Source organism: Rhizobium rhizoryzae (assembly GCF_011046895.1).
GTDB lineage: Bacteria > Pseudomonadota > Alphaproteobacteria > Rhizobiales > Rhizobiaceae > Neorhizobium > Neorhizobium rhizoryzae.
The window spans coordinates 2552668-2609665 of record NZ_CP049250.1 but is presented as its reverse complement, the minus strand read 5'-3'; the positions used below and the strand labels follow the sequence as shown (position 1 = coordinate 2609665).

The window sequence follows — 56998 nt, the reverse complement described above, 5'->3', positions numbered from 1 at the left end:
TCGGACCGAGCCCCTCGTCGCTTCCTGCTTTCTCCAGCACCTTTGCGAGATCGCAAATGGCCGGATGCTCGAAGATTGCACCAAGGCCCGGATCAGTACCCGTTTCGGTGCGAATGCGCAGGCATAGCTGAACCGCTGACAAACTATCGCCACCCAGCGAAAAGAAGTCGCTCTCCGCGGTCGGATCGCCATCCAATTCAAGGATCTCCTTGAACAGGATGGCCAGAAGCTGTTCCAGCGGTGACGAAGCACGCCGGCCGGCCGAAATATCGATAACCGGCGCTGGCAAAGCGCGGCGGTCAAGCTTTCCGTTCGATGTGACGGGGAGAGCATCCAGCCTGACGAATGCGGCCGGGATCATGTAATCCGGTAACTTCGCAGAAAGGCTCTCGCGCAGGGCCTCGATGGCAAGCGATGGATCTGCAACGACATAGGCTACGATGCGCTTGTCACCCGGTCGATCCTCCCGCGCGATCACGACGGCCTCGCGCACCAGACCAGAGGTCATGATAGCCGCCTCGATCTCTCCAAGCTCGATCCGCAGGCCGCGGATTTTGACCTGATGATCAGACCGACCGAGATAGACTACGGCGCCATCGGCACGAAGCTTTGCCATGTCACCGGTTTTGTAGATGCGCTGACCTTCTATGAAGGGGTCCGGTAGAAAACGGTCTGACGTCAGATCGTCTCGCCCGAGATAGCCTCGCGCCAATTGAACGCCACCGAGGTAAAGATGACCTGCCACACCGGGCGGCAATGGCTGAAGATGATCATCCAGGACGTAGAGTCTGGTATTCCAGACCGGCCAGCCGATAGGCAGTGGCGAAGAGGTATCGGACGCCGATGCCTCCCAATAGCTGACATCGACAGCCGCTTCCGTCGGTCCGTAAAGATTATGCAGTTCGCCCTTGATCAGCCGGTGGAAGCGGTCGCGCTGCTCGGCGGTGAGCTCTTCGCCGCTACAAAAGACGCGTGCGACCTCCAAGCCTTCCACTGAGGGCTCCGCCATGAAAGCGGACAGCATGGACGGCACGAAATGCAGCGTCGTGATGTTTTCGTCGCGGATGATGCGCGCGATAGACAGCGGATCACGATGCGCTTCCGGCGGTGCTACCACCAATGTCGCGCCGCACAGCGCGGGCAAAAAGAACTCCCAGACCGAAACATCGAATGTCGCGGGCGTCTTCTGCAGGATGCGATCTGCTGGGCCGAAACGATAATGCTGACGCATCCACACGAGCCGATTGACGATAGCTCGGTGTTCGATCATCACGCCCTTTGGCTCGCCCGTGGAGCCGGACGTGTAGATCACGTAGGCGAGATTGTCGGTAGTAGCGACCGGCCATTCCGTATGCTGCGCATCTGATCGCCAGCGACTTGGCGGCAGAAGCGCATAGTCAAATAGATCCGCAGCATTCTCTACCCCAAGAATGACCACCGGCTGCGCCGACGAAAGGATGCGCGACAGGCGGTCCTTGGGATGGCTCACATCCAGCGGCAGATAAGCTGCGCCGGACCGGAGGATCGCAAACAGGGCGACGATCAGCTCAAGGGAGCGCGGAAGCGCCACGGCAACGAGGCGGTCCGGTCCGGCCCCTTTCTCGACAAGTTGCGATGCGAGCGCGAGGCTACGGCGATCCAGTTCCGCATAGGTCAGCGTCTGGCCTTCGAAGATAACGGCAGGCGCATTGGGATGCGTGTTCATCGTCCTTTCGATCAACTCGACCAGCGTGACATCTTCAACCGAATGCGAGGTGGCGTTCGCATCGAACAGATATCGTTGGCGTTCATACGGACTGGCCAGCGCAACATCGGCCAGACGCTCCGCCTTCAGAGCGTCTTCAAGATAAGCAATCAGCCTTGCCGAATGCGCTTTGGTGTCCTCTTCGCTATAGAGGGCCGGATTGCTATCCACTTCCATCATCAGGCTGGTTTTGGCATCACCCCGGAACGTGAAGGTGATATCATCCACTGCCCCGGCGCCCAGGATGTGAAGACTGACATCAAGACCATCGAACTTCGGCGGCATGTCGAATGGCTGTACGTTGATCAATGGACCGAACAGCCGACGCTGCCCACCGATCAAGCCCAGATCGCGGCGCAATTGTTCGCTGCGATAACGGCCGTGGCGACGGCAGGCCATGAGGCGTTTCGTGTGAATGACAGCTGCCTCATCAAGCGGCAGATGATCGGTGTTTTCGAACCTTACCGGCAGAACATTCATCAAGGTACAGGGAACGCGCGCCGCCTTGCTTCCGAGCCGACCCATATGCGGCACGCCCGCAACGATCTCGGCAGCCGACGCAAAACGACGGCAATAGGATGCAACCAGCGCCGTTAGAAGATCCGGCCAAGTGACCTTTGCATGCTCCGCTCGCGCTACGAGTACGCCGAAGAGGTCTTTGGATAGAAACCGGGTCTCCCGCCGGAACGAATGTTCGCTTACGGCGCGGCCACCTGCCAGGCTCACCACTTCGGGCAGGTTTGCCAGTTCATGTCGCCAGAACTCGGCATCACGCCGCCGCCTGTCGTCAGAGAGATAAACGGCTCCATCGTCCATTGCCTGGGCGAAAGGCGCAAACGGTGTGCCCCTTCCGGTACCTGACTTCAGGCCTGAGTAGATTTCGCCAACACGGTTGGTCACGAGAACGATCCCGTATCCATCGATCGCCAGATGGTGAATCCGTTCGTACCAGTAATGTCTGTCTTCGCTCAGCCTGAAGAGGGTGAATCGAGCAACAGGGCCTTGGCCAAGATTGACCGGCCTTGCGGTATCCGCCTGCATGAGCGCAAGCGCCGCAGAGGCCGGGTCCGCCTCCGAACGAAGATCTACGATCTCGAGGGAAGGACGTGTGATCGCGTCAAGACGTTGCGATGGGCCGAAAGCACCACTGTGGAATGTCAGCGAAAGGCAATCGGCCTCCTCGACCATCTGCGCGAAAGCGCGGCGGAAAAGGTCGATGTCGAGCTCACCCGCTAATTCGACATATTGGCTGGCGTTGAGGATCGGATTTGAAGGGTCGATCTGCTGAACATACCACAAGCCCGCCTGCGCTTCCGTCAACAAGTGCTCGCCGGATGGCATGGCAGATCCGATAGGCTTGGCCGAAAGGCTGCTCATGCGTTTGCCCGCTTCGCCTCGATTGCCCGCCACCAGCCGTTCAACGTGAACTCCTCGGCAAATTCGCCGAAATCCAGGTCCACGCCCGCTTCCTGCCAGGTGAGGATGAGGTTCATTAGCCGCATCGAATCAAGACCAAGATCCATGAGGTTGTCGTCAAAGCCGATCTCGGAGGGATCTTCGTGAATGATCGCTGCCACATCGGCGCGCATCTTTTCGAGAGTGATGGTCATCGCGTTCTCCTTCACGCTCCAAGTCGGGCGAGAGCCTGCTGCGTGGTCAGCGGAATGCCGCAGCGTCCCGCAACCCAATTGATTGCGAGGTCATGCTGATCGCGTGAAAAATCTGCGAGGGCATCGGCGATGAAAAAGGCTTCGATGTCGCGCTGGAAGGCTTCGGCGGCTGTCATCATGCAGCCGATATGGGCGTAAATGCCGGTCACGATCAGCTGGTCGCGACCCCTCGCCCGCATCATGGTCTCGAGGTTCGAACGCTGGAAAGCACTGTAGCGATGCTTGACCAGAACGAAGTCTGATGCTTCCGGCTGCAGCTCCGGTACAATCGATTGATGCTCCGGTGCAGAAGTCATGCCCGGCCCCCAGAGATCTGCCTGCAAACCGCGATCACGGCGATCCTGATTGCCATTCTGCGCAGTGTAGAAAACCGGAATACCGATCGCGCGGCAGGCCTTTGCCAGTTGTGAAATATGTGCTGTCGCAGGTGTTATGGGCGATGCGTCCGGCGTAAAGGCGTTTACGAAATAGTTCTGCATGTCATGGATCAGCAGAGCCGCCCTCTTCGGCTCCAGCTGCCATGGACCTTTCGGTGTCGGCAATTCCTGCGCTGTGGGCAGCGCATAGGGTGCAATCTTCGGCAAAGCCATCAGTCTATTGTCCTGCTTTCAATTCTTCATCGCCAAGAAACTGGGCTCTCAAGCGGGCCCGCAATTCCTTGCGGCTGACCTTGCCGACTGCCGTCAGTTCGAAGGCGTCGACAAAAACGATCTGATCCGGAACCTTGAAATCCGCGACCTTGCGACTGCGCATGAAGGCTTTCAGCGCTGGACCCTTCGGCTTTTCGCCCTGTGGAATAACGAAAGCGCAGATGCGCTCGCCAAGGAACGGATCCGGTATGGAAACGACCGCTGCGTCAAAAACATTCGGATGCGCCAGCAGGTGGTCTTCCACCTCGTCTGCGGAAATCTTCTCGCCTGCCCGGTTGATGTGATCGGTGGCGCGACCCTGCACCACCAGATAGCCCTCCGGCGTGCGCTTCACGATATCGCCGGTCTTGTAGAACCCGTCTTGTGTGAAGGAACGGGAATTCGCACCCGGATCGTTATGGTAATTGCGGATCGTATAGGGGCCGCGAGTCAGCAGGTTCCCCGCTTCGCCTTCCGCGACGGGATTGCCCTGATCGTCGACGATCAGGATCTCGTCATCCGGAGAGATGGGACGCCCTTGGGTTTCCACGATGATGTCTTCGGGATCATCCAGACGGGTATAGTTCACCAGCCCTTCCGCCATACCGAACACCTGCTGGAGCGTGCAGCCGAGCGTTGGACGCACGCGCTTCGCTGATTCCGGCATGAACTTCGCACCACCGACCTGCAGCACCTGCAAGCTGGAAAGATCATGCTTCGATGAAGGTGCCGCCTGCAGCCACAGAAGTGCGAGCGGCGGAACAAGCCCGGTGATGGTGACCTTTTCCCGCTCGACCAAGGGGAACACCGTCTCAGGGCTGGGCGATGGCGCAAGCACGACGGTGCCGCCCGCGTAGAACACCCCGAGATAGCCTGGCGAACTCATTGGAAAGTTATGAGCCGCTGGCAAAGCGACGAGATACACGCTCTCTTCCGTCAGCTGGCAGATCTCAGCACTCGCCCGGAAGGAGTAAATGTAATCATCATGAGTACGCGGAATGAGCTTCGACAATCCTGTGCTGCCGCCGGAGATCTGCAGGAAGGCGACAGAGGAAGGGTCGGCCGGCTCAAACGCGATGTGCTGGTCGCGCTCGAAGGAGCCAAAGGAGATGAACTCCTGCGCTTCCCCAACGATGATCACGCACTCCAGTTCAGGTCGCTCAAGCTTGATCGACCGCGCAACATCTCGGTAATCGAAACCGTCATGGCTGGCAGCTGTCACATAGGCCGCAGCTTCTGATTTCTGAAGGAAATGCAGAATCTCAGTTTGGCGGTGCGCGGGCAGCGCGTAGACCGGTACCAGACGTGCGATGAAGAGACCAAAAACGACCGAGAAGAACTCCGGTATATTCGGCAATTGCACGACGACGCGGTCACCTGGCTGCAGACCCAGCTTCAGAAATCCGCACGCGGCGACTTCGGCCTTCTCCAGAAGATCGGCATAGGTCCAGCGCTGGTCCCCTCCGACCACTGCCGTGCGCGAACCAAATCGCTCGGCGCGTTCACGCAGCAATGCCGGAAAGGTTTCACCTCGCCAATAACCTTGTTCCCGATAGCGTGCAGCGAAGTCTGTCGGGAAATTTGCCTCAAGCGGAATCATGCAGCAAACTCCTGCAAGGGTCGCCCCTGCTCATCGATGCCGAACGCAGTCAGCATGGCTGTGAACTTGGCGGAAGTTTCTTCGGTTTCCTTGACGGGATCAGACCCCGGTACAATGCCCGCGCCAGCAAAGAAACGTGCACGACGCTCTGAAATTTCTGCACACCGGATGGAGACGTACCATTCGCCATCCTGCTGATCGTCGATCCAGCCGACGGCACCGGCATAGAAGCCGCGGTCATATCCTTCCAGTCGGGAGATCAGATCTGCCGCTTCCCGCCTCGGCAATCCGCAAACGGCGGGTGTGGGATGGAGCAGCGAAAGCAGATCCGCAACCGGCGTAGCGCGGTCCTTCAATCTCGCGACGATCCGGGTTCCGAGATGATGCATGGTGGCCGTAGAGCGGATGGTCGTGCCCTCTGGCGCTGTGATCTCTATCGAATAAGGACCAAGCGTATCGAAAATCATTTCCCGCGTGATGCGATGCTCTCGCTGGTCCTTTTCGGACGCCAGAAGATCACGGGCCGCCTGACGGTCTGCCGAAGGGTCGCTCGAACGCCGCGCGGATCCGGCGAGCGGATAGGAGACTGCCAGTTCAGCCTTCTTCGAGAGAAGCAGTTCCGGAGTCGCTCCGACAAGAGCAGTCGCAGCTTTGGCGGGAAGCGGCGTCCTGAACACGGTCACAGAGGAATCGCGTCTTAGCCGGTTGATGACCTGTCCAACCGGGATTGCAGAATCCGACTGCAGTTCAAGGCTTCTGGAAAGGACAGCTTTTGTTACCTGCGTTGCAGCCGCGGGATCCGTGAGCGCAGCAACGCATCTTGCTACGCTTTCGGCATAGTCTGCGGCGGAAGGGCACGCACGTAGCATCCAGCGCCCGGAGCCGGATGCGGCATCACCACCGGACTTTGCACCCAGCAGGCGACCAATGCGAGCGGGCTGGAACAGGTAGTCCTCGTCGCTGGAAGCAAACGGCACAGCACCGACAAGAAGAGCAGGTCCATCTGACGCAGTCTGGAAGAATTCTGAAACCCGATCGCTCAGGCTATCGGCTGCTCCACGGGGCAGAGTTCGGATCACGCCATGCGCTTCCAGTTCGTGTTCCGGTGCCGAGAGCAGAAACGTATGAGCATTCTGGAATCCAGGTGCCGCAAGGGGCGAAACCAAATCTGTCATCGCGAACTCCTTAGCTGTTTGATCAAAGCGCAACTGACATCAGAACCCGAAGCGGCGGGCGTTAGCAGGCTTGGCCGAGGGAAATGCCGAAACGAAGTCGGGCGATAACTACTAACGTGACTAGGATTGTCAACTTTAATCCGATGAAAACCAGTTAAAAACTATCCACTTTAGAACAGTTTGAAACTGCACGTCTTTTCATAGAGTTAGTCAGAGTACGGCGGCGACAGCGCTGTTTGACAATCAGAGGCTGACGATTGTCAAAGGGAATTGCGTTGAGATGAAAAGACGCGCACATTAGGCGTGCATTTGATTGGAGGAGCAGATGCGGCATACTGTTGCACACGCTGATCAGGTCTATGCATCCGCGCAGTCGACTGCTGCGGGGTCAACGGTTGTTGCCTCCTGGCGCCGCTGCATGACAATGCACAAGCTGGCACCGGAACAGGCAAGGCTTCCCGACAGGCTTACAGAGGTGGAGTTTCGCCGCGCACGCGACCGCGCCTCACCTCTGGTCGAAAGTTCCACTGATGAAATCGATCGCCTGTTTCAAACCGTCGGCAAGGCCGGTTGCTGCCTCCTCCTGACGGATCAGGACGGAGTAGCGCTGGAGCGTCGGGGGACGCGCGGCGACGACAAGGATTTTCATCAACTCGGGTTATGGACCGGATCGATCTGGTCCGAGGCCAGTGTCGGTACAAACGGTATCGGCACAGCGCTCGCCGAAGAACGATCTGTTGCGATCATCCGTGACCAGCACTTTCTGTCTTCCAACATTGCGCTGAGTTGCACCACCTCGCCCATTCGCGATCATCTCGGTCGCTTGTGCGGCGCGCTGGATGTATCGACCTGCCGCGAAGACATGGACGCCATTACGTTGAACATCCTTCAGCAGACGGTTCGCGACTCGGCAATCCGCATTGAACTCAATCTTTTTCGGAGAGCCTATGCCGGGGCACGCTTCATATTGGTGCCAACCGAAACTGGGGCCAATTCCGCGCTCCTTGCCGTTGATCGGAACGACCTCGTGCTGGGCGCGACGAGATCCGCCCGCGCTGCGCTGAGGTTGACGGACGAGCGCATTTGCGCCGGAGTTCCGGCTGCGGACCTGCTTCAGGATGGAACTGGTCCAGATAACGAGGATCTGCAGCAGGCTGAGCGTGCAGCCCTCAAGCGTGCCCTTTTGCGCGCGAGCGGCAATGTTTCCCAGGCGGCGATTTCTCTTGGAATGAGCCGGGCAACGCTTCACCGCAAGATGAAGAAGCTCAACCTCAACTGAACACGCTTCGACTGTCTCAAACTTGCGACAGTGTGCACTGCGGAACCTTACTCCCCATCTTTGAACGCGTCTTCAACGGGCGCACAGTCTCCTCACCGGTTCGGAGGAACCAGTTCAATCCATGGGAGGATGACATGCTGCACCAGAAAATCGTCGAGTCACCGTTCAAGCTGAAATACGGCAACTACATTGGCGGCGAATGGCGCGAGCCGATCAATGGCCGCTACTTCGACAACATCACACCTGTCACCGGCGGCAAGCTGTGCGAGATCGCCCGCTCGGATGAGCATGATGTCAATGCGGCGCTGGACGCCGCCCATGCTGCCAAGGACAAATGGGGCCGCACCTCTACGACGGAACGTTCCAACATCCTGATGAAAATTGCCCAGCGAATGGAAGACAAGCTGGAGGTGCTGGCGCAGGCGGAGACCTGGGACAACGGCAAGCCCATTCGGGAAACCATGGCCGCCGATATTCCACTGGCAATCGATCATTTCCGGTATTTTGCGGCCTGCATTCGGGCACAGGAAGGTTCTATCGGCGAGGTCGACCACGATACTGTCGCTTACCATTTCCATGAGCCGCTTGGCGTGGTTGGCCAGATCATACCCTGGAACTTTCCGATCCTGATGGCGGCCTGGAAGCTCGCCCCTGCCCTTGCCGCCGGCAACTGCGTGGTGCTGAAGCCCGCCGAGCAGACGCCCGCCTCCATTCTGGTCTGGGCGGAAATCGTGGGAGACCTGCTGCCACCGGGCGTCCTCAACATCGTCAATGGTTTTGGCCTCGAAGCAGGCAAGCCTCTTGCCACCAGCCCGCGGATTGCGAAGATCGCCTTCACGGGTGAAACGACAACCGGCAAGCTGATCATGCAGTATGCCAGCCAGAACCTCATTCCGGTCACGCTGGAACTCGGCGGAAAATCGCCGAACATCTTCTTCGCAGATGTGATGGCAGAGGATGATGATTATCTGGACAAGGCGCTTGAAGGCTTTGCGATGTTCGCGCTCAACCAAGGCGAAGTCTGCACCTGCCCAAGCCGCGCACTGGTGCATGAATCCATCTATGATCGCTTCATGGAACGGGCAATCAAGAGGGTTGAACTGATCAAGCAGGGCAACCCGCTCGATCCGGCAACCATGATTGGCGCCCAGGCCTCCGGTGAACAGTTGGAGAAGATCCTTTCCTATCTTGATATCGGGCGCCAGGAAGGTGCCGAAGTGCTCACTGGCGGCGCGCGCAACAATCTCGGAGGCGAGCTTGCCAACGGCTATTACGTGCAGCCGACAATCTTCCGCGGACACAACAAGATGCGAATATTCCAGGAAGAAATCTTTGGCCCCGTGGTTTCCGTCACCACGTTCAAGAATGATCAGGAAGCCCTGGAGATTGCGAATGACACGCTCTACGGTCTGGGTGCTGGCGTCTGGACGCGTGACGGCAACCGCGCCTATCGCTTTGGCCGTGAGATCCAGGCGGGTCGCGTGTGGACCAATTGCTACCATGCCTATCCGGCCCACGCGGCATTCGGTGGCTACAAGCAATCCGGCATCGGGCGCGAAACGCACAAGATGATGCTGGATCATTACCAGCAGACCAAGAACATGCTGGTCAGCTATAGCCCTAAAGCGCTCGGCTTCTTCTGATAGTCGCCCAACTATCGGACGACGAGGGCTCCCGTTCCCCGATCGGGGGCCTTCTGATTACTGGAGCGATTCAGTCATTGATGAGGACGAGAGTATGGATCAACCAATTGATGAACCGCGCGTAACGGCGACAGAACCTGCACTCCAGCTCATCCGTGAGATTCAGAAGGATTATCCGGATATTCTGTTTCACCAGTCCGCTGGATGCTGCGATGGCTCTTCTCCCATGTGTTATCCCACGACCGAATACCGCGTTGGCGAGACGGATGTAAAACTGGGAGAGATCGGCGGCGTACCGGTTTACATCAGCGGCAGCCAGTTCGAAGTGTGGAAACATACCCAACTGATTATCGACGTCGTTCCCGGTCGCGGCGGCATGTTCTCTCTCGACAATGGGCGAGAGAAACGTTTCCTGACCCGCTCACGTCTATTCCGACAGGAAACTTCCTGAACAAGGCGAGGCGCTCAGTCTATTTTTTCGTCACGAGGCAAACGATGCTTGCGGAGATCGCATGATCGTTGATCTCATCAGCGTTTTCTGAAGACGGCGCGAATGTGCGTAGCGTGTCGCGAGACACCTGATCCTCATTGACCAACCGCAACATCAGATAGAACAACCTGGATTTCGGATCTTCACCGATCTCCAGAAAATCATCCTCACATGCAGAAGCGATCGTGCGCTCCACCAGGGCGTGCTGCTCCGATTCGAGCGGCGTGAAGCACTTCGACCACCTCAGCAGGATCAATCGAAGGTCGGGATTAAGATCCGCATACTGTGCTTTTGAAAACGGCATCGCTTTCCTCCTTGAAACAGGCGGAAGCGATTAAGGCTCACAGCCGTCAGCGCCCGGGATGTAATAGCTGACGATGTATCATCTTAACCCTTGCGGTTCGGCTTGTCACCGTGCGCCACCGTACGGACGATTTCGCCTCAGATCGTGCAAGACGTTTCAATGCGGTAGCCCGCATCGGAACAATATTTTCCACCGATTTTGGCGCCTGTGGGAAAGTGTGTTTTCCGGCTTGAAAAGCCGCGAAGGCTTCGATGGAAATCTGCATGAACCATGGCCTCCTGAAGCGTGCACTGCTTCAAGTTCCTCGGGAAATGGATGGATTCACATAAGTTGAGGATTGGTTTCTCTTGCTTCGCATGCCAAAAGACGAGCGGACGCGACCGCCGTTATCTTTAGAACGGGGTCGGGCGACCGATTGACGTCACGTTGCTGCCGCGAGATCACGCTGGCCGTCCGCTTGGTTCAATTGAAGGTTTCAGGATGACCATATCTGTACAGAAGACCATTCCTGCATCACGGATGCGTCAGTTCAACCAGATGGTCGATCGATGGCTGGAAGAGGGACCGATCAAGCTGGCCACGAATGCGACTATCACCGCGCTGGACAATGCTGGTATTCCGAAGGATGAACAGGTCGCGATCATTGAAGATCGCAATATCATCATGAAGCACAATATGCGCCTTGGACTGATCAGCGAGGTGTTTGCCAAGTCACTCGAAGCCGCTGTTCATTCGTTTCGATCAGGAAGTGAAGCGCAGGACGAAATCGCGCGCTTGATTGTGACTGCGGTTGGAATCCGCCAGCAAGACGACAGCGAGCTGGTCACGTTTGTGTTTCTCACGCAAAGTGAAGCCGACGCATTCGATGCAGCGCCGTGACCGTAGCGCCTGAGCTAAAAGGCTAATCTAGCGACAGTTCGGAAGCCAAGACAAGCGAGGCCTATACCCGCCGCGTAGAACGGTGGAACCTTGCAAAGCAGGCACTTGGAAAGCTGGATTGCAAAAGTGAACAGGACGACGCCAAAAATCATTGTCCCATAAACGAGAAAAAGCGCTGATAAATCAGCGCTTTTCTCAAGTACTTGGTGCGGTCGAGAAGACTCGAACTTCCACGGGTTGCCCCACAGCGACCTCAACGCTGCGCGTCTACCAATTCCGCCACGACCGCATCGTGGTAGGCCTTCTTGCGTCGGCGAGGGAGCATCTAGCAAAGCGTTTTGGCCCGCGCAAGAGCGCCGTGACAGTTTTTTGAAAGATAAATTTCTCGAAACAATCCCCATATGTGGAGGAGCCCGCATTTGCAGGGTTTTACGCCTGTGGATATAAGCGGGCATCATCGAAAAAAGAGAACCATGCCATGCTGACGCGCACCGATCTTGAGGTTTCCATGCTGCCGAAGGAGGGCTCCCCGCCCGTCCGCTGGAGAATCTCTGATGATCTTGTGCCTTACGACCATGCGCTTGCGGTCATGGAACGCGAGGTAGCGGAGATTGCTGATGGCAAAGCGGACGAGCTTGTCTGGCTTCTGGAGCATCCGCCGCTCTACACAGCAGGCACGAGTGCAGATTCGGCTGACCTGATCGAACCGGACCGCTTTCCCGTGTTCGCGACAGGCCGCGGAGGTGAATACACGTATCACGGACCTGGCCAGCGCGTGGCCTATGTCATGCTTGACCTCAAGCGCAGGCGCCAAGATGTGCGTGGTTATGTCGCCGCACTGGAAGAGGTGATCATTCGAACCCTAGATTCCATGAATGTTCGCGGCGAGCGCCGTGAGGATCGCGTCGGCGTTTGGGTTCGCAGGCCGGAAAAACCGCTCTTGCCAGATGGATCCATAGCCGAGGACAAGATTGCAGCACTTGGTATCCGGCTGCGGCGCTGGGTCAGCTTTCATGGTCTCTCGCTCAATGTAGATCCAGACCTCTCGCACTTTTCAGGCATAGTGCCCTGCGGAATTTCCGCCTACGGCGTCACCAGCCTCATGGATCTCGGCCTGCCGATCTTGATGACGGACGTCGATGTCAGGCTGCGGCAGGCATTCGAGGATGTGTTTGGACCAACGGCACGGGAAATGGTCTGAGTGAGCAGACGAGGCGCTTGACGTAAGGTGAGTCCCTGTGATTGATGTCGAACATAGGGAGAACACTCATGCATAGCGCGAGCGCAAGCACCGACCGTACCGTACCGGGAATGGCGCTCATGGCTTTCTGCATGATCGTGCTTCCGATGATGGATGCCATCGCAAAATACATGGCGACATTCGAAACCATGTCGCCCGGCCAAGTGACGTTCTATCGTTTTTTCTTCCAGCTTGTTGTTCTGGCACCGCTTTTCTTCTGGAGTGTTGGCAGCTTCCGTAACGTCAAGCGGCCATGGATGAACCTGCTGCGCGGTGCGCTTCATGCAGCCGCCAGCCTGCTGTTCTTCACCGCTGTCAAATACATGCCTTTGGCAGACGTATTCGCCATCTATTTTGTCGAGCCCTTCCTGCTGACGATTATGTCTGCAATCTTTCTCGGCGAACGCGTCGGCTGGCGCAGATGGCTGGCAATCCTTGTCGGCTTTGCCGGTGCGATGATCGTCATCCAGCCGAGCTACGCTATCTTTGGCCCCACCTCTCTTCTGCCGATTGCCTGCGCCGCCCTTTTCACGCTCTATCTCTTTCTCAATCGCGCGCTTGGCGACGCCGACTCACCGCTGACAATGCAGATGATGTCCGGCCTGGGCGGTACACTCTTCATGGGCGTAATCCTGGTTATCGGGCATCTGGCGGGCCAGACAGATTTTGCAATGTCCCTGCCCTCGTCGACCCTTGGGCTTACATTGCTTGTCATACTGGGGTCGCTGTCCGGCTACGTTCATCTGCTCGTGGTTCGCGCGTTCCGGATGGCGTCCCTGTCTCTTCTGGCACCGTTTCAGTATTTCGAGATCATTTCCGCAACTGTGCTGGGCTATTTGCTGTTTTCCGATTTCCCCACGCCATCAAAGTGGCTGGGTATTGCAATCATTGTCGCGTCCGGGCTGTTTATCATCTGGCGAGAACAGGTCGCGCGGGCGCGCTTGGAGGCCTGATCGTAAATTCACACGCACAGAGTTTCGGCCGTCAATGAATGTCGCACTGAAGACTTGAGCCTCTGAGCCGGGCATGTAACAAGCGTGATGAATCAAGAATGTAGGGAGATTAAAGATGGATGTACGTGCAGCCGTTGCCGTTCAGGCTGGCAAGCCCCTTGAAGTCATGACCGTTCAGCTTGAAGGCCCGCGCGCTGGAGAGGTTCTGATCGAGGTCAAGGCAACAGGAATCTGCCACACGGATGATTTCACGTTGTCCGGTGCCGATCCCGAAGGTCTCTTCCCGGCAATCCTCGGCCATGAGGGCGCTGGCATTGTTGTTGATGTCGGACCGGGCGTAACGTCGGTGAAGAAAGGCGACCACGTCATTCCGCTTTACACGCCGGAATGCCGCGAATGCTATTCCTGTCTTTCCCGCAAGACCAACCTCTGCACGGCGATCCGCTCCACGCAAGGGCAAGGCCTCATGCCGGATGGCACAAGCCGCTTCTCCATCGGCAAGGACAAGATCCATCATTACATGGGTTGCTCCACCTTCGCGAATTTCACGGTCCTGCCGGAAATTGCTGTCGCTAAAGTCAACCCAGACGCTCCTTTCGACAAGATCTGCTACATCGGCTGCGGCGTGACGACAGGCATTGGCGCTGTCATCAACACAGCCAAGGTGGAGATTGGCTCGACGGCAATCGTCTTCGGTCTCGGCGGTATCGGCCTCAACGTCCTGCAGGGGCTGCGTCTGGCCGGCGCGGACATGATCATCGGCGTTGACATCAACCCGGACCGCAAGGCCTGGGGTGAGAAGTTCGGCATGACGCATTTCGTAAACCCGAAGGAAGTCGGCGATGACATCGTGCCCTACCTCGTCAACATGACGAAGCGGAACGGCGATCTGATCGGTGGTGCAGACTACACCTTCGACTGCACGGGCAACACCAAGGTCATGCGTCAGGCACTGGAATCCTCGCACCGCGGCTGGGGCAAGTCCATCATCATCGGCGTGGCGGGAGCGGGCCAGGAGATCTCGACGCGCCCCTTCCAGCTTGTGACCGGACGTAACTGGATGGGCACGGCCTTTGGCGGCGCACGCGGACGAACCGATGTTCCAAAGATCGTTGACTGGTACATGGACGGAAAGATCCAGATCGACCCGATGATCACGCACACCATGCCGCTTGAGGATATCAACCAGGGCTTCGAGTTGATGCACAAGGGCGAAAGCATTCGCGGCGTGGTGGTTTATTGATCAGCCACCCCTCCTACGCAGTGGACGTGCGGAGCCTTGATGAATTCTCCGCACGCGAACTCTATGCTCTGTTGAAACTGCGCGTCGACGTTTTCGTCGTCGAGCAGGCATGCGCCTATGAAGAGCTGGATGGCAATGACGACGGAGCACTGCATCTGCGCGTAATGCAGGGCAGTGACCTGATGGCAGCTGCGCGGATTCTCCCGCCGGTGGACGGGAAGAACCCGCGGATCGGCCGGGTCGTGGTATCCCCGCATCATCGCGGCAAACGCTTGGGCGAGGCTGTGATGAGGGAGGCTTTGGCGGTCTGCGCCGATCGTTTCCCGGGTATTGACGTGGAGATTTCCGCACAAAGCCATCTCCAGCACTTCTACGGCGCCCTTGGTTTCGCGGTGATCTCGGAAGAATATGTCGAGGATGGTATTCCCCACGTCGATATGGTGAGGTCTTCATCATGATCTATGTCGATGCTGATGCCTGTCCGGTGAAGCCCGAGATCCTCAAAGTTGCGGAACGCTTCGGGGTGGAGGTCACGTTCGTCGCAAATTCCGGGCTTAGACCCTCGCGCGACCCGATGATCAAGAACGTCATTGTCTCCGGTAAATTCGATGCTGCGGACGACTGGATAGCGGAACGGGCCGGAACCGGCGACGTCGTGGTGACTGCAGATGTGCCGCTGGCTGTTCGCTGCGTCGCCAATGGCGCGCAGGTCACGGGGCCGACTGGCCGGATTTTCGATGAGACAAATATCGGCATGGCGAGCGCCATGCGGGACCTCGGTGCGCATTTGCGGGAGACCGGGGAAAGCAAAGGCTATAACGCGGCCTTCACTCAAAAGGACCGCTCCGCGTTTCTCTCCGCCTTGGATGTTCTCTGCCGCCGGGCAATGCGCGCGGATGGATCTGCGGGATGACAAGCGGGACACCGAGAGTGAAGCTGAAATGGCGTAGCCGCCGCTACAGCCCGTTCTACGGTGCGGGATTGGCCGGGCTTGCTGCCGTGCCGTTGTTTGCTTACTTCGCCCCGAATCTCCTCATTGAAGGTGCGGCGGTCACCTTTTTCCTGATCTATCTGGGCATTATGGGCCGTCGAATTCCGCACCTCACCGTAGAGCGTTACAAAAACAGCCGGGAGCGCGATGATGCGCCCGCCTACGCCATCATACTCGTCACGATTCTGGCCGTCGTCGCGGCAATCGGAGCATTGTTCAATGCGCTCAATCGGGGTTCGCATGTGAGTAGTTTCGAGATTGCGCTTGCCTTCCTGTCCGTCATCGGCGGCTGGCTGACGCTTCATACAATGTTTGCGTCGCACTATGCGCATCATTTTTGGCGGCATGTCACTGGGCCGGACGGCGTTCGCAAGGTCCAGGGTGGGCTCTCATTTCCCGAGACGGAAGAACCGGCCGGTCTGGATTTCCTCTATTTCTCCTTCGTCATTGGCATGACGGCGCAAACATCGGACGTTGCAATCACGACGACTGCGATGCGGCGTATCAATCTCTCCCATTCTCTGACAGCCTTCTTTTTCAATACGGTGCTGGTGGCGGCAACAGTCAATGCCGCCGTCGCATTGGCAGGCTGACACCGCGCAAGGACATAAGAAATGAAAGTCATCTCCCAGAATACAGCGTTTGGCGGCATGCAGGGCGTTTTCCAGCATCAGTCGGAAGCGTGCAATTGTGAAATGACCTTTGCCGTTTTCGTGCCTCCGCAGGCCATCACCGAGAAGAGACCGGTACTCTGGTTCCTGTCCGGCCTGACCTGCACCCATGCCAACGTCATGGAAAAGGGAGAATATCGGCGGCTGGCGGCTGAACTCGGGCTGATCATCGTGTGCCCCGATACCAGTCCAAGGGGCAATGACGTCCCGGACGAGCTGACGAATTGGCAGATGGGTAAAGGCGCAGGCTTTTACCTGGATGCAACAGAAATGCCGTGGTCTGAACATTACCGGATGTATACCTACATCACCGAGGAACTGCCGGCCCTGATCAGCGAGCACTTCCGGGCAGACATGACACGTCAAGGCATGTTCGGCCACTCGATGGGCGGCCATGGCGCAATGACGATCGCGCTGAAGAACCCTGATCGCTTCAAGAGCTGCTCGGCATTCGCCCCCATCGTGGAGCCATCCACTGCGGATTGGTCTGCACCCGCCTTGGAAAAATATCTCGGCTCGGACAAAGCCAACTGGCGCGCCTATGATGCATGCGCCCTCGTTCAGGATGGAGCCCGTTTTCCGGAATTCCTGATTGATCAGGGTAAGGCTGACAGTTTTCTGGAAAACGGATTGCGTCCCTGGCTCTTTGAGGACGCCATTCAGGGCACAGGAATCGGCCTGACCTTGCGCATGCACGAACGCTATGATCACTCCTACTATTTCATTTCGACCTTTATGAATGATCATCTGCGGTGGCACGCCGAGCGGCTCGGATAAAATTCAGCAGGTCTTGAAATAGGTCAGGTCACACACTACCTCCTGGCTTGCGCAGACGACTGCGTATGCTTTTCCTCTCGAAGCATGGTGAACCGGCGGGGACGACCTCGCTCTCAAAAGGAGCGATACATGCCCTGGATATACCTGTTCCTCGCCGGCGTGCTCGAAGTTGGTTGGGCCATTGGCCTGAAATACACTGACGGCTTTACGCGCCCTCTCCCCACAATCCTGACTGTCTTGTCCATGGTTGCAAGCGTTGGCCTGCTTGGGCTCGCCGTTCGCGACTTGCCCATTGGCACAGCCTATGCAGTCTGGACAGGGATAGGCACGGTGGGCGCCGTAACACTGGGCATGGTTTTGTTTGGTGATCCGGCGACAGTGGCCCGCATAGCCTGCATTGGCCTGATCCTGATCGGCATTGCCGGATTGAAGCTCACCAGTTGACGCAAAAGGAAGCGGAGATCGAACCCGTCGACCTCCGCTTCGTTGCTCATGCACATATCGATAGCAAGATTGGAAATCAGTCCGGCTTGCGGTGCTCCAGCTTCAATCCCTTAGCGGTCCGGTTCTTGAAACCGGCCCAGTAAGTGTGATCCGGCTTGAACCCACCGCCCTGTTGCGCCGACCACACGCCTTTCTCGGCGTCCTCTACCAGATCCAGATAGCGCACCTTGTCCTGGTCGCCTTTCAGCTTGAGATCGAACCAGACCGAAGCGAAATGTTGCGCGATGTTATTCATGCGCACCGTATCCCACACCGGATCGGCGTAGTGATCGAAGGGTGCATATCCCAACGTCTCACTAACCTTCCAGCTTTCAGCGGGTGCAGGCATGGGCGCCGCGGCATTGTGGTTCGCATTGTCGAATGTGAGCAGGTAACGGTCTACCGGCATTTTCGCTTCGAAGATCTTGCGGATACCCTTCTGATAGTCGGAAACGTCATCAACACTGCCAGCCATGAAAAAGAGCGGAACCTTGATTTCAGCAAGCCCCGCTGCATCCCACATTCCACGCTGCATGCCCCAGGGAGCAATGGCTAGGATTGCCTTGAACCGCTGATCGAAAAGCTGACGATGCGTCTCCGAGCCTGCCTTATGGATGGCAAGCAAACTGTTCGGCGCGCTCCAATCAGCTGTCACGGCGCCGTCGGAAACGCCCGCCCCTGCGGTGATGACTGCACCATATGCGCCCATGGAATAACCAATGAGGCCCGTGGTTGATGTATCGACCAGTCCGGAGAGAAAACTGTTGCTAGATGTCTCCTGTCTCGAAATCTCGTCCAGAACGAATTTCTGGTCCAGCGGACGGTTGACCAGCGTGCTGCCGAAGGGTCCGCGGTCAGCATATGTACTGTCCGTATGGTCGATCGATGCAACGACATAACCTTTGCTGGCGAGATTCTCCGCAAGCGGGCTCAGCAGCATCCTGTTGCCCGGATAGCCATGCGAAATGATGATCAGAGGATATTTCGGCTCCGGCTTCAGGGGTTCTGCATCGCGAACCGCCCTGCCCTTCAACGTCACTTCCGTCTTGCCATCACGAAGAAGCGTTCGGTACTCCCCGCCCATCTGGTCGGTCTTTGCAGGATACCAGACTTCAAGCGTCAGTGGCCTGTCATATCGCGGCGGCTCCTTGCCCGCTTCCGCCTTGGCGACATTGATCTGGTTGGGGTTGGTGAGGTTCAGCGTTCGCACACCAACCGGTGCGGTTCCATAGGCCGCCAGTTCTGGCGCGTCCGGTCGGATCTGGTCAATCCTGTTTTCCGCCCTGTTTTCCGCAATGGCCGGTCCAGATCCCATCATCCCAACAATGCACGCCCCTGCCAGGAGGTTAAACTTCATCACCATCTCCTCCAAACGATTTAAAAAGGAATCATGCTCACAACCCGGCCATCAAAACCGAAGCTGCTTCATTTAGAAAGATAGCATGTGACGATTGGATGAATTCTCAGAACCGTGGAAACAGGGCGGTGGCAAGGGTTGAGGGTCCTGTCTCCTGAAGACGAAACTCGAACGAGATGCGATCGGCGATCCGCCTCGCCAAAGCCACGTCGCCATACTCTGGATGAAGGGAAAATGAGGAGACGCTGAAAACTCCGGCCGCGATCTTTTCACCATTACCGACTGCTGTAGCGTCAACGGAAACATCGGCGCTGAAACGACCACCGACGATGTATTCCTGTCGTTTTACCTCGATGATCCGGACAGTCAGAACGGCTCGAGGAAGCAAAGTTGCTCGAAATGTCGCGCGTATGGCTTCATCTACAAGCCGGTCGGTTTCCGTTACAAGTCGCCGGGATACGGTGGGTGGAGCGCTGACAAATGCACCACGGACATCGTAGAGCACAGCCATTTCCGGAGGGCGATCTCCCGGCGCAAGCCGAAAGCTGCTGAGGGTCAGCCAGGCCAGCAAAAGCAACAAAACTCGGACAAAAGCGCTGTTCATGGACCACCGGAACAATTTGTCCGATGGTCTCAGAACAGGGTTAGGTTTCGGTTAAATTCGTCCGATCAGGAGCGCAGAGATCGAAATACCGCAACCGCCGCCTGCAGTTCCTGGTAACGCTTGGAGCGTCTCGCTTCAGCCTCCGCATCGACGCCCCAATGTTCATTGGTCCAATCCTCATCGAGATGAGCAAGTTTCCACGCCTCATCCATTCCGATGAAACCTCTGGCAAAGGCCAAAGCCAGCATGGCGGAACCAGTGAGAGATGTGATTGTGTGGAGCGCGGCGAGGTCCAAAGGGGTCGAGAAGGGTCTGAGCGCATCGGCAAAGGCCGCGATAGCGTCATCTGGCTGTTCCTGCGGCATGATCCCTTCTATCAGGATGAAGCGTGCACCAACTTCGCTGGCCAGCCACTCCATGACAGGATCCCATTCTGCAGTCTGCCGAGCGACAAGTTCCACGGGACCATCTGCACGGTAGCACAGCAGATCGCCGCCGGAGAAGCGAACGATTTCATCGAACACCGCCTGCATCTCAAGCGAAACACCATCAATCGCAGTGTTGACCAGACGCGTGACCGGCATGGTGGATGGATCGACGGTCTCGCTCTGCGCATCCCATTCGGATTGAAGCAAGGCGGCCAACGCCTCCGTCGGAACCTTGAGGGGATGCTTTGCAGGCGTCTTGATCGCTTTCCCGTCGAGCAGGACGGCAAACTCTTCACCGTCCAAGCTCACGGAGACCTCTTTGTAGAAGCGCTTTGGAAGCGGCTTCTGCATTTGAATCTGCGCACGACGGGTAGGATCTGGATGGCTAAGACCATCTGGAAGATCAAAGAGTTCTCTCATTTTCGGGCTTCCTCAGCCAATCAGTCTCAAAAGGTCGTCTGGTGTCCGGGCAATCGCGTCCGCACCGGCGGAAAGCAAATCGGCAACTGAGGCATAGCCCCAGGAAACGCCAATCGCTGTGGCGCCAGCCGCTTTCGCCATCTGCATATCGTAGATGGCATCGCCGATAACAAGTGTACGAGAGGGTGGGATCCCGCTTTCATCGCAGCATTCGGTGACCATTGCCGGATGCGGCTTTGAGGGACAATCGTCTGCTGTCCGGCTCACCGTGAACAGTTTGCCGAATTGATGCGTCTGAACGATCATGTTCAAGCCACGGCGCGATTTGCCCGTTACCGCGCCGATAAGCAATTGCTCGCGAGCCTCAAGCGAGGTCAGAACCTCCCGGATCCCGTCGAAAAGCGGCTCTTCGAACCCGAGTTCGGAACGCGTCTGCAGGAAGATGGATTTGTAATAGGCCATCATGCCGACGGCTTCTTCATCGGCATGGGCTTTGCCTTGCAGCCGCGCGATTGCGATATCGAGCGTCAATCCAATGATGGACTTCGTTTGCTCCAGCGTCGGCGCCGCATACTGAAAATGGGTGAAGGTTCGAACCATCACCTCGTGAATCAGCTTCGCGCTATCGACAAGCGTCCCATCGCAATCGAAAAGAACGAGACGCAGATCACTCATCGTCATCAATTGCGCCATCCGCCTGATCGAAACCGAGCAGGTTCCAACTCTGCACCATGTGGGGAGGCAGCGGCGCCGTCACACGCAGGCGCCCGCCCGAAGGATGCGGAATGTCGATGTGGCGTGCGTGGAGATGCAAACGCTTCTGCACACCACCCGGGAAATCCCAGTTCGGGTCGTCCTCGAAATACTTCGGATCGCCAATGATAGGGTGGCCGATATGAAGCGCGTGAACACGCAACTGGTGCGTACGGCCTGTATAGGGCTCCATCTCGAGCCACGACAGTCTTTGCGCGGCAGTATCGATCACGCGGTAGTAGGAAACAGCGTGATCGGCCCCCTCTTCCCCGTGCTTGGCAATGCGCATACGGTCGCCATCGGGGGTCTGCTCCTTGACGAGCCAGGTGGAAATCTTGTCCTCGCGCTTGCGTGGAAGCCCTTTGACCAGCGACCAATAGGTTTTCTTTGTATCGCGCTCACGAAAAGCCGCAGTCAGCTTTTGGGCTGCGCCGCGTGTGCGCGCGATCACCAGAACACCGGACGTATCCCTGTCGAGGCGGTGTACCAGACGTGGCTTCTCGCCCTTCTGGCTCACCCAGGCTTCCAGCATCTTGTCGATATGCCTGGCGACACCGGAACCGCCCTGGACGGCCAGACCGGCAGGCTTGTTCAGCACAAAGACCTTGTCGTCCTCATGCAGCAGCATCCGCGCCAGCAACTGGGCATCATCACCGTGCTTGAGATCCTTGCCGCCAATCGGGCCGCTCTTGATCTTGGGATCCACATCCATCGGTGGAACGCGCACCATCTGTCCCGGCTGAACACGGGTGTCGGATTTGACCCGGCCGCCATCCACACGGATCTGTCCCGATCGCAGCAGCTTTTGAAGCGCTCCGAACCCCAGACCCGGGTAGTGGATCTTGAACCATCTATCGAGGCGCATGCCCGCCTCGTCCGCGTCTACGCGGATATGCTCGATGCCAGCCATCGAACCTCTTTCCTGAAACCTGTTTATCAAGGTTCAGCCTTTAGATGATTTCACCTCCGATTGGAAAGGGTCAGTTGGGAAATACAGGTTAGGGTCAAAACTCAATCGGGATTTGGAGCGTGGTATGGCAGAAAATCGTTCAGTTATAGAAGCGAAGCCGCCGGTGGATCCAATATCCATCAAGGATTCGCGACGCAGAAATGAGCGATTTTCGCCATATCCCTGCGGAACGCGGCAGATTTTCTCTGCGAAGGCGTCGAAAAGGCTTTGTGGAGTGGCGCTCCACGGCAGCCTCTTCTCCTGCTCGCCAACAAAATCCGCTCGCGCCACGCCCGAAACCTGATTGAGTTTTGACCCTAGAGCAGCGCGCGACCGACAGCAAAACCGGCAAAAGTTGCCATGAGCGAAACAACGACGCTGGAAAATACGTAGATCACGGCCGATGAAACGGCACCCTTTTCGATCAGCGCAACAGTATCGAGGGAGAACGACGAAAACGTCGTGAACCCGCCAAGAATGCCAACGACAAGCAGCAGCCGCATTTCCAAAGAGGCATCGAAGCGCCGCGCAACCAACTCCGTCAGCAAACCGATTGCGAACGACCCGACAATATTGACAGTGATTGTGCCCCAGGGAAAAGCAGGGCCCATCAGCCTCGTCATGAGGATGCCGGTGAGATAGCGACAAACAGAACCGAAGGCGCCGCCTACGGCCACGAGAACTATGTTCAGCATTTTTGTTCCAGATGAGTTGAAAGTCCGGATGTCTACAATTCTAGGAAACGACTTAAGCTTCCTTGAGGTCGGTGACGATATACTCATGGAAACTAGACGTGGATATGGCCATGACACAAGTCCTCTCAATTTCCGCCGCAACAGCCGCTTACGCCATGGAGGCAGCGAAGCCGGCTCGCAGGATCTCGACAAAAGATCAGGTGCGCGATGTGAAAAACGATGCGGAAACCAACGAGATTGCTAAAGCTGGTAGTGCAGAGAAGGCGGAAGCAGTGGCGCTCATACCTCCGCTTGCACTGAGTCTCGGTGATACCATGCAGCGAAACGCCGAAAGCTTCCCAAGTCTGCAGGATGTCAGCAAGGCGTATGAGGAAACCGAGTAAGCCGGTCGCTCTCTAGGCTCTTCCTGTCTTCCGTTATTTCAGGATCTCGGCTTGTAATAGCCGAAGCGATTAAGTCCGTACCCGCAGTTAGGCTGCGCGACAAATTTCGTGTCCATTGCGACATTTGCTACTTGCCAACTGGCATCCTGCTCTCATAATGACGGCACATCTCGTTGGGAGAAACCGCTTCGATGCGGCGCCGAAGGAGCAACCGCCCCGGAAACTCTCAGGCAAAAGGACCAGCGAGACCTACAGAACTCTGGAGAGAAGCCTTTTCTACGCGAAGGGCTCGCCGAAGGGATAACAATCTCAGGCGCAAAGGACAGAGGGGGCTCTTTGAAAGGCGCTGTTTTGGCGTCAGTAACTGAGCCCGTGCGGCCAAGCCGCACCTGATCTGGAGGCGTTCTTGACCGATAGCGGCCCACTGTCCACTACCCCACTCCATGCACTTCACATCTCGCTCGGCGCACGCATGGTGCCGTTCGCGGGATACGACATGCCGGTTCAATATCCGGCAGGCGTTTTAAAGGAACACCTTCATACGCGCGCAAAAGCTGGCCTTTTCGACGTCTCTCACATGGGCCAGGTGCTGGTGAAGGCAGCCTCGGGCGCCGTTGCCGATGCAGCCCTCGCACTGGAAAAGCTCGTTCCGGTCGATATTCTGGGCCTGAAGGAAGGTCGCCAGCGTTATGGTTTCTTCACGGATGACAACGGCGGAATACTGGATGATCTGATGATCACCAATCGCGGCGATCACCTGCTTGTCGTGGTAAATGCGGCCTGCAAGGAAGCCGATGTCGCTCACATGAAGGCGCATCTTTCCGGCTGTTCTGTAACGCTGCTCGAAGATCGTGCCCTGATCGCGCTTCAAGGCCCGGCAGCGGAAGCCGTTCTCGCCTCACTCGCTCCCGAAGTCGCCGCCATGAAGTTCATGGACGTCCGCGATGTGACTTTGGTGGGTGCTGACTGCATCGTTTCCCGTTCTGGCTATTCGGGCGAAGACGGGTACGAAATCTCCGTTCCTTCGGACAAAGCCGAAGAATTGGCCAAGGCATTGCTGGCCCATGAAGATTGCGAAGCCATCGGTCTCGGTGCGCGCGATTCTCTGCGCCTCGAAGCGGGTTTGTGCCTCTACGGCAACGACATCGACACGACCACGTCACCGATCGAGGCTTCATTGGAATGGGCCATCCAGAAGGCACGTCGCGCTGGTGGCGAACGTGAAGGCGGCTTCCCGGGCGCCGGACGCATTCTCGGCGAGTTGGCGAACAAGACAAGCCGCCGCCGCGTCGGCCTGAAGCCCGAGGGCAAGGCACCGGTGCGCGCCCATGCCAAGCTTTTTGCGGATGCTGAAGGCCAGCGCGAAATCGGCGAAGTGACATCCGGGACCTTCGGTCCTTCTGTCGAAGGCCCCGTTGCCATGGGTTACGTGCCGAGCGAACTCGCGGTGCCCGGCCAACAGGTGTTTGCGGAAGTTCGAGGCAAATACCTGCCGCTGACGGTCGCGTCCCTGCCGTTTATTACCCCTACCTACAAACGCTAAAAAACTTCCGGAGAGAACCATGTTGAAATTTACCGCTGAACACGAATGGCTGAAGCTTGATGGCGATGTTGCAACTGTTGGCATCACGCAGCACGCTGCAGACCAGCTCGGTGATCTCGTATTTGTGGAACTGCCGGAAGTCGGCAGCACATTCGCCAAGAACGGCGAAGCCGCAACGGTCGAGAGCGTGAAAGCTGCGTCCGACGTGTATTGTCCCCTCGACGGCGAGATCGTCGAGATCAATGAGGCGATCACCTCCGACCCATCGCTGGTCAATTCCGATCCGCAGGGCGCAGGCTGGTTCTTCAAGCTGAAGCTCAGCAATGTTGCCGACGCCAATGATCTTCTGGACGAAGCGGCCTATAAGGAGCTGGTTGGCTAATGTCTGACACCCGCGATTTCCATTTCACCGACTATCAGCCCTATGATTTCGCCAATCGGCGGCACATTGGTCCCTCTCCTTCCGAAATGAAGGAAATGCTGAAGGTTATCGGTTATCCGTCGCTAGACGCCCTGATCGACGCAACAGTGCCATCCTCCATTCGCCAGCGCGAGCCGCTGGCATGGGGTGCGGCTCTGACCGAACGCGAGGCCCTGGATCGTCTGCGTGAGACCGCAAACAAGAACCAGCCCCTGACGTCGCTGATTGGACAGGGCTACTATGGTACGATCACGCCTCCGGTCATCCAGCGCAATATTCTGGAAAACCCTGCCTGGTACACGGCCTATACGCCCTACCAGCCAGAGATCTCGCAGGGCCGCCTGGAAGCCCTTCTGAACTTCCAGACCATGATCTGCGACCTGACAGGTCTCGATGTCGCCAATGCTTCGCTTCTCGATGAAGCAACCGCAGCCGCTGAAGCCATGGCGCTCTGCCAGCGTCAGGCGAAATCCAAGGCAACAGCCTTTTTCGTGGATGCGGCCTGCCATCCGCAGACGATCGCATTGATTGAAACCCGCGCGGCGCCGCTTGGCTGGAAGGTCATCATTGGAAATCCGTTTACGGATCTCGATCCTGTCGATGTGTTTGGCGCGATTTTCCAGTATCCGGGTACACACGGTCATGCGCAGGATTTCTCCGGTCTGATCGCCCGCCTGCACCAGACTGGTGCCGTGGCAGCCATGGCGTCCGACCTGCTGGCGCTGACACTCCTCAAGTCTCCAGGCGAAATGGGTGCGGACATCGCAATCGGTTCGTCCCAGCGCTTCGGCGTTCCCATGGGTTATGGTGGTCCGCACGCAGCCTTCATGGCTGTGAAGGATGCGCACAAGCGCTCCATGCCGGGTCGTCTCGTTGGCGTCTCAGTCGATGCGCGCGGCAACCGGGCTTATCGTCTGTCGCTGCAAACGCGCGAGCAGCATATTCGCCGCGAAAAAGCGACGTCAAACATCTGCACCGCGCAGGTGCTTCTCGCTGTCATGGCTTCCATGTACGGCGTATTCCACGGACCCGAAGGTCTGAAGGCCATCGCCCAGCAGGTTCACAGAAAAGCTGTGCTGATGGCCAAGGGCCTGGAAAAGCTCGGCTATATGGTAGAGCCTGACGCATTCTTCGATACGATCACCGTTGAGGTCGGGCATATGCAGGGCCTCATCCTGCGCGCCGCCGTTGCCGAAGGCGTCAACCTTCGCAAGGTCGGCACAACCAAGATCGGCATGTCACTGGATGAGCGCACGCGTCCCGCAACGCTGGAAGCGGTCTGGCGTGCCTTCGGCGGCAATTTCGCTGTCTCGGATTTCGAAGCAGATTACCGTCTTCCGAAGGATCTGCTGCGGACATCGGCCTACATGACGCATCCGATCTTCCACATGAACCGTGCTGAAAGCGAAATGACGCGCTACATCCGCCGTCTTTCGGATCGCGATCTGGCGCTCGATCGTGCAATGATCCCGCTTGGCTCGTGCACGATGAAGCTGAATGCCACGGCCGAAATGCTGCCGATCACCTGGCCGGAATTCTCCGACATGCATCCTTTCGCCCCGGTCGAACAGGCCGCCGGCTATAAGGAAATGATCGAGGATCTGTCTGCCAAGCTTTGCCAGATCACCGGCTACGACGCTTTCTCCATGCAGCCAAATTCCGGTGCGCAGGGTGAGTATGCTGGCCTGCTAACAATCCGCAACTACCACATCGCCTGCGGTGATACGCATCGTGATGTCTGCCTGATCCCCACCTCGGCGCACGGAACCAACCCCGCCTCGGCGCAGATGGTGGGCATGAAGGTGGTGCCGGTAAAGGCGAAGGAAAACGGCGACGTCGATCTTGATGATTTCCGCGCCAAGGCTGAACAGTACGCGTCCAGCCTTTCCGCCTGCATGATCACCTACCCGTCCACGCACGGTGTGTTTGAGGAAACTGTTCGGGAAATCTGCGAGATTACCCATCAGCATGGCGGCCAGGTCTATCTCGATGGCGCGAACATGAATGCCATGGTCGGCCTCTCCCGCCCAGGCGATATCGGCTCTGACGTATCGCACCTCAACCTGCACAAGACCTTCTGCATTCCGCATGGCGGCGGCGGACCCGGCATGGGACCCATTGGCGTCAAGTCGCATCTGGCACCCTATCTTCCGGGACACCCGGAATGGGACGGACGCGAAGGTGCGGTCTCGGCTGCACCATTCGGATCTCCATCCATTCTGCCGATCAGCTGGTCTTACTGCCTGATGATGGGCGGCGAAGGCCTGACGCAGGCAACGAAGGTGGCAATCCTGAATGCCAACTATATCGCTTCCCGTCTCGCCGGTAGCTATGATGTGCTGTACAAGTCTGCATCCGGCCGGGTTGCGCATGAATGCATCATCGACACACGCCCATTGAGCGCTTCAGCCGGTGTCACTGTCGATGACATCGCGAAGCGCCTCGTCGATTGCGGCTTCCATGCACCGACCATGAGCTGGCCGGTTGCAGGAACCCTGATGATCGAGCCGACCGAGTCGGAAACAAAGGCGGAGATCGATCGCTTCTGCGATGCGATGCTGGCGATCCGCGAGGAAGCGCGCCAGATCGAAGAGGGCAAGATGGATCGGGAAAACAACCCGCTCAAGAATGCACCGCATACGGTCGAGGATCTGGTCGGCGAGTGGAACCGTCCTTACTCGCGCGAGCAGGCCTGCTTCCCTCCGGGTTCTTTCCGCGTGGACAAGTACTGGTCTCCCGTCAACCGTATCGACAACGTCTACGGTGACCGTAACCTCGTCTGCACCTGCCCTCCAATGGAGGAATATGCAGAGGCTGCGGAGTAACTAAAAAACCCGCTCCCGGTTCTCTGACCGGGAGCGGAATGCCAATGCCGGCATGCCGATCTTCAGCAAGCCGTCAGTATCGGTTGCTAGCCATTCTCCGGGGCAATACCGAACGGAGAATTTCAATGTCCAGACTTACAACACTATCGCTTCTGGTTGCTGGCGGCTTGCTGGCATCGGCACCCGCATTCGCAGCCGGTTCGACTGTCATGGTCATGACCAATGGCGAAGGCGGTCAACCGATGACATTGTCTCTTGATAAAGCCAGCGTCCCGGCGGGTGACGTGACGTTCAAGGTTCACAATAGCGCCATGACGGAAGAGCATGAAATGGTGCTCGTCAAGCTGAAGAGTGCCAATGATCAAATTCCCTATAATGCGGCGAAACATAGGGTCGATGAATCGAAGCTCAAAAGTCTGGGTGAAGTTTCCGATCTGAAGCCCGGCAAAGATGGTCAGCTCAAGGTCAAACTCGCTGCAGGCAACTATCTCCTGCTCTGCAATATCAAGGGCCATTTCGAAGCAGGCATGAAGGCGAATTTTACCGTGACGCCCTGATGTTCGCCCTATCAGATTTGTGAATGACGGCTCCGTAGACACGTACGGAGCCGCTTTGCTGTAAAGCTGTACTTAATTTGGGCGGGTTATTGCCAAGTCGTAAATTGTCCCGCTGAAGTTATTCATCTGTCCATACATCACGTGACTGAGTTTACATCTCATCAATCCTACCGACGTATCATCAGCGACAACGATCTATTCGTTGGGTATGGTCATCGTCAGGCATAATTGCCTGGAGAGGTGAAAATGAGCTTGAGCGGTGTTACGAATTCGGCCCTGTCTGGCATGCAGGCACAGGTTACGCGGCTTTCTGCCACTGCCAACAACATTGCAAATGTTGACTCATCGAACTACAGCCGCCTCTCCACCCAATTCAGCACGACCCCTGATGGTGGCGTACGAGCAGATCTATCTCAATCTCAACAGCCGGGCGCTGACGGAGAAGGAGTAGACATCGGGCAGGAAATGCTTGAGCTCACAGAAGCATCGCTGTTTTTCAAAGCCAACGCCGCCGTTTTTGAAACAGGCGCGGATCTGTGGCAGCTATTGGCGACAATCAAGCGCGACTGACATTACATTGTCTCCCAAGACAAAAAAGGCTCTGGATCGATCGATCCAGAGCCTTTTTCGTAAAGTATATCTATAGATCAGCCGACAAATGCGCGTTCGATGACAAACTCGGCAGGCTTATTGTTTGCGCCTTCCGTCAGTCCCGCCTTTTCAAGCAATTCCTTAGTGTCCTTGAGCATGGCCGTCGATCCGCAAATCATACCGCGATCAACAGCTGGATCGAGCGGCGGAACGCCTAGATCGGTAAACAGTTTGCCGTTTGCGATCAGATCGGTAATGCGCCCCTGGAACGCGTAATCTTCACGTGTCACCGTCGGATAATGCTTGAGCTTGTCGCCGACAACCTCAGCCAGAAACTCGTGATTGCGGATTTCTTCCATCAGGTCGAAACCGTATTTAAGCTCCGCAATCTCCCGGCACGTATGCGTGAGAATGACTTCGTCAAACTTTTCATAGGTTTCGGGATCGCGAATGAGGCTCGCAAACGGAGCGATGCCCGTACCGGTCGAGAACATGTAAAGGCGCTTGCCCGGCGTCAGCGCGTCGAGCACCAGAGTGCCAGTCGGCTTCTTTCGCATGAGAACCGTGTCGCCTGGCTTGATCTTCTGAAGATGCTGCGTCAGCGGACCGTCCTGCACCTTGATGGAGAAGAACTCCAGTTCTTCGTCCCAGGCCGGGCTGGCGATGGAGTAAGCACGATAGATCGGCTTCTCGCCAACCATCAGGCCGATCATTGCAAACTCGCCTGACCGGAAGCGGAAGCCCGCAGGGCGCGTCATGCGGAAACGAAACAAATGATCCGTGTAATGTTCGACAGCCAGAACGGTTTCCGCATAAACTCCATCCGGAATATTGGCGGGTGCCTTGGCGGCGAATTCTTCAGTCTTGGCGGAAACGTTCATTCGTGCGTCTCGTTCTATCCAGCTTCGTGTGCGCTAGCGACATATACCATGAACACACTGTTTTGAAGGCATCCGCGTTTATATGTCGCGGATGCTTGGAAAAATTCGCCTCTTGCACTCAGCTTTAATCAGGCCGAGCGACGGCGCCAGCTATAGGCTTCGCCGCCTGTTGCTGCACGAGCCGTGGGCTGGTAGTGAACAGCAATGCCCGGCAGCCGGTTTTCGGAAAGACGACGCAACGCGGTCTCATTGGTGACCGCGAAACTGTCGAAGCCGCACCGTAGCATGAGCGGAACCTGGTCGATCAAGACATCGCCCACCGCACGCAATTCATTGGCGTAGCCGAGCCTCTCGCGAAGCAGAGAGGCGTGGCTGAAGCCACGACCATCGTTGAACGCGGGAAAGGCGACAGCGATCAGCGCCAGTCGGTAGAGATAGGGCTCCAACCTTGATACGTCATCGGCGGGCTTGACCAGTACGCCAAAGCCAACGTCGTTGGAGTTATCGGCGCGCTCGATCAACTCATCAATGGTGAGGAGAGCCGTCTGCCCCTCGCCTGCCTTGACCTCATCCGTTTCGATGATCCAGGGATCAGCGTCCACGAAACCGTTTTCTGTCCAGATACGTGTCATGTTCAATCCCTAAACCTATGCTGCCTGTGCAGCTTCGCCGTAAAGCGCATCCTTGAAAGGCTGCGGGCCGACACGACGATAGGCCTGAAGGAAGGTTTCCTCCTTGGACAATCGAAGGCCAAGATAGGTATCCACGATCTTCTCGACGGCATCGGTCACTTTTTCCGGCTCAAAACCGCGCCCGATGATCTCACCGATCGAAGTATGCTCGTCCGCCGAACCACCGAGCGTGATTTGATAGAGTTCAGCACCCTTCTTCTCAACGCCGAGCAAGCCGATATGACCAACATGGTGATGCCCGCAGGCGTTGATGCATCCCGAGATCTTGATCTTTAACTCACCGATTTCTGCCTGACGCTCGGCGGAGCCGAAACGCTGCGAAATTGCCTGCGCAACCGGAATGGACCGCGCATTCGCAAGCGCGCAGTAATCAAGACCGGGACAGACGATCATATCGGTGATCAGCCCGGCATTAGCTGTTGCAAGCCCTTGCGCTACCAGCGCCCTATAGACGGCTTCGAGATCGGCAAGCGCCACATGCGGCAGAACGATATTCTGCTCGTGCGTGATCCGGATTTCATCCAGCGCATACTGCTCTGCGATGTCCGCGACGGCGTCCATCTGCACATCGGTCGCATCACCTGGCACGCCACCGATCGGCTTGAGTGAAATCGTCACCATGCCGTAGTCGGGATGCTTGTGAGGCTGAACGTTCTGGTGCACCCACTGCGCGAAACCGGCATCTGCCTTCTTCGCACCCGCCAGCTGCGCCCAGCCTTCAGGACGCGCAACCAGCGCAGGCGGTGCAAAATAGGTGCTGATCGCCTGGATGTCTGCCTCAGGAAGCTTCAGTTCGGCACCCTGCAAATGGGCAAACTCGGCTTCTACCTGACGAGTGAGTTCTTCCGTTCCTGTCTCGTGCACAAGGATCTTGATGCGCGCCTTGTACTTGTTGTCACGGCGACCATGCAGATTGTACACGCGCAAGATCGCAGTCGTATAGGACAGCAGATCCTGCTCCGGCAGGAAGTCACGGATCTTCTTTGCGATCATCGGGGTGCGGCCCTGGCCACCACCGACGTAAACGGCAAAGCCGATCTCACCCTTGTCGTTCTTTTTCAGATGCAGACCAATGTCGTGAACCTGAATGGCAGCACGGTCGCGTTCAGCGCCGGTCACTGCAATCTTGAACTTGCGCGGCAGGAAGGAAAACTCGGGATGCACCGAAGACCACTGACGCAGGATCTCGGCGTATGGACGTGGATCCGCTACCTCGTCCGCAGCAGCACCGGCGAAATGATCAGCGGTTACATTGCGAATGCAGTTGCCAGAGGTTTGTAGCGCATGCATCTCGACGGACGCGAGTTCCGACAGGATATCCGGCGTATCGGAAAGTTTCGGCCAGTTGTACTGGATGTTCTGGCGCGTGGTGAAATGGCCATAGCCACGGTCGTACTTGCGCGCGATGTGCGCAAGCATCCGCATCTGCCGGGAATTCAGCGTGCCATAGGGGATCGCAACACGTAGCATGTAGGCATGAAGCTGCAGGTAGACGCCATTCATCAGACGCAGCGGCTTGAATGCATCCTCTGCGAGCTCGCCCGAGAGGCGGCGCGCGACCTGATCACGAAACTGCTCCACGCGACTGGAAACGAAAGCGTGGTCAAACTCATCATAACGATACATCGAATTCCTCAGGCAGCAATGAATGCCGGATCAGCGGGCTTGTAACCGGGGGCATAATCCATCGTCGGACCAGCGGCGCGAATACGCTCACGCAGGCGCAGAGGACGGATAAGGCCATTGACCTCTTCCACGTCCACCACGTTGACGTCAACGACAAGATTTGCAGAAAAGTCGCGCTTGCCAATTTCCTCCAATGCCGTGACGGCCTCAGTGTGCCGCGCCACCAAGGCGCTCTGCAATGCCTCGTTCCACGCTCCACTGGCGTCAAGCCATACGGCAATGCCGTCGGTCAGACGATTCGCGGTCAACACCTTGTCTGCCATCACTGGGTCCTGTCGTTCCTGTGCGCTCGCACAATGATGAGTTATTGCACTTAATATCGCAGTTTCATGAAAAATCGAGAAGCAACAGCAATCCGTGGAGACCGGACTTCTGATATTTTCATTCTGAATGTGTGGCAAATCACAGAAAATCAGCCTGATACGCCGTCGAGGCGACGCTGCGTGGTAGGCGGTCAAAAGGGAATCGGTGTTTTCAAGCTCTCCACACCTGTCGTATGGTGGAGCAATATCAGAAAAAGGACATGAGCGCGTGACTCCGAAAACAATCGCTACCCGACTGCTGGATGTTATCGACAATGACATCCTCCCGCTCACCGAGCGCGGAGTGGCCCTCGGCAACAAGGTGTTTGGTGCCGCCATCCTCCGCAAGGCGGATCTCTCACTGGTTCTTGCAGAAACCAACAACGAACTCGAAAATCCCCTCTGGCACGGCGAAGTGCATACGCTGAAGCGTTTCTATGAAATGGCGGAGCGGCCGGACCCACGCGAACTCATTTTCCTGTCCACCCATGAACCCTGCACCATGTGCATGTCGGCAATCACCTGGGCAGGTTTCGATAACTTCTATTTCTTTTTCAGCCACGAAGACTCGCGTGACGCCTTTGCCATCCCCCACGATCTGAAGATCCTGAAGGAAGTGTTCGGCCTGGAACCCGGCGGTTACAAGCGGCAGAACGCATTCTGGAAATCCTTCGCGATCAGCGAAATGGCCGATAGCGAGGAGGAAAAGCTTCGTGCCGAACTTCATGAGCGTATCGATACCATCAAAGCCCGGTATGATGCACTCTCGGAAAGCTATCAGCAAAGCAAGTCCGACAACGGCATTCCCCTGAACTGATAGAATAAGGCTTTAGCAATGCAGCCCTCCAAGGATATCTCCGATCTCCTGAAACTTATGGCATCTCTGCGTGATCCTCAGACGGGATGCCCGTGGGATATCAAACAGGATTTCCAGACCATAAAGCCCTACACGATCGAAGAAGCCTACGAAGTGGCGGACGCGATTGAGCGTGCTGATCTGGAAGATCTGAAGGATGAATTGGGAGATCTGCTGTTTCAGGTCGTGTTTCATGCACAGATGGCGGAAGAAGCAGGCGCATTCAGCTTTGCCGATGTCGTTGAAGCGATTACGACGAAGATGATCAGGCGGCATCCACACGTCTTCGCACGTTCGGATGTCAATACGCCAGAAGCGGTCAAACTCCAGTGGGATCAGATCAAGGCCGCCGAAAAGAAAGATCGCGCCGAGCGACGTGCAAAGCGCGGATTGGTTGACGATGAGACTGTCGGCCTCCTGGGTTCCGTATCTCGTCATCAACCTGCTCTTGTCGAGGCACTGAAGCTGCAGGAACGCGCGGCAACTGTTGGCTTCGACTGGTCGGAAGCAGAACCAATTCTCGACAAGATCGAAGAAGAGATCGCAGAATTGCGAGAGGCTCTGCGAGAGGGGCAATCGGTAAAGATAAAAGACGAACTCGGGGACCTGATATTCGCCGTTGTGAACATCGGGCGTCACGTAAAAGCCGATCCCGAGCAGGCTTTACGTGGTACCAATGCAAAATTTAGAAACCGATTCAGATATATAGAAACGGAACTTAAGAAATTGGGGAAGGCTCCTGCGGAATCCTCGCTTGAGGAAATGGAGGCCTTCTGGCAGGCTGCCAAGGGCGTTAATCCTAGAGAGGCAGCAGAATAGGGAGCGGCTTACCGCTCCCAATCTTCCTTTTCAGCCACCGGAAAAACGCCTAGCTTCCGTTCAAGGGCGTTCGCCTGTTGCTCGGAAAGTCTCAGATCGAAAGCGACAGAACCATCTTCCCGATCCTCTCGCTGGTCGACCATGGCATTTTCATAGATCCACGAAATCAGCGACAGCTTTTCCGGCGGAAGCACGACGGTCGTCTCTGTCACGACACCCGCCAGGCGGCGTGAAATCTCGTCCATCAAACGATCGACGCCCTCACCGGAGATTGCCGAGACGGCCATGACGTTTTCACGGCCAAGAGCGCGTTCAGCAACGGCCTCGTGCGCCTCGGGCTCCAGACGGTCAATCTTGTTCCAGACCTCGATAATGCGCTCGCCGCGCTCCTTCTCGTCTATGCCAAGATCATCGAGAATACGCAGGACATCGGCCGACTGGGCCCCGTTATCAGGATCGGACATATCGCGGACGTGGAGAATGAGATCTGCCTCCAGCACTTCTTCCAGCGTCGCGCGGAAAGCGGCGACCAGATGGGTAGGAAGGTCCGAAATGAAGCCGACCGTATCGGAGAGGATGACAGTTCGGCCATGCGGCAACTTCATGCGACGAAGCGTCGGATCAAGCGTGGCGAACAACATGTTTTCTGCCAGCACGCCTGCTCCCGTGATCCGGTTGAAGAGTGTTGATTTTCCGGCATTCGTGTAGCCCACGAGCGCGACGATCGGATGAGGAACCTTGCGGCGCTTGGCCCTATGCAGCTGCCGGGTGCGCACAACCTGCTCGAGTTCGCGCTCCAGCTTGAGGATGCGCTCCTGCAGCAGTCGACGGTCAGCTTCGATCTGGGTTTCACCCGGACCACCCATGAAGCCCGCACCACCGCGCTGACGCTCAAGGTGCGTCCAGCTTCGCACGAGGCGACCCTTCTGATAGTTGAGATGCGCAAGATCGACCTGGAGCGTCCCCTCCTTCGTGGAGGCTCGTCGCCCGAAAATCTCGAGAATGAGACCCGTGCGATCAATCACCTTCGCCTGCCATTCCTTTTCGAGATTGCGCTGTTGCACCGGCGTCAACGGATGGTCGACGATCACCAGACCACAGTCATTCTCGTCCAGCAGAGCCTTGATCTCCTCGATCTTGCCGGTCCCAATCAGTGTCGCGGGCTTCGGCTGACTGACCGGTATGATCAGTCCACGAGCAATCGTCAGGTCAATGGCACGAGCCAGACCCATCGCTTCTTCCAGTCTTGCTTCATCGGATCGGCGCGGCGCAGGTGTCGCCGTGTCAGACGGGCCGGAAGCGGCAGATCGCGCCTGTTTCAAAACCGGAACGAGCACCAGCGCGCGCATATCATCGCGGCGTTTCTCGGCGTCGGGAATCAGGGATTCATGTGAGGTATCGCGAGTGACTATCGCAGTCTTCCTTCAATTCTAGCCAATTAAGCCGTTTGGGGAAACAACCAGTTCGCTAAGACATGCGAAAACCGCCGAAAGGTGTCGGCGGTCTGAGGTTCCCTGCAAGTGACGGCTTTCCTGAGTGATAGATGGGGCAACCGGTGTTGGTATTCAATGGCTGCCCTGATCGAGATCAACCAGCGCTTTCTTCAGTTTCGAACATCTGCATCGGCTGTCCAGGCATGATTGTAGAGATCGCATGCTTATAGACCAGCTGCGAATGACCATCACGCCGCAACAACACGCAGAAATTGTCGAAGGATGTTACAACACCCGTCAGCTTGACGCCATTGATGAGGAAAATAGTAAGTGAAATCTTCTGCTTGCGAACAGTGTTGAGAAACAAGTCTTGAAGATTTTGAGAACGTTCCGCCATAGCGCCGCTTCTTTCTTTTTTGCCAGCCATGCGGCCGGGATATGATCACGCTCGGAAAATTCGGTAGAGCACCCTCTCCTGCCTCCACCGTCCGTGCAATTGGTTATCAAATCGCCGTGTTTTGCGCAATGACCAATCGCATATGCGAAGAACCGGCCCTTGTTGAGAACAATGCTTGTAAAAGCAGTTACTTATCGAGAAATCTCGCTTTTTGCGAAGCTCAATAGGCCGTCCATACGACGCCTAATGAATATCATGCTATCGAACTATCCACAGCTCTTGGCAGCGCCAACCTGCATAGGCCAGCTGGAATTCTCGCAGGGTCATTCTCTAGAAATATTGGATAGACACCCGGAATAGCTGCTCCACATTGCGCACGGCCTTTCGAGTAGCCAGCAGAACAACCCTGTCCTTTGCCTTGATCCGCGTTTCACCACCAGGTTTCAGAACCTTTCCGTCGCGCAGCATGGCACCAATTCGTATTCCTTCCGGCAGATCGAGATCACGAAGACAGGACCCAACCAGCGGTGAAGTTTCCAGAGCCTCGGCTTCGATCACCTCTGCGGCGCCATTCTGAACGGCGTAGACGGATCGAATTCGCCCCTTGCGAACGTGCTGAAGGACACGGGAAATGGTAACAGCGCGCGGATTGATAACGGAGTCGATGTTCAATGAATCACTCACCTCGCTCAGCGAGGTGGAATTGACAAGAACGAGGTTGGATCGGCATCCCAGCGCCTTGGCCATGACCGCACTGAGAATATTGACCTGGTCATTGTTGGTCAGCGTGATCATCAGGTCGGCATCCTGAATATCAGCCTGCTGCAGAAGGCTCTGCTCCAGAGACGAGCCCTGCAGAACGACGGCGTTCTTCAGCTCTTCTGCAATGAGTGTGGCGCGCGCCCGATCTGTTTCGATGATCTTGACCCGGCTTCTTGGCTGCATCTGCTCGATACGCTGTGCAACATAGAGCCCGATATTGCCACCGCCGGCGATCACGATCCGCTTCGCTTCCTGCTCTTCATGGCCGAACAGACCAAGCGTGCGCCGTGTATGCTCGCGCTGGCAGATCACATAGGCCAGATCCCCAACGTGAAGCTGATCACCCGATCGGGGAATGAAAAGCTTCCCGTCCCGCAAAACTCCCACGACGGTAGCAATCAGATCCGGAAACAGTTGGCTCAATTGCTCAAGCGGCGTGTCCACCACCGGGCAATCTTCCATGCATTCAATGGCAACCATCGCGATGGCGTCGTCAGCAAAGCGGGCAACGTCCACAGCACCGGGAAACGATATACGTCGCAGAACCATCTTGCCGACTTCGATTTCTGGAGAAATCGTCACGTCGATCGACATGTTCCGGCTGCTGAAGAGATCGGCATATTCCGGCAGCAGATAGCTTTGCGAGCGAATACGGGCGATCTTGGTCGGGACACTGAAAAGCGCATGAGCGACCTCGCAGGCCACGATGTTGACCTCATCGTACAACGTCACGGCGATGATCATATCCGCCTGCTCGGCGCCTGCCTTGGCGAGCACGTCCGGATGCGCGCCGTGACCGACATAGCCGCGCACATCAAGCGTTTCGGTGATGGCGTTGATCAACGCCGCCGAAGTATCGATCACCGATACATCGTTTTCTTCTTGCGAAAGACGCTCGGCGATTCCGTAACCCACCTGCCCGGCACCACAAATGATGACCTTCATCTTGCTCTTTCAACGTAACGGGTGGGTATTCAAAGTTCAGACGCCCAGCGACTTCAGCTTGCGATGAAGTGCTGAACGCTCCATACCAACAAATTCAGCCGTGCGGGAGATGTTGCCACCAAAACGATTGATCTGCGCCACAAGATAATCGCGTTCGAACATTTCGCGAGCCTCGCGGAGCGGCAAGGTCATGATGTGATGATCCCCCTTCGTGGAGATCTTCGGCAGCATGTCGCCAAGATCCGTCGGAAGCATATCCGCCGAGATCGGCGAATCCGGACCGTCGGTTCGCGCAAGTATCATCAGCCGCTCGATGTTGTTACGCAACTGGCGAATATTGCCGGGCCAGTCATGCGCCTGCAGAACAGCCATAGCATCATCGCCGATCTTGCGCGGACGAATGCCCGCCTGCTCCGAGATCTGTCGCATGAACATGTCCACGAGGAAGGGGATGTCTTCGCGACGCTCGGCCAACGCTGGAACCTTGACGGGCACAACGGCAAGGCGATGGTAAAGGTCCTCACGGAAGATGCCTTCCGCGATCAGGTTCTCGAGGTGGTATGCGGTCGACGAAATGATGCGAACATCGACCTTGACGCGTTTGGATCCACCGACGCGTTCGAACTGTTGATCAACCAGCACCCGCAGGATCTTGTTCTGCGTTTCGCGCGGCATCTCGCCAACCTCATCAAGGTACAAGATACCGCGATGCGCTTCTTCGAGTGCGCCGATCTTGCGTGGCTGCCCCGGCCCGCCTTCCGTACCGAACAGCGCGATCTCCATACGATCCGGCGTAATGGTTGCCGCGTTCAAGGCGACGAAGGGACCGCCCGCACGGGACGACCGCTTGTGGATCATCCGCGCAACCAGTTCCTTGCCGGAACCGGAGGGGCCAAGAATCATAATGCGGCTATTGGTCGGCGCAATCTTTTCGATCGTCTGGCGAAGCTGCGATATGGCGACCGAGGTCCCCACGAGTTCCGAAGAATCGCCCGCCCGTTTCTTAAGCTCGGTGACCTCGCGCTTCAGCTTGGAATTCTCAAGCGCACGTTCGGCGATCAGGATCAGGCGATCAGCCTTGAACGGCTTCTCGATGAAATCGAAAGCGCCGCGCTTGATGGCGGATACGGCAGTCTCGATGTTGCCATGACCTGAGATCATCACGACCGGAACCTCAGGGTGCCGGACCTTGATCTCATCCAGCAGAGCCAGCCCATCAAGCTTGCTTCCCTGCATCCAGATATCCAGGAAAATCAGGCGCGGCACACGATCGGAGATCGCCGCGAGGGCGCTATCGCTGTCATGCGCCATCCGCGTTTCGTGTCCTTCATCGGACAGAATACCCGCAACGATTTCCCGAATGTCTGCTTCATCATCCACGACGAGGATATCAGACGCCATAAGCTGCTTCCTTGTTCATATCTGTTTGAGACGCGGCAGCACTCTGAACATGCGGCAGGATCACACGGATCATGGCACCCTTGCCCTGATCGAAATCCGCCGGTGCGTCGTGCAGTTCCAATTGGCCGCCGTGCTCCTCAATGATCTTCTTCACGATGGCGAGTCCGAGCCCGGTGCCCTTTTCCCGCATCGTCATGTAAGGCTCGAGAATGCGGTGCCGGTTTTCAACCGGTAGACCGTTTCCATTGTCGATGATGTCCACCCGGAACTGGTCCTTCGCCGCATCGAACATTGACCGAACCAGAACCTTCCGGCCATCGCGCTCGGCGTCACTGGGGACCGCCTCTATGGCCTCAACCGCATTTTTGATCAGATTGCCGAAGGCCTGACCCAGCATGCGCGAGTCAAACAGGCCCTCCAAGCGCTCGTCTCCCAGTTCGCGGAAAAACGTTACATGGCTGGCGCCCATTTCGCGCAGGAAAATTGCATCCCGGAGGATATCCCGAAGATCGCCCTTTTCCTTCGTCGGCTTCGGCATTCGGGCGAACGAGGAGAACTCATCCACCATTCGGCCAATGTCACCCACCTGCCGCACGATTGTATCTGTGCACTGGTCGAAGACTGCCCGATCGCTTTCGTCTATCTGCTTGCCGTATCGACGTTTCAACCGTTCTGCTGAAAGCTGGATTGGCGTCAGCGGGTTCTTGATCTCGTGCGCAATACGTCGAGCGACGTCGGCCCAGGCGGTCGACCGCTGCGCAATGACAAGGTCGGTGATGTCGTCCAGCGTGATGACATAGGAGTCAGTGCTGCTGCGCTGCTCTTCGCGCGTGACCTGCACACTCAGAGTGCGTTCCTTGCCACCGCGTACAAGATTCACTTCCTTGCGCAGCTCTCCACGCGCCCTGCCCGCTGCCTCCTTCAGAACCTGATCGATTTCCGGCGCCACGTCTTCAAGTCGCTCGCCAACCAGTTGGTCGGCCTGCATGCCAAGAAAATCTTCGGCAGATGGATTGACGATCGTGATCCGGTGGTCGTTTTCGACACCGATAACAGCGGCCGTGACACCCGAAAGCACAGCCTCGATGAAGCGGCGGCGATCATCCACCTCATCCTTCGCTTCCAGAATTTCATTTCGCTGGCTGCGTATCTGCGAGATCATCTTGTTGAAGGTTCGCGATAGATTGCCGACATCGCCATCCGCAGAGCGCACCGGCACCACGACATTGAAATTGCCCGTCGCGACATTATCCGCGGCACTGATCAGCAAACGGATCGGGCGAACGATACGGTCGGCGACGGCGATGGCAGTCCAGATCGCAGCCAGAAGAACGATGAGCGCGAAGCCAAGATAGAGAACGGCAAAGGCGACCTGCAGGCTCATACGGCCCGCTTCCATGGCTTGATACTCCGCCCGATTATCCTCCATCAACCGCATGGCGCTCATGACCTTGGGGTCGACGGCACGGATGGTGTAGAGAAACGCGCCAGGGATGGCTTCCAGCTTGATGATCGCGCCAACCAAGTTTGTAATGCCAGGCGGAATGAGCGTCGGCTGACCGGCCGCCGAACTGGCCAAGGCATCCTTGGGGATTGCAGGTAGCGGCTTTTCGGTCTGGATATCCGCCTGGGCGATCGCTTCGCCATCTTCACGGACCAGGAATGCACCCAGCATTCCACGACCCCTGGCCTGACGCGTCATCAGGTCAACGAATCCGGTGCGATCCAAATAGAACATCGCACGGTTTCGTTCGAGGTCGTTTGCCATCGATACGGTCTGACCCTGCAGATAGCTCGCATTCTCAAGCATATAGGCGCGTGCAACGTCCAGCGAGGACTGGACGATCGACTGGGTGCGCAAGGAGAACCAGCGATCAAGACCGACATTGAGCGTCAGACTTGCAAAAATCGCGACCAGGACAGCAGGCGTGATCGCCACAATCGAAAACAGTACAACGATACGGACGTGTAGACGCGCTGCGGCGCGGCCGCGCTTGCGCGCTTTGACCAGGCGTGAAACTTCGCGTGCGATCAGATAGATCAGCCCCAGCACGAAAAGCGTGTTGAGAACTGCCGAGGTGATCACGACATTTGACGTCGGTGCAATGGGCGTAGCGCCGAGAAGCACGAGAAGAGTTGCAACGGCGCAGATGAGTGCGCCGCCTGCAAGCAGAAGCCCGGGCAATGCGAAGGATGCACGCCGGTCCTGCACCAGTGCCGCTGGCTCTTCACCCGCGGCCGCTGACAACGCATCTGCCATGCTTAACCCCAATCCCAGTCCCTGCACTCAAACAGCGACCAACGCGCTCATTTCGCAAAAACGACCGCATCCGGGATGCGACTCGATCTCTTCTGCGTTGCTATTGAGCAACGCATTGTGGCGAAAATGCAACGAGCCCTGATCCTATGTCAAGCTCGAAGGGCAAGGACGGCTACACGGTCCGCGAGCTGCGGTAGACCGAAACGCCCAATTCGCGGATCTTCTTCCGCAAAGTGTTGCGGTTGAGCCCAAGCAGATCCGCTGCCTTGATCTGGTTTCCTCTCGTTGCCGTGAGGGCGGCAAGAATGAGCGGATATTCCATTTCTGTCAAAACGCGGTCGTAAAGCCCCGGCGGCGGTAATGCCTCGCCAAAGCTTGCGAAATAGGTCCGCATGTTTTCTTCGACCGCCTGGGCAATCGTCATGTTATCCGGTCGCGCACCCATTTTCTCGATCGGACTGTCAGGAACATCGGATCTGAGCTCCGTATCGATAATCTCGCGCGTAATGACTTCCTGTGGATAGAGCGCCATCAACCGGCGAACAAGGTTCTCCAGTTCGCGAACGTTTCCGGGCCACGCATAGGCTTTCATCAGATCCAGCGCCTCCGTGTCGAATCGCTTGCCATCAAGGCCCTGCTTTTCAGCCTGCTGCATGAAGTGACGAACGAGATCCGGAATGTCTTCAGCGCGGTCCCGCAAGGGCGGCAAGCGCAGCGGCACCACATTAAGGCGATAGTAGAGATCCTCGCGGAACAGTCCCTGATTGATGAGCTGCTTCAGATCCTTGTTGGTTGCGGCCACGATCCGGACATCGGTACGGATCGGAGTCCGGCCACCCACCGTCGTGTACTCCCCCTGCTGAAGAACGCGCAGCAGGCGCGTCTGGGCGTCCATGGGCATGTCGCCGATTTCGTCCAGGAAAAGCGTTCCGCCCTCAGCCTGCTCGAAGCGACCTGTCGAGCGGTTCTGCGCGCCGGTGAACGCACCCTTTTCATGTCCGAAAAGTTCAGACTCGATCAGGTCTCGCGGAATCGCCGCCATGTTGATGGCAACGAAGGGGCCATTGCGCCGCTTGCCGTAATCATGCAGCGCCCGTGCCACCAGTTCCTTGCCAGTGCCGGACTCGCCCGTAATCATCAGCGTCAGATCGGTCTGCATGAGGCGGGCCAGAACGCGGTAGATTTCCTGCATCGCAGCCGAGCGGCCGACCAGCGGCATGCCGTCCTGCATGTCGTCATCCAGCTTGGCCGGCTTGCGCTTCGGCTCGGAAAGCGCCCGCCCGATGATGGCAATAAGTTCGGTCAGGTCGAACGGCTTCGGAAGATAGTCGTAGGCGCCCTTTTCCGATGCCTTGATAGCGGTCATGAATGTGTTCTGCGCGCTCATGACCAGAACGGGCAGATCAGGGCGTGACTTCTTTATGCGCGGAAGCAGATCGAAAGCGTTCTCATCCGGCATGACGACGTCGGTCACGACCAGATCACCCTCGCCTGCTGAAATCCAGCGCCACAGCGTGGCCGCGTTCGAGGTGATACGTACATCGTAACCGGCACGCGTCAGCGCCTGGTTCAATACGGTCCGGATGGCCGCATCGTCATCTGCGACAAGGATGGTAGCAGTCATTTCAAACTTCCTGTCGTGTTCAGCAGCGACCTTCAAGCCTGAAGGTCATCTCCCTTGTGCATGGGCATGAGTACGCGAAAAACCGTCCGGCGCGCCTGGCTGTCGCATTCGACGATGCCGCCGTGGCCGCCGATGATCTTTGCGACCAGCGCAAGGCCGAGGCCCGAGCCGTTGGTTTTCGTGGTAATGAATGGATCGAACAGATGGGGCAGAAGATCACTCGGCACGCCCGGTCCGTTGTCGATGACGCAGAACTCCAGTGGCAGAGAGATCTTTTCCCGCGTACCGGCGACGGAGAGGCGAATGCCGGGCCGATAAGCGGTGGTCAGCATGATCTCGCCATCCTGCTGGTCCCCAATCGCTTCGGCCGCATTCTTGATGAGGTTGAGAAAGACCTGCACCAGTTGATCGCGGTTTGCATAGACCGATGGAAGCGAGGGATCATAGTTTTCGCTGATCTTGATATCGCGCGCGAAGCCGGCCTTCGCCACAGCCTTTACGTGATCGAGTACGGAGTGAATGTTGAGCGGAACCCGGTCTACGGGACGTTCATCCGAAAACACTTCCATCCGATCGACCAGCGAAACGATCCGATCGGTCTCATCACAGATCAATCGGGTCAGCGCACGATCTTCGTCTGCGACCGATGTTTCGAGCAGCTGTGCGGCGCCACGGATGCCCGAAAGCGGGTTTTTGATCTCATGCGCGAGCATGGATGCAAGGCCGGTCACAGACCGTGCCGCTGCCCGGTGGGTCAGCTGACGGTCGATCTTGTCCGCCATGCTTCTCTCCTGAAACACAATGACAACGCAGCCCGGATCCGTCACCACAGGCGCGACATACAGGTCCACCAGCTTTTCCTGGCCAAGACGCGGGGATGAGAGATCGACACGATATTCGTTGACCGGCGCACGACGCTCCCGCACCTGATCGATCAACGCCAGAAGCGGGCTGCCAAAAGGAATGAAGGTCGAGATTTTGTTCTTGGCGAGATGCGTAGCGCTGGCACCGAAAAAAGCTTCGGCCTCCCAGTTTGCGAACGCAATCTGCCCTTCCTGGTCAACCATGATCACCGGGTTCTGAACGGAATTCAAAACCGCCATGGCCAGTTTGTCTGTTGCTTGCGGGCTCATGCGGCCTCCCTACGCGCAGGAACCGCGCCTTTGATCATCATATCTTCCAATACCTTGAGAACCCGCTCGGGATCCCGCTCTGTCATCAGGCTCGCTTTCAGCTCCGCCGGGACGCCGATCGTGTTGCGATCGAGATACCAGCCGACATGTTTGCGGGCATGGCGCAGACCGGCCTCCCGCCCATAGAACGCAAGCATCATTTCGTAGTGTTCGCAGGCAACCGACGCCTTTTCGCGGACATCAGGTTCCCGAGCACCAGCCAGTACGCCTGCATGCCACGGACGACCCTGCGTGCCTCGGCCAGTCATGACAGCATCCGCACCGGATGCTGCAACGATGTTCTGCACGTCGTCTGCTGTCTCGACATCGCCATTGGCCACAAGCGGAATGGATAGAACGTCCCGAACCGCGTGAATGGCGGACCAGTCCGCACGACCTTCGTAAAACTGCATCCGTGTCCGCCCGTGCACGGTAATCATTGCAACCCCGGCGTCCTGCGCTCGCTTTGCGATCAGGGGCGCGTTGAGCGAATTGTCATCCCAGCCCAACCGCATCTTGACTGTGACGGGCACGCGAACAGCACGAACCACAGCTTCCACGAGGCTCAGTGCATGGTCAGGATCCCGCATGAGGGCAGAACCGGAATATCCACCGGTCACCTTCTTTGCAGGACAGCCCATATTGATATCGATGATGTCAGCACCCTCGCCCTCGACAATCCGGGCGGCTTCGGCCATCCAGTGTGCCTCGCGGCCTGCCAGCTGCACCATATGTGGGCGAATGCCGGTACTTTTCAGCCTCTCCCAGGATTCACCCTTGTTATGGACGAGTTCCCGGCTCGCGACCATTTCCGTCACCACCAGCCCTGCGCCATAGCGCCAGGCAAGTTGCCTGTACGGAAGATCCGTCACGCCCGACATCGGAGCAAGCACGATCCGGTTCCGGATCTCGACCGGTCCGATGAAGAATGGCGCTGCAGGATTGAATGGACTCAATTGATGATCTTTCGGGCATCGGAAATTTCTGCCCTATTTTTATTCATTGATTTAGGTTTTGCCAAGAGCGTTTTCGCGAATGCGTCATTTATGGGCGCGAGGCTGGAAAACCGGGATTTGAAGCTGTAGTTCTGCGCTGTCAATCAGAGGATGAACTTAAAATCAATGTATGATGGGCGGCAAATATGAGGATTGGCGTTGTTATTGTGGCAGCAGGCCGTGGCGAGCGTGCCGGTGCACCTGAGCAAGGGCCCAAGCAGTACCGGCCCATCGGTGGGCTGCCCGTCATTCAGCACACGTTGAATGCATTTCTTACGTGGCAGCCAACTCATCAGGTCGTCTCGATTATTACCGTCATTCATCCAGATGATACTGACCTGTTCGCAACAGCAATTGATGACCTCAGCAATGCGAACCGCATACACTCGGTGATGGGCGGCGCGACACGTCAGATGTCCGTCTTGGCCGGCTTGAATGCATTGAAGGGATCAGGCGTCACACATGTCATGATTCACGACGCGGCCCGTCCCTTTGTCGAGCATCAGTTGCTCGATTCCATCGCAGACATTCTTGCAGAGGGCGCAGCCGGCGTTCTTCCCGCAATGGCGGTGACCGACACATTGAAGCGGGCAGATGCATCAGGCGTCGTTGAGGAGACGGTGCCCCGCGCAAACCTCTATGGCGCGCAAACGCCTCAAGGCTTTCGCTTCGAAGCGATTCTTGCCGCTCATGAGGCTGCTGCAACGAGTGGCAGGACAGATTTTACCGACGATGCTTCCATCGCAGAATGGGCGGGAATAGCCGTGAGGCTTTGCCCTGGCACATCAAGCAACGTGAAGCTAACCACCGCACAGGATATTGCCATGGCAGATGCCAAGCTCAAGACACAGGAACGATTCCCGGATGTTCGAACAGGGAATGGGTACGATGTCCATCAACTCGTGCCAGGCGATGGCGTAACACTGTGCGGCATCTTTATTCCGCATGACCAGAAACTCAGCGGTCATTCGGATGCAGACGTTGCATTGCATGCCTTGACGGACGCGCTTCTGGCAACGTGCGGCGCAGGTGACATCGGCGACCATTTCCCTCCGTCCGATCCGCAATGGAAAGGCGCTGCATCTCGGATTTTTCTGGCGCACGCAGCGGAGATTGTCCGTGGAAAAGGCGGCGTCATCACTAATGCCGACATCTCCTTGATTGCGGAAGCACCAAAAGTGGCTCCCCATCGCGACGCCATGCGCCAGAACCTGTCGGAAATATTGGCAATCTCGATCGATCGATGCTCTGTTAAGGCAACCACCAACGAGAAAATTGGCTTCATTGGCCGCAAGGAAGGAATCGCGGCAATCGCGACAGCGACCGTGGTTTACGGGATCGTTGGAGAATGAGCCAGTTTCCAACGGAGATTTTGACCCTTGCAACTAAGGTGATCGAGCTGAATGCTTGCCGCCGGACTAGGATCGCGACCGCCGAGAGCTGCACGGGCGGGCTTATCGGTGCCGCATTAACGGAAATCGCCGGTTCTTCTGCTGTTGTTGATCGGGGGTTCATCACCTACAGCAACGATGCAAAAATGGATATGCTGGGTGTTACAGCAGAGACCTTGCAGCAATTCGGCGCCGTTTCGCGCGAAACCGCCTTGCAGATGGCCAAGGGTGCACTCATCCGTTCCAATGCACATCTGTCCGTTGCCGTAACAGGAATCGCCGGACCGGGTGGGGCCACGCCGGGAAAGCCAGTTGGCTTGGTCCACCTCTGCGCCGTTCATGGGGACGGTCGCCTGATCCACAGGGAAATGCAGTACGGCGATATCGGACGAACAGAAGTGAGACTGGCGACGGTTACGACCGCACTTCAACTGCTTGCGGAATTATCGGCCTGATACACCTTGTCAGCACGCGCTTCGAACGCTTCAGCAAACATGCGGAATGCGCGATCAAACATGGAGCCCATAACAGCGCCGAGAATCCTGCTCTTGAACTCGTAGTCGATCAGGAAGTCTACGATGCAGCCCTCCGGCGATGCCCGGAAACGCCATTGATTGTCCAGATACTTGAACGGACCTTCGATGTATTTCACATCGATCACGAGGTCGGCTGGATTGAGTAGCACCTGGGTGGTGAAGGTTTCGCGGATCGCCTTATAGCCAACGGTCATATCAGCAATCAGCAATGTCTTACCATCGCGCTCCTTGCGCGAACGCACCGACAAGGCTTCGCAGAGTGGAAGAAACTGCGGATACTTCTCAACGTCTGCGACGAGCGCGAACATGTTCTCGGGAGAATGGCGTACGGGGCGATGGTTTTCAAACTTGGGCATGATGTTCAGCTAATATCGGAAAAGCGTCAAGACAAGTGACAGTTCGCCGCGATTAGTCGAACCACCACTGGATACTTCTAATTTAGCCATAATCGAAGTCGATCAAGCTACAAGAACTGCGGGCTTGGCGGAAACCTGCGCTTCCCCAGACCCTTCGAAATCGGCGTATGGCAGTATGGATGACACGCTCAGACTGATAAGACATCTCAAAAAAGCTGGCGACATCGCCGAAAAAATAGAAGCACCGATGTTGGCATACTTGATCAGGATGGCCTTGGATGAGGCGAAGACCATAAGATTCAGCGCCACACCACCACCCACATCGAGCAACTCAACCTAGGCGGGTCCTACTCCGCAGCAGCGAGGAGTTTCCGCGCACGAGCTTCCCGGAGACGCGCGAAGTCATCACCAGCGTGATGCGAAGAGCGCGTCAGGGGGCTGGAGGAAACCATCAGGAAGCCCTTGGAGTAGGCAACAGTCTCATAGGACTTGAATTCTTCCGGCGTGACAAACTTCTCGACCTTGTGATGCTTGCGCGTCGGCTGCAAATATTGGCCGATCGTCAGGAAATCGACATCTGCCGTACGCAGATCATCCATCAACTGCAAGACTTCGTTCCGCTCCTCGCCCAGCCCAACCATGATACCGGATTTGGTGAACATGGTCGGATCAAGCTCCTTCACGCGCTGTAAAAGGCGGATGGAGTGAAAATAGCGCGCACCAGGGCGTACCGTCAGATAGTTGCCCGGAACCGTTTCAAGGTTATGGTTGAAGACGTCCGGCTTGGCAGCCACAACACGTTCCAAAGCCCCCGGCTTCTTCAGGAAGTCAGGTGTCAGGATTTCGATCGTCGTCGAAGGGGAAGCCTCGCGGATGGCCCAGATGACCTTTTCAAAATGCTCGGCGCCACCATCATCCAGATCGTCACGATCCACAGAGGTGATCACCACGTGGCTGAGCCCCATCTGCTTGACGGCCTTGGCGACATTGGCAGGCTCTTCGAGGTCAAGAGCATTCGGCTTGCCGGTCGCCACGTTGCAGAAGGCACAGGCGCGCGTGCAGATCTCACCCATGATCATGAAGGTGGCATGCTTCTTGTCCCAGCACTCGCCGATATTGGGACAACCTGCCTCTTCGCACACAGTCACCAGTTTGTGGCTACGCACAAGCTCCCGCGTTTCCTGATAGCCCTTGGACGTGGGCGCCTTCACGCGGATCCATTCGGGCTTGCGCATGACCTCGGTATCCGGGCGATGCGCCTTCTCCGGATGGCGAACGCGCTTGGCATCATCACCGGACATGCGATCAAGAATAGTGACCATAGTAAAATTGCTTTCTAAACCAAAAAGGCTAGCGTCTCACGAGTTTTGCGACGAATAGCAGACCACAGGCGCCAAGGAAACCGCTTACGAGGCCACCCCAGACGCCGGGTTCAACCCAGATGCCTGCTCGTTCCAGGATCGCGGTGGCCAAAGCTGCCCCCACGACACCGATCACGATATTCATGAATACGCCGAAGCGCAGATCCATCAACATGCCCGCCAGCCAGCCGGCCAGACCGCCAATGATAATGGTTCCGAAGAAACCGAGACCTTCCATGAAGCGTCCTCCTTTGCGGACACGATATGGGCTTGGCCTCGCGCGGTTACAATGCCGCCCGAGGCCGATTTGGCATCAGGCATTCAGGACTTTGCCATAGGCGTCGAGAACGCTTTCCTTCATCATTTCCGAGAGTGTCGGATGCGGGAAAATCGTGTGCATCAGCTCTTCTTCGGTCGTCTCCAGGTTCATGGCGACAACGAAACCCTGGATGAGCTCGGTGACTTCCGCACCCACCATATGTGCGCCCAGAAGCTCACCCGTCTTCTTGTCGAAGATGGTCTTGATCATTCCCTGATCTTCACCGAGAGCGATGGCCTTTCCGTTTGCCGCAAAGGAGTAACGGCCAACACGAATATCGCGGCCTTGTTCCTTCGCTTTGGCCTCTGTGAGACCGACGGAAGCAACTTGCGGGTTACAGTAGGTGCAACCCGGAATCTTGGCCTTGTCCATTGGGTGAACGCCCGGAACACCGGCGATCTTTTCGATGCAGATGACACCTTCATGCTCGGCCTTGTGAGCCAGCATCGGAGGACCGGCCACATCGCCGATTGCGTAGAGGCCCGGAATGTTCGTCTTGCCGTAGCCATCAATCACGATACAGCCACGATCGGTTTTCACGCCCAGCGCTTCGAGGCCGAGATTCTCGATATTGCCCTGCACGCCGACCGCAGAGATCAGGCGATCTGCAGTGATCTGTTGAACTTTGCCATCCTTGGTCTCGACATGAGCCGTAATGGAATTGGCACCCTTATCGACCTTGGAGACCTTGGCTTCCGTGATGATCTTGAGACCGCGCTTCTCGAGCTGCTTGCGCGCGAATGTAGAAATCTCGGCATCTTCGACCGGCATGATGTTTGCCATCAGCTCGACGACGGTGACGTCCACGCCCATGGAACGATAGAAAGATGCAAACTCGATACCGATGGCGCCGGAGCCCATGACAACGATCGACTTCGGCATGAAATCAGGCTTCATGGCTTCGAAATAGGTCCAGATCAATTTGCCGTCCGGCTCGATACCCGGCAGTGCGCGAGGACGTGCACCCGTAGCGACGATAATATGCTTCGCGGTGTACGTACCTTCACCCAACACACCCTTGGGAACCGGATTCTGCGGCTGAACGGCGGGCTTGGACGGCGCACCGACGACAATTTCGCCCGGCTTGGTGAGCTTCGCTTCACCCCAGATCACATCGATCTTGTTCTTCTTCATCAGGAACGCGACGCCGCCGTTCAGACGGGCGGAAACGCCACGCGAACGTGCAACCACATCCTTGACATCGGCCGTCATGGTGCCGTTGAGCGTCAAACCATAGGACTTTGCATGATTGGCGTGATCGAGGATTTCAGCAGATCTCAGCAACGCCTTCGTCGGAATGCAGCCCCAGTTCAGGCAGATACCACCCAGGTGCTCGCGCTCGACGATCGCCGTCTTCAAACCGAGTTGGGCAGATCGAATGGCCGTTACATAGCCGCCGGGGCCGGAGCCGATAATGATCACGTCATAGGATTGAGCCATGGGTGCTTCCACTCCTTCAGAACCTAATTCCCGCAAGCTTCTGGCTTGCCTTGTTGTTCTCTCGGGAGTGGAAGCGTTAGGCCCGGATCAGGCCTCTTCTGAGGCCAGCGGCTCCGCCCGCGTCAACATCCCGCTTATTTCATCCTTCAGGGTCATCCGGCGCTTCCGCAGATCCGCCATGTGGAAATCATCGCAGGGCTCGATGTTTGTCTCACCCAAATGAATTCGATGATTGACCTCGTCGTATTCCTTCGAAATCCGGTGAAAATGGCCGTCTGTTTCTCGCAGGTGGCGCATCTTGCCCAGATGCTCCGGAAATTCTTCTGCAAGCTGATGTGGCGTATGTGTCATGACTACCTCCGTCTGATGACTTCGGTACCCATGCTACCTTCTGCGGATTCCTACTCCTTGACCCTGATCAAACTTCTCAAGGACCTCACAGCCCAAGCATCACACGCACGACCGGCTCGATACCTCGACCGATAGCACGCGTATTCTCGGCATCCAGATGGATACCATCCAGCGGCGTCGTAACAGCAACAGAGCCCGCGTCGAAGAAACCGCAGCCTGTCTCATCCGCCAGGTCTCGATACAAAGTCGCCAGCATCGCCGACTCATCGAGCGAGCCACGAAACATGGCCGCAAAATGGGCATTCGCTGTCTCGCAGGTCTTCGGCGGCGAAACCAACAGAATATCCGGGGCGTCATAATCGAAGCCCCAGACATGATGGCGAACGAGATCAACGAGACGCTTCATACCGCTGGCCGCCAGATTGGCAGAGCCCGCGATGCCTCGCTTCATGTCGTTTGTGCCGAGCATGATCACCACGAGATCGACCGGTTTGTGCGTTTCGAGAAGGCTCGGGAGCAGCTTCGCCCCGTTTCTCTCGCAGTCGGCCAAATGATCATCATAGGCGGTGGTCCGGCCATTCAAGCCTTCAGCAATGACCCGGACACCATGTCCAAGCGATTTCTGCAATACGCTTGTCCAACGATCCTCATAGGCATGACGACCCAGGTTTACCGGGTCGTATCCCCATGTCAGGCTATCGCCAAATGCGAGAACGGATTTCATACCGCCGCCTTTCTGGTCTTAAACCAGCATGCCCATTGGGTTCTCGATGTAACGCTTGAACGCACCGATCAACTCGGCACCCAGTGCTCCATCGACCGCACGGTGGTCGGTTGAAAGCGTCACGGTCATGACGTTTGCAACCTTCATCTCGCCCTTTTTAACGACGACACGCTCTTCACCCGCACCAACCGCCAAAATGGTCGCATGTGGTGGGTTGACGACAGCGGCGAAGTTCTTCACGCCCATCATGCCCATATTGGAAACCGCGGTCGTACCACCCTGATATTCCTCGGGCTTCAGCTTCCGCTCCTTGGCGCGCTTGCCATAGTCCTTCATCTCGTTCGAGATCGCGGACAGGCTCTTGGTTTCAGCCTTACGAATGATCGGCGTGATCAAACCACCCGGAATGGAAACGGCAACGCCAACATCCGAATGCTTGTGCTTGACCATGGCGCTATCCGTCCAGGAGACGTTGGCATCCGGCACATCACGCAGAGCCAGTGCAAGCGCCTTGATCACCATGTCGTTGACCGAGAGCTTGTAGACCGGCTTGCCATCCTTCTCAGGTGCGGCAGCATTGAGCTGTGCACGCAGAGCGAGGAGAGCATCGAGTTCGCAATCCACGGAGACGTAGAAATGTGGGATCGTCTGCTTCGACTCCTGAAGGCGCTTGGCAATCGTCTTGCGCATGCCGTCATGCGGCACGAGTTCGTAAGAGCCCTGTTCGAACAGCTTGAGCACGGCTTCTTCCGATGTGCCCTTGGACGGAGCAGGCGCTGCGGCAGGTGCAGGAGCTGCAGCTGGTGCAGCCTTGGCAGAACCGCCGGCAACAGCCTTTTCGACATCCGACTTCACGACGCGGCCCTTCGGACCCGATCCGGAAACCTTGGCAAGATCGAGACCAGCTTCCTTGGCCAGACGTCGTGCAAGCGGGGAAGAGAATACCCGATCGCCGGAAGACGCAGGAGCCGATGCGGCCTCAGCCTTTGGCGCCGGGGCGGCAGCAGGTGCCGCCTCTGCCTTCGGAGCAGGCGCAGCTTCCGCCTTGGCAGCTGGAGCAGCAGAAGCGCTACCAGATGCAGCGGCGGAAACATCCTCACCTTCCTCAGCAAGGATTGCGATCAGGGCATTGACCTTCACGCCTTCCGTGCCAGCAGGTACGACGATCTTGGCGACCACGCCCTCATCGACGGCTTCCACTTCCATGGTCGCCTTGTCGGTTTCGATCTCCGCGATGACATCGCCAGACTTGATCTTGTCGCCTTCCTTCACAAGCCACTTGGCGAGGTTGCCCTCTTCCATGGTGGGAGAGAGGGCAGGCATCGTGATATTGATCGGCATGAGCCTACCCTCCTCTTACTTGTAGCAAACAGCTTTGACGGCCTGAACCACTTCGCCGACGTTCGGCAGAGCGAGCTTTTCGAGGTTGGCCGCGTAAGGCATCGGCACGTCCTTGCCAGCAATCGTCAGGACCGGAGCATCGAGGTAATCGAAAGCTTCGCGCTGAACCGAGTTGGCAATGAAGTCACCGACGGACGACTGCGGGAAGCCTTCCTCGATCGTGACAAGACGACCGGTCTTCTTGACGGATTCGATGACGGTCGGCAGGTCCATCGGACGAATTGTCCGCAGATCGATCAATTCGACATCGATACCAGCCTTCTCCAGTTCAGCAACAGCCTTGACCGCATAGGTCATACCAATGCCCCAGGAAACCAGCGTCACATCCTTGCCCTTGCGATGAATGCGCGCCTTGCCGATCGGCAGGACGAAATCATCCAGCTTCGGCACGTCGAAAGACTGGCCGTACAGGATTTCGTTTTCCAGGAAGATCACCGGATTCGGGTCACGAATCGCGGCCTTCAGAAGACCCTTCGCATCAGCAGCCGTATAGGGAACGACGACCTTGAGGCCCGGAATGTGGCTATACCAAGCGGCATAATCCTGGCTGTGCTGGGCGGCGACGCGGGCAGCAGCACCGTTGGGGCCGCGGAACACCATCGGCGCACCCATCTGGCCACCGGACATATAGAGCGTCTTCGCAGCGGAGTTGATGATCTGGTCAATCGCCTGCATGGCGAAATTGAAGGTCATGAACTCAACGATCGGCTTCAGACCAGCCATTGCCGCACCAACGCCAACGCCAGCAAAGCCATGCTCGGTGATCGGAGTATCAATAACGCGGTTTGCGCCGAACTCCTGAAGCAGACCCTGGGTGACCTTATAGGCACCCTGATATTCGGCAACCTCTTCGCCCATGACGAATACGTCGGGATCCCGGCGCATTTCTTCTGCCATGGCATCGCGGAGAGCTTCGCGAACGGTGGTCGACACCATTTCCGTCCCAGCTGGGATATCGGGATCAGCGGCGACATCAACCTTCGGCTGGGCAGGAACCTTGCTGTCAGCAGCAGCGGTAGGCTCATCCGCACTTTCGCGCGCTTTGCCACCCGATGCATCAGAGGTTGCAGCAGGCGTATCGGCGTCAGCCTTCGGCGCAGCAGCCACGGCATCGGCACTTTCGCCGTCTTGCAGAAGAACCGCGATTGGCGTGTTGACTTTCACGTTTTCGGTACCGGCAGCAATCAGCAACTTGCCGATGACGCCCTCGTCGACAGCTTCAACTTCCATGGTCGCCTTGTCGGTCTCGATCTCGGCAATCACATCACCCGAGGTGACCTTGTCACCTTCGTTCTTGAGCCACTTCGACAGAGTGCCTTCTTCCATGGTCGGAGAGAGGGCGGGCATAAGGATATTGATAGGCATGGGTTCCCTCCCCGATTAGAGCAGAATGTCGGTGTAGAGCTCGGATACATCCGGCTCCGGATCGCTCTGTGCGAAATCGGCGCTGTCTGCGACGATATCACGGACGTCCTTGTCGATCGCCTTCAGCTCATCTTCGGTCGCCCAGCCCTTTTCGAGCAGGCGCGCGCGTACCTGCTCGATCGGATCGTGCTCGGAGCGCATCTTCTGGACTTCGTCCTTCGAACGATACTTCGCCGGGTCCGACATCGAGTGGCCGCGGTAGCGGTATGTCAGCATTTCGAGGATGATTGGGCCCTTGCCAGAGCGGCAATGTTCCATCGCCTCGTCGGCCGCAGCCTTGACGGCGCGAACATCCATGCCATCGACCTGATAACCGGGAATGCCGAAGGACGCACCACGCTGGGAGAAGTCCGTCTGCGCGGAAGCGCGCGCGACCGAGGTGCCCATGGCGTAGCGGTTGTTCTCGATCACGTAGATGACCGGCAGCTTCCACAGGTTGGCCATGTTGAAGCTTTCATAGACCTGACCCTGGTTGGCAGCGCCATCACCGAAATAGGCGATCGAAACGTTGTCATTGCCGCGATACTTGTTGGCAAAGCCAAGACCTGTACCGAGCGAGACCTGCGCACCGACGATGCCGTGGCCACCATAGAAATGCTTTTCCTTGGAGAACATGTGCATGGAGCCGCCCTTCCCCTTGGAATAGCCGCCCCGACGCCCCGTCAACTCTGCCATGACACCGCGGGCCGTCATGCCAGTCGCCAGCATGTGACCATGATCGCGGTAACCGGTGATGACCTGGTCACCTTCCTTCATCGCCATCTGCATGCCGATGACGACAGCTTCCTGGCCGATGTAAAGGTGACAGAAACCGCCGATGAAGCCCATGCCATAAAGCTGGCCGGCCTTTTCCTCAAAGCGGCGGATGAGCAGCATCTCGCGATAGGCGCTCAGCTCGTCATTCTTGTTGAATTCGGCAATGGTTCCGCCGTTGAAGTCTTTCTTTGCAGGCTTCGCAGCCGCCTTACGGACGGGTGCGGACGCGGATTGCTTCGGCGCCATTCATAACCTCCCTGCGCGTTTGTTTGGTTGCGCGTACCATAGGGAAGAATTCACGCCTCAGCAATGCCATAAATGCATGGCTCACATGATAATCAACTATCTGGAATCACTAAGAAAAAGTTGATTTAACCAATTTTAGGTTAATTCAGAAATAGCTGCGAAAAACGGTGATCTCGTCTTTGCGAGAAACATTGAGCTGGTATCGCGCAATTTCGTCCAGCATGTCTTTTTCCAGCGAACCGTCGCTCAACAGGCGAACCTGCCGTTCCAAAGCCTCCCGCTTTGCTACCAGCTTTTCAAGCGCAACAGCTCTCTCCACCCGAGTACGCTCGAATTTCTCCGTGGCGATCAGTCCAAGATCACCATGAATGGAATGATAACTGAAATAGGAGACGAAGGCGATGGTAATAGCGGGAAGGACCAAACGCCCCAGTTTTCGCTCTTTATGATGCTTGGTCCACATATCGATTTCCTGACACGCATTACGGTCTGCAGATTGCCAGAGTTTGCTTAATCAATCGTTGACCATGAATGTCAGCGGGACGCGGACAACAAAAAAGGCGGCAACCGCAATGGGTTGCCGCCTCGAAATCGTGACCGGAAGACCGAATTATGCGCGCAGGATCGAACGACCTGCGTAGGCCGCCTGCGGGCCCAGCATTTCTTCGATACGAATCAGCTGGTTGTACTTAGCAATACGGTCGGAACGTGAGAGCGAACCCGTCTTGATCTGTCCGCAGTTGGTCGCAACGGCGAGATCGGCAATCGTCGAATCCTCGGTTTCGCCAGAGCGGTGTGACATGACGGCAGTGTAGCCAGCCTTATGCGCCGTTTCCACAGCATCCAGAGTCTCGGTGAGTGAGCCGATCTGGTTGACCTTCACGAGGATTGAATTGGCAACGCCCATCTTGATGCCGTCGCGCAGACGCGACGAGTTGGTGACGAACAGATCGTCTCCTACAAGCTGAACCTTGCTGCCGATCTTGTCGGTCAGGTATTTCCAGCCGTTCCAGTCGTCTTCCGCCATGCCGTCTTCAATGGAAATGATCGGATACTTGGCGGCAAGCTCGGCCAGATAATCAGCCATAGCCTCCGGCTCGAGCGTGCGACCCTCGCCTTCCATGACGTATTTTCCGTCCTTGAAGAATTCAGTAGAAGCGCAGTCGAGTG

General features: G+C 57.0%; 57 protein-coding genes, 1 tRNA gene and 1 riboswitch (2 of these 59 running past the window's edge). Of the genes, 22 read left to right on the top strand and 36 right to left on the bottom strand.

The annotated features are described in order from the left end of the window. The 5 genes in view from G6N80_RS18410 to G6N80_RS18390 are tightly spaced (at most 11 nt apart) and all read right to left on the bottom strand, a layout consistent with a single transcriptional unit that may run on beyond the window. Positions 1 to 3121 carry the 5' portion of an amino acid adenylation domain-containing protein gene (locus tag G6N80_RS18410; protein WP_246251436.1) on the bottom strand. Its footprint begins 782 nt before the window's first position, so only the first 3121 of its 3903 coding nucleotides appear in the window; it begins with the start codon at positions 3119 to 3121; the stop codon falls past the left edge of the window. Next, positions 3118 to 3354, bottom strand: a complete 237-nt coding sequence (locus tag G6N80_RS18405) for a phosphopantetheine-binding protein (protein ID WP_062554442.1) — start codon at positions 3352 to 3354, stop codon at positions 3118 to 3120. Before G6N80_RS18405 ends, G6N80_RS18410 begins: the two co-directional genes overlap by 4 nt. Before the next feature lie 11 nt (positions 3355 to 3365). Then, positions 3366 to 4004: an isochorismatase family protein gene (locus tag G6N80_RS18400; RefSeq protein ID WP_165135910.1), complete on the bottom strand. Its 639-nt coding sequence runs from the start codon at positions 4002 to 4004 to the stop codon at positions 3366 to 3368. Between the two features lie 4 nt (positions 4005 to 4008). Then, positions 4009 to 5643, bottom strand: coding sequence for a (2,3-dihydroxybenzoyl)adenylate synthase (locus G6N80_RS18395; RefSeq protein ID WP_165135908.1), 1635 nt, complete (start codon positions 5641 to 5643; stop codon positions 4009 to 4011). After that, on the bottom strand, positions 5640 to 6818 hold the full coding sequence (locus G6N80_RS18390) for an isochorismate synthase (protein ID WP_165135905.1): 1179 nt from the start codon (positions 6816 to 6818) through the stop codon (positions 5640 to 5642). The genes G6N80_RS18395 and G6N80_RS18390 overlap by 4 nt, the downstream gene beginning before the upstream one ends. Positions 6819 to 7143: 325 nt before the next feature. On the opposite strand from G6N80_RS18390, the gene G6N80_RS18385 reads away from it, so the two are divergent. The 3 genes from G6N80_RS18385 to G6N80_RS18375 all read left to right on the top strand — a co-directional run bounded on the left by G6N80_RS18385 (position 7144) and on the right by G6N80_RS18375 (position 10191). Continuing rightward, the gene (locus G6N80_RS18385; RefSeq protein WP_165135902.1) at positions 7144 to 8097 is read left to right on the top strand and encodes a GAF domain-containing protein; all 954 of its coding nucleotides are present in this window, start codon (positions 7144 to 7146) and stop codon (positions 8095 to 8097) included. Positions 8098 to 8231: 134 nt separating this feature from the next. Beyond that, a complete protein-coding gene (gene adh, locus G6N80_RS18380) occupies positions 8232 to 9740 on the top strand; it encodes an aldehyde dehydrogenase (protein ID WP_062554437.1) in 1509 nt (502 codons plus the stop codon). 94 nt (positions 9741 to 9834) lie between these two features. After that, the gene (locus tag G6N80_RS18375; protein WP_062554436.1) at positions 9835 to 10191 is read left to right on the top strand and encodes a DUF779 domain-containing protein; all 357 of its coding nucleotides are present in this window, start codon (positions 9835 to 9837) and stop codon (positions 10189 to 10191) included. A gap of 19 nt (positions 10192 to 10210) precedes the next feature. Here G6N80_RS18375 and G6N80_RS18370 read toward each other — a convergent pair whose 3' ends face one another. Next, a complete protein-coding gene (locus tag G6N80_RS18370) occupies positions 10211 to 10534 on the bottom strand; it encodes a hypothetical protein (protein ID WP_062554435.1) in 324 nt (107 codons plus the stop codon). A 480-nt stretch (positions 10535 to 11014) separates the two neighbouring features. Between G6N80_RS18370 and G6N80_RS18365 the strand changes: the two genes are divergently transcribed. Beyond that, a complete protein-coding gene (locus tag G6N80_RS18365) occupies positions 11015 to 11413 on the top strand; it encodes a hypothetical protein (RefSeq protein WP_165135899.1) in 399 nt (132 codons plus the stop codon). 204 nt (positions 11414 to 11617) lie between these two features. Here G6N80_RS18365 and G6N80_RS18360 read toward each other — a convergent pair. Continuing rightward, positions 11618 to 11702 (bottom strand) — tRNA-Leu (locus G6N80_RS18360). A 189-nt stretch (positions 11703 to 11891) separates the two neighbouring features. Here G6N80_RS18360 and lipB point away from each other — a divergent pair. The 8 genes from lipB to sugE all read left to right on the top strand — a co-directional run bounded on the left by lipB (position 11892) and on the right by sugE (position 17732). After that, positions 11892 to 12614, top strand: a complete 723-nt coding sequence (gene lipB / locus G6N80_RS18355) for a lipoyl(octanoyl) transferase LipB (protein ID WP_165135896.1) — start codon at positions 11892 to 11894, stop codon at positions 12612 to 12614. Between the two features lie 68 nt (positions 12615 to 12682). Then, positions 12683 to 13606, top strand: a complete 924-nt coding sequence (locus G6N80_RS18350; protein ID WP_165135893.1) for a DMT family transporter — start codon at positions 12683 to 12685, stop codon at positions 13604 to 13606. Positions 13607 to 13721: 115 nt separating this feature from the next. After that, positions 13722 to 14849 carry an S-(hydroxymethyl)glutathione dehydrogenase/class III alcohol dehydrogenase gene (locus G6N80_RS18345; RefSeq protein WP_062554431.1) on the top strand — a complete coding sequence of 376 codons (1128 nt, stop codon included), beginning with the start codon at positions 13722 to 13724 and terminating at the stop codon, positions 14847 to 14849. After that, positions 14849 to 15307 carry a GNAT family N-acetyltransferase gene (locus tag G6N80_RS18340; protein ID WP_062554795.1) on the top strand — a complete coding sequence of 153 codons (459 nt, stop codon included), beginning with the start codon at positions 14849 to 14851 and terminating at the stop codon, positions 15305 to 15307. The genes G6N80_RS18345 and G6N80_RS18340 overlap by 1 nt, the downstream gene beginning before the upstream one ends. Then, positions 15304 to 15762 carry a YaiI/YqxD family protein gene (locus tag G6N80_RS18335; RefSeq protein ID WP_165135890.1) on the top strand — a complete coding sequence of 153 codons (459 nt, stop codon included), beginning with the start codon at positions 15304 to 15306 and terminating at the stop codon, positions 15760 to 15762. Before G6N80_RS18340 ends, G6N80_RS18335 begins: the two co-directional genes overlap by 4 nt. Next, entirely contained in the window at positions 15759 to 16433 is a 675-nt protein-coding gene (locus tag G6N80_RS18330; RefSeq protein ID WP_062554429.1) for a DUF1345 domain-containing protein, read from the top strand. Before G6N80_RS18335 ends, G6N80_RS18330 begins: the two co-directional genes overlap by 4 nt. A 21-nt stretch (positions 16434 to 16454) precedes the next feature. Continuing rightward, complete coding sequence (gene fghA / locus G6N80_RS18325; RefSeq protein WP_062554428.1) at positions 16455 to 17288, top strand: S-formylglutathione hydrolase; 834 nt, start codon at positions 16455 to 16457, stop codon at positions 17286 to 17288. A 129-nt stretch (positions 17289 to 17417) separates the two neighbouring features. Further along, a complete protein-coding gene (sugE, locus tag G6N80_RS18320; protein ID WP_062554427.1) occupies positions 17418 to 17732 on the top strand; it encodes a quaternary ammonium compound efflux SMR transporter SugE in 315 nt (104 codons plus the stop codon). Between the two features lie 76 nt (positions 17733 to 17808). Here the strand turns inward: sugE and G6N80_RS18315 are convergent, their stop codons facing one another. From G6N80_RS18315 to crcB, 6 genes are all read right to left on the bottom strand, one after another. Further along, positions 17809 to 19128 (bottom strand): alpha/beta hydrolase family protein, encoded by a 1320-nt coding sequence (locus tag G6N80_RS18315; protein ID WP_200958459.1) that lies wholly within the window; start codon positions 19126 to 19128, stop codon positions 17809 to 17811. A 106-nt stretch (positions 19129 to 19234) separates the two neighbouring features. Further along, a complete protein-coding gene (locus tag G6N80_RS18310; RefSeq protein WP_062554426.1) occupies positions 19235 to 19732 on the bottom strand; it encodes a hypothetical protein in 498 nt (165 codons plus the stop codon). Between the two features lie 65 nt (positions 19733 to 19797). Further along, positions 19798 to 20580: an ATP12 family chaperone protein gene (locus G6N80_RS18305; RefSeq protein WP_062554425.1), complete on the bottom strand. Its 783-nt coding sequence runs from the start codon at positions 20578 to 20580 to the stop codon at positions 19798 to 19800. A 12-nt stretch (positions 20581 to 20592) separates the two neighbouring features. Next, positions 20593 to 21246, bottom strand: a complete 654-nt coding sequence (locus tag G6N80_RS18300; protein ID WP_062554793.1) for an HAD-IA family hydrolase — start codon at positions 21244 to 21246, stop codon at positions 20593 to 20595. 1 nt (position 21247) lies between these two features. Continuing rightward, complete coding sequence (locus G6N80_RS18295; protein WP_062554424.1) at positions 21248 to 22243, bottom strand: RluA family pseudouridine synthase; 996 nt, start codon at positions 22241 to 22243, stop codon at positions 21248 to 21250. 356 nt (positions 22244 to 22599) lie between these two features. Then, complete coding sequence (gene crcB, locus G6N80_RS18290; protein ID WP_062554423.1) at positions 22600 to 22977, bottom strand: fluoride efflux transporter CrcB; 378 nt, start codon at positions 22975 to 22977, stop codon at positions 22600 to 22602. Between the two features lie 98 nt (positions 22978 to 23075). Here crcB and G6N80_RS18285 point away from each other — a divergent pair, with 98 nt between their 5' ends. From G6N80_RS18285 to G6N80_RS18260, 6 genes are all read left to right on the top strand, one after another. Then, positions 23076 to 23360 (top strand): hypothetical protein, encoded by a 285-nt coding sequence (locus tag G6N80_RS18285; protein WP_156379147.1) that lies wholly within the window; start codon positions 23076 to 23078, stop codon positions 23358 to 23360. Positions 23361 to 23524: 164 nt separating this feature from the next. Next, a riboswitch (glycine riboswitch) is annotated at positions 23525 to 23612 on the top strand. Between the two features lie 154 nt (positions 23613 to 23766). Next, positions 23767 to 24903, top strand: a complete 1137-nt coding sequence (gene gcvT, locus G6N80_RS18280; protein WP_062554421.1) for a glycine cleavage system aminomethyltransferase GcvT — start codon at positions 23767 to 23769, stop codon at positions 24901 to 24903. Between the two features lie 19 nt (positions 24904 to 24922). Continuing rightward, complete coding sequence (gcvH, locus tag G6N80_RS18275) at positions 24923 to 25285, top strand: glycine cleavage system protein GcvH (RefSeq protein WP_137133961.1); 363 nt, start codon at positions 24923 to 24925, stop codon at positions 25283 to 25285. Continuing rightward, positions 25285 to 28149 (top strand): aminomethyl-transferring glycine dehydrogenase, encoded by a 2865-nt coding sequence (gene gcvP, locus G6N80_RS18270; protein ID WP_165135887.1) that lies wholly within the window; start codon positions 25285 to 25287, stop codon positions 28147 to 28149. The genes gcvH and gcvP overlap by 1 nt, the downstream gene beginning before the upstream one ends. Positions 28150 to 28274: 125 nt before the next feature. Beyond that, positions 28275 to 28706, top strand: coding sequence for a plastocyanin/azurin family copper-binding protein (locus G6N80_RS18265; protein WP_062554418.1), 432 nt, complete (start codon positions 28275 to 28277; stop codon positions 28704 to 28706). Positions 28707 to 28952: 246 nt separating this feature from the next. Next, a complete protein-coding gene (locus G6N80_RS18260) occupies positions 28953 to 29276 on the top strand; it encodes a flagellar basal body rod protein FlgC (RefSeq protein WP_165137170.1) in 324 nt (107 codons plus the stop codon). 77 nt (positions 29277 to 29353) lie between these two features. On the opposite strand, the gene G6N80_RS18255 is transcribed toward G6N80_RS18260, so the two are convergent. The 4 genes from G6N80_RS18255 to G6N80_RS18240 form a co-directional block, all read right to left on the bottom strand. Further along, positions 29354 to 30178, bottom strand: a complete 825-nt coding sequence (locus tag G6N80_RS18255; RefSeq protein ID WP_062554416.1) for a ferredoxin--NADP reductase — start codon at positions 30176 to 30178, stop codon at positions 29354 to 29356. A gap of 128 nt (positions 30179 to 30306) precedes the next feature. After that, the gene (locus G6N80_RS18250; protein ID WP_062554415.1) at positions 30307 to 30810 is read right to left on the bottom strand and encodes a DUF934 domain-containing protein; all 504 of its coding nucleotides are present in this window, start codon (positions 30808 to 30810) and stop codon (positions 30307 to 30309) included. A 15-nt stretch (positions 30811 to 30825) separates the two neighbouring features. Then, positions 30826 to 32496, bottom strand: coding sequence for a nitrite/sulfite reductase (locus G6N80_RS18245; protein ID WP_165135884.1), 1671 nt, complete (start codon positions 32494 to 32496; stop codon positions 30826 to 30828). Positions 32497 to 32504: 8 nt separating this feature from the next. Continuing rightward, a complete protein-coding gene (locus tag G6N80_RS18240; protein WP_062554413.1) occupies positions 32505 to 32819 on the bottom strand; it encodes a DUF2849 domain-containing protein in 315 nt (104 codons plus the stop codon). A gap of 268 nt (positions 32820 to 33087) precedes the next feature. Between G6N80_RS18240 and G6N80_RS18235 the strand changes: the two genes are divergently transcribed. Both G6N80_RS18235 and mazG read left to right on the top strand, forming a co-directional pair. After that, positions 33088 to 33675, top strand: a complete 588-nt coding sequence (locus G6N80_RS18235; protein WP_165135881.1) for a deaminase — start codon at positions 33088 to 33090, stop codon at positions 33673 to 33675. Positions 33676 to 33693: 18 nt separating this feature from the next. Continuing rightward, positions 33694 to 34533: a nucleoside triphosphate pyrophosphohydrolase gene (mazG, locus tag G6N80_RS18230; protein ID WP_165135878.1), complete on the top strand. Its 840-nt coding sequence runs from the start codon at positions 33694 to 33696 to the stop codon at positions 34531 to 34533. 8 nt (positions 34534 to 34541) lie between these two features. On the opposite strand, the gene hflX is transcribed toward mazG, so the two are convergent. From hflX to dusB, 8 genes are all read right to left on the bottom strand, one after another. After that, on the bottom strand, positions 34542 to 35882 hold the full coding sequence (gene hflX / locus G6N80_RS18225; RefSeq protein WP_165135875.1) for a GTPase HflX: 1341 nt from the start codon (positions 35880 to 35882) through the stop codon (positions 34542 to 34544). Between the two features lie 238 nt (positions 35883 to 36120). After that, complete coding sequence (hfq, locus tag G6N80_RS18220) at positions 36121 to 36363, bottom strand: RNA chaperone Hfq (protein WP_062554409.1); 243 nt, start codon at positions 36361 to 36363, stop codon at positions 36121 to 36123. 330 nt (positions 36364 to 36693) lie between these two features. Next, positions 36694 to 38070 carry a Trk system potassium transporter TrkA gene (trkA, locus tag G6N80_RS18215; protein WP_062554408.1) on the bottom strand — a complete coding sequence of 459 codons (1377 nt, stop codon included), beginning with the start codon at positions 38068 to 38070 and terminating at the stop codon, positions 36694 to 36696. A gap of 36 nt (positions 38071 to 38106) precedes the next feature. After that, positions 38107 to 39471 carry a nitrogen assimilation response regulator NtrX gene (ntrX, locus tag G6N80_RS18210; protein WP_062554407.1) on the bottom strand — a complete coding sequence of 455 codons (1365 nt, stop codon included), beginning with the start codon at positions 39469 to 39471 and terminating at the stop codon, positions 38107 to 38109. Beyond that, positions 39461 to 41731: a sensor histidine kinase NtrY-like gene (locus G6N80_RS18205; RefSeq protein ID WP_062554406.1), complete on the bottom strand. Its 2271-nt coding sequence runs from the start codon at positions 41729 to 41731 to the stop codon at positions 39461 to 39463. The genes ntrX and G6N80_RS18205 overlap by 11 nt, the downstream gene beginning before the upstream one ends. Positions 41732 to 41903: 172 nt before the next feature. Then, complete coding sequence (gene ntrC / locus G6N80_RS18200; protein ID WP_062554792.1) at positions 41904 to 43355, bottom strand: nitrogen regulation protein NR(I); 1452 nt, start codon at positions 43353 to 43355, stop codon at positions 41904 to 41906. Positions 43356 to 43387: 32 nt separating this feature from the next. After that, complete coding sequence (locus tag G6N80_RS18195) at positions 43388 to 44488, bottom strand: two-component system sensor histidine kinase NtrB (RefSeq protein WP_062554405.1); 1101 nt, start codon at positions 44486 to 44488, stop codon at positions 43388 to 43390. Then, the gene (gene dusB / locus G6N80_RS18190; RefSeq protein WP_165135872.1) at positions 44485 to 45483 is read right to left on the bottom strand and encodes a tRNA dihydrouridine synthase DusB; all 999 of its coding nucleotides are present in this window, start codon (positions 45481 to 45483) and stop codon (positions 44485 to 44487) included. The genes G6N80_RS18195 and dusB overlap by 4 nt, the downstream gene beginning before the upstream one ends. Before the next feature lie 185 nt (positions 45484 to 45668). On the opposite strand from dusB, the gene G6N80_RS18185 reads away from it, so the two are divergent. Together G6N80_RS18185 and G6N80_RS18180 are read left to right on the top strand one after the other, a co-directional pair. Next, positions 45669 to 46874, top strand: a complete 1206-nt coding sequence (locus tag G6N80_RS18185) for a bifunctional 2-C-methyl-D-erythritol 4-phosphate cytidylyltransferase/2-C-methyl-D-erythritol 2,4-cyclodiphosphate synthase (protein WP_165135869.1) — start codon at positions 45669 to 45671, stop codon at positions 46872 to 46874. After that, the gene (locus G6N80_RS18180) at positions 46871 to 47368 is read left to right on the top strand and encodes a CinA family protein (RefSeq protein ID WP_062554402.1); all 498 of its coding nucleotides are present in this window, start codon (positions 46871 to 46873) and stop codon (positions 47366 to 47368) included. The genes G6N80_RS18185 and G6N80_RS18180 overlap by 4 nt, the downstream gene beginning before the upstream one ends. Here G6N80_RS18180 and G6N80_RS18175 read toward each other — a convergent pair. From G6N80_RS18175 to eno, 11 genes are all read right to left on the bottom strand, one after another. Beyond that, a complete protein-coding gene (locus tag G6N80_RS18175; RefSeq protein WP_062554401.1) occupies positions 47341 to 47805 on the bottom strand; it encodes a type II toxin-antitoxin system RatA family toxin in 465 nt (154 codons plus the stop codon). The genes G6N80_RS18180 and G6N80_RS18175 overlap by 28 nt on opposite strands. Positions 47806 to 48152: 347 nt before the next feature. Next, on the bottom strand, positions 48153 to 49127 hold the full coding sequence (gene lipA, locus G6N80_RS18170; protein WP_062554399.1) for a lipoyl synthase: 975 nt from the start codon (positions 49125 to 49127) through the stop codon (positions 48153 to 48155). Positions 49128 to 49155: 28 nt separating this feature from the next. Continuing rightward, on the bottom strand, positions 49156 to 49404 hold the full coding sequence (locus G6N80_RS18165) for a GlsB/YeaQ/YmgE family stress response membrane protein (protein ID WP_165135866.1): 249 nt from the start codon (positions 49402 to 49404) through the stop codon (positions 49156 to 49158). 75 nt (positions 49405 to 49479) lie between these two features. Continuing rightward, positions 49480 to 50925, bottom strand: coding sequence for a dihydrolipoyl dehydrogenase (gene lpdA, locus G6N80_RS18160; protein ID WP_062554397.1), 1446 nt, complete (start codon positions 50923 to 50925; stop codon positions 49480 to 49482). Positions 50926 to 51012: 87 nt separating this feature from the next. Beyond that, positions 51013 to 51276, bottom strand: coding sequence for an HP1242/YdcH family protein (locus G6N80_RS18155; RefSeq protein ID WP_062554396.1), 264 nt, complete (start codon positions 51274 to 51276; stop codon positions 51013 to 51015). Positions 51277 to 51361: 85 nt separating this feature from the next. Beyond that, positions 51362 to 52000, bottom strand: a complete 639-nt coding sequence (locus tag G6N80_RS18150; protein WP_062554395.1) for an SGNH/GDSL hydrolase family protein — start codon at positions 51998 to 52000, stop codon at positions 51362 to 51364. Between the two features lie 18 nt (positions 52001 to 52018). Further along, a complete protein-coding gene (locus tag G6N80_RS18145) occupies positions 52019 to 53341 on the bottom strand; it encodes a pyruvate dehydrogenase complex dihydrolipoamide acetyltransferase (RefSeq protein WP_062554394.1) in 1323 nt (440 codons plus the stop codon). A 15-nt stretch (positions 53342 to 53356) separates the two neighbouring features. After that, positions 53357 to 54766: a pyruvate dehydrogenase complex E1 component subunit beta gene (locus tag G6N80_RS18140; protein ID WP_062554393.1), complete on the bottom strand. Its 1410-nt coding sequence runs from the start codon at positions 54764 to 54766 to the stop codon at positions 53357 to 53359. Between the two features lie 15 nt (positions 54767 to 54781). Beyond that, positions 54782 to 55828, bottom strand: a complete 1047-nt coding sequence (pdhA, locus tag G6N80_RS18135) for a pyruvate dehydrogenase (acetyl-transferring) E1 component subunit alpha (RefSeq protein WP_165135863.1) — start codon at positions 55826 to 55828, stop codon at positions 54782 to 54784. Between the two features lie 145 nt (positions 55829 to 55973). After that, positions 55974 to 56291 (bottom strand): FtsB family cell division protein, encoded by a 318-nt coding sequence (locus G6N80_RS18130; RefSeq protein ID WP_062554391.1) that lies wholly within the window; start codon positions 56289 to 56291, stop codon positions 55974 to 55976. 147 nt (positions 56292 to 56438) lie between these two features. Next, on the bottom strand, positions 56439 to 56998 hold the final stretch of the coding sequence (gene eno / locus G6N80_RS18125) for a phosphopyruvate hydratase (RefSeq protein ID WP_062554390.1). 715 nt of this gene lie beyond the right edge of the window; 560 of the gene's 1275 nt are visible here — the last part of the coding sequence; the start codon falls outside the window, past its right edge; it ends in the stop codon at positions 56439 to 56441.

Coding starts and splice junctions, on each gene's coding strand:
- G6N80_RS18405 (WP_062554442.1), bottom strand. CDS start 3,354: ATGACCATCACTCTCGAAAAGATGCGCGCCGATGTGGCAGCGATCATT.
- G6N80_RS18400 (WP_165135910.1), bottom strand. CDS start 4,004: ATGGCTTTGCCGAAGATTGCACCCTATGCGCTGCCCACAGCGCAGGAA.
- G6N80_RS18395 (WP_165135908.1), bottom strand. CDS start 5,643: ATGATTCCGCTTGAGGCAAATTTCCCGACAGACTTCGCTGCACGCTAT.
- G6N80_RS18390 (WP_165135905.1), bottom strand. CDS start 6,818: ATGACAGATTTGGTTTCGCCCCTTGCGGCACCTGGATTCCAGAATGCT.
- G6N80_RS18385 (WP_165135902.1), top strand. CDS start 7,144: ATGCGGCATACTGTTGCACACGCTGATCAGGTCTATGCATCCGCGCAG.
- adh (WP_062554437.1), top strand. CDS start 8,232: ATGCTGCACCAGAAAATCGTCGAGTCACCGTTCAAGCTGAAATACGGC.
- G6N80_RS18375 (WP_062554436.1), top strand. CDS start 9,835: ATGGATCAACCAATTGATGAACCGCGCGTAACGGCGACAGAACCTGCA.
- G6N80_RS18370 (WP_062554435.1), bottom strand. CDS start 10,534: ATGCCGTTTTCAAAAGCACAGTATGCGGATCTTAATCCCGACCTTCGA.
- G6N80_RS18365 (WP_165135899.1), top strand. CDS start 11,015: ATGACCATATCTGTACAGAAGACCATTCCTGCATCACGGATGCGTCAG.
- lipB (WP_165135896.1), top strand. CDS start 11,892: ATGCTGACGCGCACCGATCTTGAGGTTTCCATGCTGCCGAAGGAGGGC.
- G6N80_RS18350 (WP_165135893.1), top strand. CDS start 12,683: ATGCATAGCGCGAGCGCAAGCACCGACCGTACCGTACCGGGAATGGCG.
- G6N80_RS18345 (WP_062554431.1), top strand. CDS start 13,722: ATGGATGTACGTGCAGCCGTTGCCGTTCAGGCTGGCAAGCCCCTTGAA.
- G6N80_RS18335 (WP_165135890.1), top strand. CDS start 15,304: ATGATCTATGTCGATGCTGATGCCTGTCCGGTGAAGCCCGAGATCCTC.
- G6N80_RS18330 (WP_062554429.1), top strand. CDS start 15,759: ATGACAAGCGGGACACCGAGAGTGAAGCTGAAATGGCGTAGCCGCCGC.
- fghA (WP_062554428.1), top strand. CDS start 16,455: ATGAAAGTCATCTCCCAGAATACAGCGTTTGGCGGCATGCAGGGCGTT.
- sugE (WP_062554427.1), top strand. CDS start 17,418: ATGCCCTGGATATACCTGTTCCTCGCCGGCGTGCTCGAAGTTGGTTGG.
- G6N80_RS18315 (WP_200958459.1), bottom strand. CDS start 19,128: ATGAAGTTTAACCTCCTGGCAGGGGCGTGCATTGTTGGGATGATGGGA.
- G6N80_RS18310 (WP_062554426.1), bottom strand. CDS start 19,732: ATGAACAGCGCTTTTGTCCGAGTTTTGTTGCTTTTGCTGGCCTGGCTG.
- G6N80_RS18305 (WP_062554425.1), bottom strand. CDS start 20,580: ATGAGAGAACTCTTTGATCTTCCAGATGGTCTTAGCCATCCAGATCCT.
- G6N80_RS18295 (WP_062554424.1), bottom strand. CDS start 22,243: ATGGCTGGCATCGAGCATATCCGCGTAGACGCGGACGAGGCGGGCATG.
- crcB (WP_062554423.1), bottom strand. CDS start 22,977: ATGCTGAACATAGTTCTCGTGGCCGTAGGCGGCGCCTTCGGTTCTGTT.
- gcvH (WP_137133961.1), top strand. CDS start 24,923: ATGTTGAAATTTACCGCTGAACACGAATGGCTGAAGCTTGATGGCGAT.
- gcvP (WP_165135887.1), top strand. CDS start 25,285: ATGTCTGACACCCGCGATTTCCATTTCACCGACTATCAGCCCTATGAT.
- G6N80_RS18265 (WP_062554418.1), top strand. CDS start 28,275: ATGTCCAGACTTACAACACTATCGCTTCTGGTTGCTGGCGGCTTGCTG.
- G6N80_RS18260 (WP_165137170.1), top strand. CDS start 28,953: ATGAGCTTGAGCGGTGTTACGAATTCGGCCCTGTCTGGCATGCAGGCA.
- G6N80_RS18255 (WP_062554416.1), bottom strand. CDS start 30,178: ATGAACGTTTCCGCCAAGACTGAAGAATTCGCCGCCAAGGCACCCGCC.
- G6N80_RS18250 (WP_062554415.1), bottom strand. CDS start 30,810: ATGACACGTATCTGGACAGAAAACGGTTTCGTGGACGCTGATCCCTGG.
- G6N80_RS18245 (WP_165135884.1), bottom strand. CDS start 32,496: ATGTATCGTTATGATGAGTTTGACCACGCTTTCGTTTCCAGTCGCGTG.
- G6N80_RS18240 (WP_062554413.1), bottom strand. CDS start 32,819: ATGGCAGACAAGGTGTTGACCGCGAATCGTCTGACCGACGGCATTGCC.
- mazG (WP_165135878.1), top strand. CDS start 33,694: ATGCAGCCCTCCAAGGATATCTCCGATCTCCTGAAACTTATGGCATCT.
- hflX (WP_165135875.1), bottom strand. CDS start 35,882: ATGCGCGCGCTGGTGCTCGTTCCGGTTTTGAAACAGGCGCGATCTGCC.
- hfq (WP_062554409.1), bottom strand. CDS start 36,363: ATGGCGGAACGTTCTCAAAATCTTCAAGACTTGTTTCTCAACACTGTT.
- trkA (WP_062554408.1), bottom strand. CDS start 38,070: ATGAAGGTCATCATTTGTGGTGCCGGGCAGGTGGGTTACGGAATCGCC.
- ntrX (WP_062554407.1), bottom strand. CDS start 39,471: ATGGCGTCTGATATCCTCGTCGTGGATGATGAAGCAGACATTCGGGAA.
- G6N80_RS18205 (WP_062554406.1), bottom strand. CDS start 41,731: ATGGCAGATGCGTTGTCAGCGGCCGCGGGTGAAGAGCCAGCGGCACTG.
- ntrC (WP_062554792.1), bottom strand. CDS start 43,355: ATGACTGCTACCATCCTTGTCGCAGATGACGATGCGGCCATCCGGACC.
- G6N80_RS18195 (WP_062554405.1), bottom strand. CDS start 44,488: ATGAGCCCGCAAGCAACAGACAAACTGGCCATGGCGGTTTTGAATTCC.
- G6N80_RS18185 (WP_165135869.1), top strand. CDS start 45,669: ATGAGGATTGGCGTTGTTATTGTGGCAGCAGGCCGTGGCGAGCGTGCC.
- G6N80_RS18180 (WP_062554402.1), top strand. CDS start 46,871: ATGAGCCAGTTTCCAACGGAGATTTTGACCCTTGCAACTAAGGTGATC.
- G6N80_RS18175 (WP_062554401.1), bottom strand. CDS start 47,805: ATGCCCAAGTTTGAAAACCATCGCCCCGTACGCCATTCTCCCGAGAAC.
- lipA (WP_062554399.1), bottom strand. CDS start 49,127: ATGGTCACTATTCTTGATCGCATGTCCGGTGATGATGCCAAGCGCGTT.
- G6N80_RS18165 (WP_165135866.1), bottom strand. CDS start 49,404: ATGGAAGGTCTCGGTTTCTTCGGAACCATTATCATTGGCGGTCTGGCC.
- lpdA (WP_062554397.1), bottom strand. CDS start 50,925: ATGGCTCAATCCTATGACGTGATCATTATCGGCTCCGGCCCCGGCGGC.
- G6N80_RS18155 (WP_062554396.1), bottom strand. CDS start 51,276: ATGACACATACGCCACATCAGCTTGCAGAAGAATTTCCGGAGCATCTG.
- G6N80_RS18150 (WP_062554395.1), bottom strand. CDS start 52,000: ATGAAATCCGTTCTCGCATTTGGCGATAGCCTGACATGGGGATACGAC.
- G6N80_RS18145 (WP_062554394.1), bottom strand. CDS start 53,341: ATGCCGATCAATATCACGATGCCTGCCCTCTCTCCCACCATGGAAGAG.
- G6N80_RS18140 (WP_062554393.1), bottom strand. CDS start 54,766: ATGCCTATCAATATCCTTATGCCCGCCCTCTCTCCGACCATGGAAGAA.
- pdhA (WP_165135863.1), bottom strand. CDS start 55,828: ATGGCGCCGAAGCAATCCGCGTCCGCACCCGTCCGTAAGGCGGCTGCG.
- G6N80_RS18130 (WP_062554391.1), bottom strand. CDS start 56,291: ATGTGGACCAAGCATCATAAAGAGCGAAAACTGGGGCGTTTGGTCCTT.